This window comes from Bradyrhizobium sp. McL0616 (assembly GCF_049993385.1).
In the GTDB taxonomy this organism is placed as follows: Bacteria; Pseudomonadota; Alphaproteobacteria; order Rhizobiales; family Xanthobacteraceae; genus Bradyrhizobium.
Map to the genome: position 1 here is coordinate 3,608,196 of NZ_CP188255.1, position 53,512 is coordinate 3,661,707.

The 53,512-nt window shown below is 62.0% G+C and carries 63 protein-coding genes and 1 tRNA gene (1 of these 64 running past the window's edge); 51 read left to right on the forward strand and 13 right to left on the reverse strand.

What is annotated here, in order from left to right; all coding sequences use genetic code 11:
* Window positions 1-31: 31 nt before the first annotated feature.
* The gene (locus ACPPVR_RS17315) at window positions 32-289 is read left to right on the forward strand and encodes a hypothetical protein (RefSeq protein WP_426615392.1); all 258 of its coding nucleotides are present in this window, start codon (window positions 32-34) and stop codon (window positions 287-289) included.
* Window positions 290-543: 254 nt separating this feature from the next.
* On the opposite strand, the gene ACPPVR_RS17320 is transcribed toward ACPPVR_RS17315, so the two are convergent.
* The 3 genes from ACPPVR_RS17320 to ACPPVR_RS17330 form a co-directional block, all read right to left on the reverse strand.
* Complete coding sequence (locus ACPPVR_RS17320) at window positions 544-744, reverse strand: hypothetical protein (RefSeq protein ID WP_426615393.1); 201 nt, start codon at window positions 742-744, stop codon at window positions 544-546.
* A 556-nt stretch (window positions 745-1,300) separates the two neighbouring features.
* Window positions 1,301-1,489 (reverse strand): hypothetical protein, encoded by a 189-nt coding sequence (locus ACPPVR_RS17325; protein WP_426615394.1) that lies wholly within the window; start codon window positions 1,487-1,489, stop codon window positions 1,301-1,303.
* A complete protein-coding gene (locus ACPPVR_RS17330; protein WP_426615395.1) occupies window positions 1,486-1,929 on the reverse strand; it encodes a hypothetical protein in 444 nt (147 codons plus the stop codon). The genes ACPPVR_RS17325 and ACPPVR_RS17330 overlap by 4 nt, the downstream gene beginning before the upstream one ends.
* A gap of 108 nt (window positions 1,930-2,037) precedes the next feature.
* Here ACPPVR_RS17330 and ACPPVR_RS17335 point away from each other — a divergent pair, with 108 nt between their 5' ends.
* The 3 genes from ACPPVR_RS17335 (at window position 2,038) to ACPPVR_RS17345 (ending at window position 3,528) form a co-directional block, all read left to right on the forward strand.
* Window positions 2,038-2,211 (forward strand): hypothetical protein, encoded by a 174-nt coding sequence (locus tag ACPPVR_RS17335; protein ID WP_426615396.1) that lies wholly within the window; start codon window positions 2,038-2,040, stop codon window positions 2,209-2,211.
* A gap of 322 nt (window positions 2,212-2,533) precedes the next feature.
* Complete coding sequence (locus tag ACPPVR_RS17340; RefSeq protein ID WP_426615397.1) at window positions 2,534-2,914, forward strand: hypothetical protein; 381 nt, start codon at window positions 2,534-2,536, stop codon at window positions 2,912-2,914.
* Window positions 2,911-3,528, forward strand: coding sequence for a hypothetical protein (locus tag ACPPVR_RS17345; RefSeq protein ID WP_426615398.1), 618 nt, complete (start codon window positions 2,911-2,913; stop codon window positions 3,526-3,528). Before ACPPVR_RS17340 ends, ACPPVR_RS17345 begins: the two co-directional genes overlap by 4 nt.
* A gap of 87 nt (window positions 3,529-3,615) precedes the next feature.
* Here ACPPVR_RS17345 and ACPPVR_RS17350 read toward each other — a convergent pair whose 3' ends face one another.
* From ACPPVR_RS17350 to ACPPVR_RS17385, 8 genes are all read right to left on the reverse strand, one after another.
* Window positions 3,616-5,052 (reverse strand): terminase large subunit domain-containing protein, encoded by a 1,437-nt coding sequence (locus ACPPVR_RS17350; protein WP_426616128.1) that lies wholly within the window; start codon window positions 5,050-5,052, stop codon window positions 3,616-3,618.
* Window positions 4,988-5,380, reverse strand: a complete 393-nt coding sequence (locus tag ACPPVR_RS17355) for a hypothetical protein (RefSeq protein ID WP_426615399.1) — start codon at window positions 5,378-5,380, stop codon at window positions 4,988-4,990. The genes ACPPVR_RS17350 and ACPPVR_RS17355 overlap by 65 nt, the downstream gene beginning before the upstream one ends.
* Window positions 5,373-6,149, reverse strand: coding sequence for a hypothetical protein (locus ACPPVR_RS17360; RefSeq protein ID WP_426615400.1), 777 nt, complete (start codon window positions 6,147-6,149; stop codon window positions 5,373-5,375). The genes ACPPVR_RS17355 and ACPPVR_RS17360 overlap by 8 nt, the downstream gene beginning before the upstream one ends.
* A gap of 125 nt (window positions 6,150-6,274) precedes the next feature.
* Entirely contained in the window at window positions 6,275-6,478 is a 204-nt protein-coding gene (locus ACPPVR_RS17365; protein WP_426615401.1) for a hypothetical protein, read from the reverse strand.
* A gap of 1 nt (window position 6,479) precedes the next feature.
* A complete protein-coding gene (locus tag ACPPVR_RS17370; protein WP_426615402.1) occupies window positions 6,480-6,677 on the reverse strand; it encodes a hypothetical protein in 198 nt (65 codons plus the stop codon).
* A gap of 1,302 nt (window positions 6,678-7,979) precedes the next feature.
* Window positions 7,980-9,047 carry an AAA family ATPase gene (locus ACPPVR_RS17375; RefSeq protein ID WP_426615403.1) on the reverse strand — a complete coding sequence of 356 codons (1,068 nt, stop codon included), beginning with the start codon at window positions 9,045-9,047 and terminating at the stop codon, window positions 7,980-7,982.
* A complete protein-coding gene (locus tag ACPPVR_RS17380; RefSeq protein WP_426615404.1) occupies window positions 9,044-9,262 on the reverse strand; it encodes a hypothetical protein in 219 nt (72 codons plus the stop codon). The genes ACPPVR_RS17375 and ACPPVR_RS17380 overlap by 4 nt, the downstream gene beginning before the upstream one ends.
* Window positions 9,259-9,735: a hypothetical protein gene (locus ACPPVR_RS17385; RefSeq protein ID WP_426615405.1), complete on the reverse strand. Its 477-nt coding sequence runs from the start codon at window positions 9,733-9,735 to the stop codon at window positions 9,259-9,261. The genes ACPPVR_RS17380 and ACPPVR_RS17385 overlap by 4 nt, the downstream gene beginning before the upstream one ends.
* Before the next feature lie 719 nt (window positions 9,736-10,454).
* Between ACPPVR_RS17385 and ACPPVR_RS17390 the strand changes: the two genes are divergently transcribed.
* The 3 genes from ACPPVR_RS17390 (at window position 10,455) to ACPPVR_RS17400 (ending at window position 12,089) form a co-directional block, all read left to right on the forward strand.
* Window positions 10,455-10,772, forward strand: a complete 318-nt coding sequence (locus tag ACPPVR_RS17390; protein WP_426615406.1) for an Arc family DNA-binding protein — start codon at window positions 10,455-10,457, stop codon at window positions 10,770-10,772.
* Window positions 10,769-11,944 carry a site-specific integrase gene (locus tag ACPPVR_RS17395; protein WP_426615407.1) on the forward strand — a complete coding sequence of 392 codons (1,176 nt, stop codon included), beginning with the start codon at window positions 10,769-10,771 and terminating at the stop codon, window positions 11,942-11,944. The genes ACPPVR_RS17390 and ACPPVR_RS17395 overlap by 4 nt, the downstream gene beginning before the upstream one ends.
* A 69-nt stretch (window positions 11,945-12,013) precedes the next feature.
* Window positions 12,014-12,089, forward strand: a tRNA-Trp gene (locus ACPPVR_RS17400).
* A 274-nt stretch (window positions 12,090-12,363) separates the two neighbouring features.
* Here the strand turns inward: ACPPVR_RS17400 and ACPPVR_RS17405 are convergent.
* The gene (locus ACPPVR_RS17405; protein ID WP_426615408.1) at window positions 12,364-12,657 is read right to left on the reverse strand and encodes a hypothetical protein; all 294 of its coding nucleotides are present in this window, start codon (window positions 12,655-12,657) and stop codon (window positions 12,364-12,366) included.
* Between the two features lie 676 nt (window positions 12,658-13,333).
* On the opposite strand from ACPPVR_RS17405, the gene secE reads away from it, so the two are divergent.
* From secE to ACPPVR_RS17460, 11 genes are all read left to right on the forward strand, one after another.
* Complete coding sequence (secE, locus tag ACPPVR_RS17410; RefSeq protein WP_007611620.1) at window positions 13,334-13,525, forward strand: preprotein translocase subunit SecE; 192 nt, start codon at window positions 13,334-13,336, stop codon at window positions 13,523-13,525.
* Window positions 13,525-14,082, forward strand: coding sequence for a transcription termination/antitermination protein NusG (gene nusG / locus ACPPVR_RS17415; protein ID WP_015685389.1), 558 nt, complete (start codon window positions 13,525-13,527; stop codon window positions 14,080-14,082). Before secE ends, nusG begins: the two co-directional genes overlap by 1 nt.
* A 133-nt stretch (window positions 14,083-14,215) precedes the next feature.
* Window positions 14,216-14,644: a 50S ribosomal protein L11 gene (gene rplK / locus ACPPVR_RS17420; protein ID WP_200293150.1), complete on the forward strand. Its 429-nt coding sequence runs from the start codon at window positions 14,216-14,218 to the stop codon at window positions 14,642-14,644.
* A 6-nt stretch (window positions 14,645-14,650) separates the two neighbouring features.
* Entirely contained in the window at window positions 14,651-15,343 is a 693-nt protein-coding gene (gene rplA, locus ACPPVR_RS17425; RefSeq protein WP_426418859.1) for a 50S ribosomal protein L1, read from the forward strand.
* A 90-nt stretch (window positions 15,344-15,433) separates the two neighbouring features.
* A complete protein-coding gene (locus tag ACPPVR_RS17430) occupies window positions 15,434-16,387 on the forward strand; it encodes a 2-hydroxyacid dehydrogenase (protein ID WP_426615409.1) in 954 nt (317 codons plus the stop codon).
* A 577-nt stretch (window positions 16,388-16,964) separates the two neighbouring features.
* Window positions 16,965-17,483: a 50S ribosomal protein L10 gene (gene rplJ / locus ACPPVR_RS17435; protein ID WP_426615410.1), complete on the forward strand. Its 519-nt coding sequence runs from the start codon at window positions 16,965-16,967 to the stop codon at window positions 17,481-17,483.
* A gap of 52 nt (window positions 17,484-17,535) precedes the next feature.
* A complete protein-coding gene (gene rplL, locus ACPPVR_RS17440) occupies window positions 17,536-17,907 on the forward strand; it encodes a 50S ribosomal protein L7/L12 (RefSeq protein ID WP_148750326.1) in 372 nt (123 codons plus the stop codon).
* Window positions 17,908-18,390: 483 nt separating this feature from the next.
* Window positions 18,391-22,506, forward strand: a complete 4,116-nt coding sequence (gene rpoB, locus ACPPVR_RS17445) for a DNA-directed RNA polymerase subunit beta (protein ID WP_426615411.1) — start codon at window positions 18,391-18,393, stop codon at window positions 22,504-22,506.
* 128 nt (window positions 22,507-22,634) lie between these two features.
* Window positions 22,635-26,831: a DNA-directed RNA polymerase subunit beta' gene (rpoC, locus tag ACPPVR_RS17450; protein ID WP_426615412.1), complete on the forward strand. Its 4,197-nt coding sequence runs from the start codon at window positions 22,635-22,637 to the stop codon at window positions 26,829-26,831.
* A 190-nt stretch (window positions 26,832-27,021) separates the two neighbouring features.
* The gene (locus ACPPVR_RS17455; RefSeq protein WP_426615413.1) at window positions 27,022-29,085 is read left to right on the forward strand and encodes an FAD-dependent oxidoreductase; all 2,064 of its coding nucleotides are present in this window, start codon (window positions 27,022-27,024) and stop codon (window positions 29,083-29,085) included.
* Window positions 29,086-29,219: 134 nt separating this feature from the next.
* Window positions 29,220-31,217, forward strand: coding sequence for an ABC transporter ATP-binding protein (locus ACPPVR_RS17460; protein WP_426615414.1), 1,998 nt, complete (start codon window positions 29,220-29,222; stop codon window positions 31,215-31,217).
* Here ACPPVR_RS17460 and ACPPVR_RS17465 read toward each other — a convergent pair.
* Window positions 31,160-32,383, reverse strand: a complete 1,224-nt coding sequence (locus ACPPVR_RS17465) for an FAD-dependent oxidoreductase (protein ID WP_426615415.1) — start codon at window positions 32,381-32,383, stop codon at window positions 31,160-31,162. The two genes, ACPPVR_RS17460 and ACPPVR_RS17465, sit on opposite strands and share 58 nt — an antisense overlap.
* Before the next feature lie 638 nt (window positions 32,384-33,021).
* Here ACPPVR_RS17465 and rpsL point away from each other — a divergent pair.
* From rpsL to ACPPVR_RS17630, 33 genes are all read left to right on the forward strand, one after another.
* On the forward strand, window positions 33,022-33,393 hold the full coding sequence (gene rpsL / locus ACPPVR_RS17470) for a 30S ribosomal protein S12 (RefSeq protein WP_007603006.1): 372 nt from the start codon (window positions 33,022-33,024) through the stop codon (window positions 33,391-33,393).
* Between the two features lie 15 nt (window positions 33,394-33,408).
* Window positions 33,409-33,879 (forward strand): 30S ribosomal protein S7, encoded by a 471-nt coding sequence (gene rpsG, locus ACPPVR_RS17475; protein ID WP_045008219.1) that lies wholly within the window; start codon window positions 33,409-33,411, stop codon window positions 33,877-33,879.
* 30 nt (window positions 33,880-33,909) lie between these two features.
* Window positions 33,910-35,982 carry an elongation factor G gene (fusA, locus tag ACPPVR_RS17480; RefSeq protein ID WP_426615416.1) on the forward strand — a complete coding sequence of 691 codons (2,073 nt, stop codon included), beginning with the start codon at window positions 33,910-33,912 and terminating at the stop codon, window positions 35,980-35,982.
* Window positions 35,983-36,022: 40 nt separating this feature from the next.
* A complete protein-coding gene (gene tuf, locus ACPPVR_RS17485; RefSeq protein ID WP_426615417.1) occupies window positions 36,023-37,213 on the forward strand; it encodes an elongation factor Tu in 1,191 nt (396 codons plus the stop codon).
* 85 nt (window positions 37,214-37,298) lie between these two features.
* A complete protein-coding gene (rpsJ, locus tag ACPPVR_RS17490) occupies window positions 37,299-37,607 on the forward strand; it encodes a 30S ribosomal protein S10 (protein WP_002712302.1) in 309 nt (102 codons plus the stop codon).
* A gap of 53 nt (window positions 37,608-37,660) precedes the next feature.
* Window positions 37,661-38,377 carry a 50S ribosomal protein L3 gene (gene rplC / locus ACPPVR_RS17495; RefSeq protein ID WP_426615418.1) on the forward strand — a complete coding sequence of 239 codons (717 nt, stop codon included), beginning with the start codon at window positions 37,661-37,663 and terminating at the stop codon, window positions 38,375-38,377.
* 1 nt (window position 38,378) lies between these two features.
* A complete protein-coding gene (rplD, locus tag ACPPVR_RS17500; protein WP_426615419.1) occupies window positions 38,379-38,999 on the forward strand; it encodes a 50S ribosomal protein L4 in 621 nt (206 codons plus the stop codon).
* Window positions 38,996-39,298: a 50S ribosomal protein L23 gene (locus ACPPVR_RS17505; RefSeq protein WP_426615420.1), complete on the forward strand. Its 303-nt coding sequence runs from the start codon at window positions 38,996-38,998 to the stop codon at window positions 39,296-39,298. Before rplD ends, ACPPVR_RS17505 begins: the two co-directional genes overlap by 4 nt.
* Window positions 39,299-39,310: 12 nt before the next feature.
* The gene (rplB, locus tag ACPPVR_RS17510; protein ID WP_426615421.1) at window positions 39,311-40,144 is read left to right on the forward strand and encodes a 50S ribosomal protein L2; all 834 of its coding nucleotides are present in this window, start codon (window positions 39,311-39,313) and stop codon (window positions 40,142-40,144) included.
* Between the two features lie 12 nt (window positions 40,145-40,156).
* Complete coding sequence (gene rpsS, locus ACPPVR_RS17515) at window positions 40,157-40,435, forward strand: 30S ribosomal protein S19 (RefSeq protein ID WP_008136357.1); 279 nt, start codon at window positions 40,157-40,159, stop codon at window positions 40,433-40,435.
* Between the two features lie 10 nt (window positions 40,436-40,445).
* Window positions 40,446-40,835 carry a 50S ribosomal protein L22 gene (rplV, locus tag ACPPVR_RS17520; RefSeq protein ID WP_045008212.1) on the forward strand — a complete coding sequence of 130 codons (390 nt, stop codon included), beginning with the start codon at window positions 40,446-40,448 and terminating at the stop codon, window positions 40,833-40,835.
* A 12-nt stretch (window positions 40,836-40,847) separates the two neighbouring features.
* A complete protein-coding gene (gene rpsC, locus ACPPVR_RS17525; RefSeq protein ID WP_426615422.1) occupies window positions 40,848-41,573 on the forward strand; it encodes a 30S ribosomal protein S3 in 726 nt (241 codons plus the stop codon).
* Window positions 41,574-41,605: 32 nt separating this feature from the next.
* Window positions 41,606-42,019: a 50S ribosomal protein L16 gene (gene rplP / locus ACPPVR_RS17530; protein WP_092034896.1), complete on the forward strand. Its 414-nt coding sequence runs from the start codon at window positions 41,606-41,608 to the stop codon at window positions 42,017-42,019.
* A 5-nt stretch (window positions 42,020-42,024) separates the two neighbouring features.
* A complete protein-coding gene (rpmC, locus tag ACPPVR_RS17535; protein ID WP_426615423.1) occupies window positions 42,025-42,231 on the forward strand; it encodes a 50S ribosomal protein L29 in 207 nt (68 codons plus the stop codon).
* A 13-nt stretch (window positions 42,232-42,244) separates the two neighbouring features.
* Window positions 42,245-42,493, forward strand: coding sequence for a 30S ribosomal protein S17 (gene rpsQ / locus ACPPVR_RS17540; RefSeq protein WP_027535298.1), 249 nt, complete (start codon window positions 42,245-42,247; stop codon window positions 42,491-42,493).
* A gap of 83 nt (window positions 42,494-42,576) precedes the next feature.
* Window positions 42,577-42,945, forward strand: a complete 369-nt coding sequence (rplN, locus tag ACPPVR_RS17545) for a 50S ribosomal protein L14 (RefSeq protein ID WP_008549246.1) — start codon at window positions 42,577-42,579, stop codon at window positions 42,943-42,945.
* The gene (rplX, locus tag ACPPVR_RS17550) at window positions 42,945-43,259 is read left to right on the forward strand and encodes a 50S ribosomal protein L24 (RefSeq protein WP_247984062.1); all 315 of its coding nucleotides are present in this window, start codon (window positions 42,945-42,947) and stop codon (window positions 43,257-43,259) included. The genes rplN and rplX overlap by 1 nt, the downstream gene beginning before the upstream one ends.
* Window positions 43,252-43,809 carry a 50S ribosomal protein L5 gene (gene rplE, locus ACPPVR_RS17555; protein ID WP_426615424.1) on the forward strand — a complete coding sequence of 186 codons (558 nt, stop codon included), beginning with the start codon at window positions 43,252-43,254 and terminating at the stop codon, window positions 43,807-43,809. The genes rplX and rplE overlap by 8 nt, the downstream gene beginning before the upstream one ends.
* A gap of 46 nt (window positions 43,810-43,855) precedes the next feature.
* Entirely contained in the window at window positions 43,856-44,161 is a 306-nt protein-coding gene (gene rpsN, locus ACPPVR_RS17560) for a 30S ribosomal protein S14 (protein WP_426615425.1), read from the forward strand.
* Window positions 44,162-44,175: 14 nt separating this feature from the next.
* Window positions 44,176-44,574: a 30S ribosomal protein S8 gene (rpsH, locus tag ACPPVR_RS17565; RefSeq protein WP_045008205.1), complete on the forward strand. Its 399-nt coding sequence runs from the start codon at window positions 44,176-44,178 to the stop codon at window positions 44,572-44,574.
* 16 nt (window positions 44,575-44,590) lie between these two features.
* Complete coding sequence (rplF, locus tag ACPPVR_RS17570; protein ID WP_426615426.1) at window positions 44,591-45,124, forward strand: 50S ribosomal protein L6; 534 nt, start codon at window positions 44,591-44,593, stop codon at window positions 45,122-45,124.
* Between the two features lie 11 nt (window positions 45,125-45,135).
* Window positions 45,136-45,498, forward strand: a complete 363-nt coding sequence (rplR, locus tag ACPPVR_RS17575) for a 50S ribosomal protein L18 (protein ID WP_007603036.1) — start codon at window positions 45,136-45,138, stop codon at window positions 45,496-45,498.
* 44 nt (window positions 45,499-45,542) lie between these two features.
* Window positions 45,543-46,133, forward strand: coding sequence for a 30S ribosomal protein S5 (gene rpsE, locus ACPPVR_RS17580; protein ID WP_045008203.1), 591 nt, complete (start codon window positions 45,543-45,545; stop codon window positions 46,131-46,133).
* Window positions 46,134-46,158: 25 nt separating this feature from the next.
* Entirely contained in the window at window positions 46,159-46,353 is a 195-nt protein-coding gene (gene rpmD / locus ACPPVR_RS17585; protein ID WP_063682061.1) for a 50S ribosomal protein L30, read from the forward strand.
* Between the two features lie 75 nt (window positions 46,354-46,428).
* Window positions 46,429-46,917 carry a 50S ribosomal protein L15 gene (gene rplO / locus ACPPVR_RS17590; RefSeq protein WP_426615427.1) on the forward strand — a complete coding sequence of 163 codons (489 nt, stop codon included), beginning with the start codon at window positions 46,429-46,431 and terminating at the stop codon, window positions 46,915-46,917.
* Window positions 46,918-47,066: 149 nt separating this feature from the next.
* Window positions 47,067-48,398, forward strand: coding sequence for a preprotein translocase subunit SecY (gene secY, locus ACPPVR_RS17595; protein WP_148770531.1), 1,332 nt, complete (start codon window positions 47,067-47,069; stop codon window positions 48,396-48,398).
* Between the two features lie 276 nt (window positions 48,399-48,674).
* Window positions 48,675-49,529, forward strand: a complete 855-nt coding sequence (locus ACPPVR_RS17600; RefSeq protein WP_426615428.1) for an adenylate kinase — start codon at window positions 48,675-48,677, stop codon at window positions 49,527-49,529.
* 185 nt (window positions 49,530-49,714) lie between these two features.
* Window positions 49,715-50,083 (forward strand): 30S ribosomal protein S13, encoded by a 369-nt coding sequence (gene rpsM / locus ACPPVR_RS17605; RefSeq protein WP_426615429.1) that lies wholly within the window; start codon window positions 49,715-49,717, stop codon window positions 50,081-50,083.
* Window positions 50,084-50,206: 123 nt separating this feature from the next.
* The gene (rpsK, locus tag ACPPVR_RS17610; RefSeq protein WP_007603045.1) at window positions 50,207-50,596 is read left to right on the forward strand and encodes a 30S ribosomal protein S11; all 390 of its coding nucleotides are present in this window, start codon (window positions 50,207-50,209) and stop codon (window positions 50,594-50,596) included.
* Window positions 50,597-50,708: 112 nt separating this feature from the next.
* Entirely contained in the window at window positions 50,709-51,740 is a 1,032-nt protein-coding gene (locus ACPPVR_RS17615) for a DNA-directed RNA polymerase subunit alpha (RefSeq protein ID WP_426615430.1), read from the forward strand.
* Window positions 51,741-51,860: 120 nt separating this feature from the next.
* Window positions 51,861-52,277, forward strand: a complete 417-nt coding sequence (gene rplQ / locus ACPPVR_RS17620; protein ID WP_426615431.1) for a 50S ribosomal protein L17 — start codon at window positions 51,861-51,863, stop codon at window positions 52,275-52,277.
* A 121-nt stretch (window positions 52,278-52,398) separates the two neighbouring features.
* Entirely contained in the window at window positions 52,399-53,235 is an 837-nt protein-coding gene (locus ACPPVR_RS17625; protein WP_426615432.1) for a c-type cytochrome, read from the forward strand.
* A 173-nt stretch (window positions 53,236-53,408) separates the two neighbouring features.
* Window positions 53,409-53,512: the 5' portion of an SDR family NAD(P)-dependent oxidoreductase gene (locus tag ACPPVR_RS17630; RefSeq protein WP_426615433.1), read on the forward strand. Its footprint extends 685 nt past the window's final position; only the first 104 of its 789 coding nucleotides appear in the window; its start codon is at window positions 53,409-53,411; the stop codon falls past the right edge of the window.

Here is a 53,512-nt window from a genome sequence, read left to right on the forward strand (position 1 = left end):
ACTCTGACTAGCGTCACGTTTCGATGGCGCCATGACCAAGGCAGAGAACCGAGCGGCCGCGAAGGCGTACCACGAAGAGCGGATGCGTAAGCTCGAGGAGGAAGCGGAGGCCGAACGCGTAAAAGCAGACCTCGCTGAGCTCGACCGGCTACGCCGCTACCTGATCTTCGGGAGGCAGGCCCGCCGCGGCGGTGACCGCGAGAAGCTGATGAATGCGATCGACGACTATGTGGGAGAAATGACCGGAGATCGGACTAGGCTGCACGCTAAGAACCACAAGTGCGGATAAGGCCGCCTCAGTTGGCGGCCTTACTCTTGGTCCTCGGTCCAACTGCGTTGGCCGCACTGGCATTCAAACATGCGCACGGTGAGGCCTCGGAGGGGGTCCATCATCTTGTGCGCTAGTCTTGGCTGAGCGCCGCAACCGCAGCGCCGGTCTTCCCGCGTCTTCGGTCCTGAAAACTTGTCGCCGCTATAGAAGTTCATAAGCTCACCCTGCCAAAGGTGAGTCACTAAGTACCAAAGTGCACAATTGTTCCAAGCTCACTCTGGAGCCTGAAGCCCGGGCGAATTCACCCAATCGCGGATGTGCGAGCCTGTTTCGGCAATTCTGGCTCGCCTAAGGAGGGCGTCGCGCTCCTTGCCGGCCGGCAATTGTGCTGCCTCCTCTTTCATCTTGGCGGCCAGTTCGGCCATTCGTTCTTCAAGAGGCCGGGTCTGTTTTACTCGGCGGCGCTCCGACATGGCGCACTCCCTAAGCTATTAAAGACGACTCCAAAACGGCGAAATCTGAATCCGGTTCCGCCAGCGAACCTCAAAATAGGCCACTGCGAAATTCAACTTAGGCGACTGGGGGCCAGCGCTCGATAAGGCGCGTGAACCGGCGGGCCAAAAGAAAAGGCCCCAGCGCTGGGGGCATTGCTGGGGCCTCACTTGAGTGCCTGGGCCGGGGGTCGAGACCGCCAGGCGCTAGGATGACTCCCGCCGGCGGGTATCGTTCCTATGCAGCACATGATGTGAAGGCCCGCCAGCGTGAACCGGCGGGCGCCGGGCAACGTCCCGCGCGCTGCGTGGTTTAGTTCAGGAGCCCTTCACATTCGGCCTGCTAAACAGGCGTACTGGGATTTCGAGGCCAGCGAAATAAGCGCCGCCGGGACAATGCATTTCAAGCCCGGCGGCGTAGTTTTTAGGACGGTAGATCAGAGCCGATCCAGCCGCCTGCTGAGCAAGGCAACGCACGTGCTGGCCCGAAGGGCGTAGCGTGCCAGCCGCAGCCGGTAGCGCGTGAGCAACAGGCGGATCAGGAGCATCCGTTGCCCCCGATCAGCGCCACGACCGGAGCCGGCTTCGGTGCGGCCTCCGGCTCGGCAAGGAAGTCCGTGACCAGCTCGGTTGCCAATCGCAGGATGGCCAACGCGTCTCCGTTCTTCTCGGGTAGCTGAGCGGCAAGCTGGATGGCGTGGCGGCGGTGCCAAGAGTTTTCCTTCATGCCATCACCGTATGGGTCCAATCCTGCGATCCGACTTGCTCCAGCAGGCAGTCGTGGTCTCCGATACCGGACGCGGCTGGATCTTGTTCGAGGTCGCGCCGACCGCCGCTAGCCCATTGCTCTTGACTGTGGTGGTGGTCGAGGCTGCCGAGAGATGGCTCGCTATCGCCCCCGTCTTCTTCGTCCCCCTCGCTGACCTCCAGTTCGTCGGTGTCGCATGGACCATCGTCGGCGCCGTCCTCGAGCTCGGTCATCACGTAGGGGTCGGAGGCGTCCAGGAAGGCGATCAGCCTGGTGATCTCGGCGGATGCCTCTTTCCTGAGTCTGGCGAGGTCGTGGAGGGCCGTTTGCCGCGCCCGCTCTTGGAGGGCCAGTCCGCTCAGCGGACCTACAGACCTGTTTAGGGGTGGCGTGCTATGCACGCTGTCAGCCTCGATCATTGGATTACCCTTCGTGCTTGAGGTTAGAGCCAGGGCGGAAGTGTCCAGCTTCCCCTTGGCTCGGCTTCGTGTTATCATGAAACCATGACTCAAGCAAGTCGTGTTAACATGAAAGCACCAAAGAAGCGCGCCGTCGTTACTGGCGATTTGGTAGGCGTGCGTGTTCAGCCCGCCATGGCCAAACAGATCGACGACTGGCGACGCCAGCAGGATGATCTACCCGGGCGGCCAGAAGCCATCCGCCGGCTAGTTGAGCTGGGGCTCAAAGCGAAGGGAAAGTAGTGCCTCCTCGCGCCAGTCACCTTCCTTCACACGTAGAGCGCAGCGTGCTCCAAAAGCTCCGAAGCGGTCGTGAGATGAAATTGAAAGATCTCGCGCCCACGGGCCATAGGACAATCCTAAACATGATGGCTAAGGGTTGGATCGAGCGAGGCTCCGAGAGCGGCACCTATCGGATTACGCCGTCAGGTGATGCGGCTTCACGAACAAAGCTGCCCTAGCACTAAAATTGCGCGGAACGGCGCGCCTGGGTCACAGCAGGTCAAAAGGCCTGACCGGCTCCTGCTTTGGTTTAAAATCCACTCCCGATTCGGGAGAAAATCGCGTGAGCCTCAAGCAGACGAAGCAATTTGACCATAGTGCTAGTTCATTCCGGCCCCCTACCGACGCCGCTGCGCGTGCCTGGATCAAAATATTAGAGCGTATTGGGCCGGAGAACGTCAGAAGCAAACTGGGCGGCCTTGAATCTCGTATCGGCGCCGGCGCCGCTATTCCGCTTGGAGAAGAGACGTATTTCACAGTTGGCTTCGCACAAGAATGGCTCGCTTGGACTGATCAACAAAGGGCCCTCGTGGAACAACGTCGTAACGACGCGATGAAATGGGCCACCATTTGGGCGGCAATCGCGGCGGGATTGTCTGCGCTAGGGGCAATCGCTCAGGCCGTTATTGCGGTCGTGGCATACCTAAAGCCCCCACATACATGAGCGAAGACGTTGACTTCATAATCAACGCCGCCTCCCGGCTTTCAGGTATTGCGAAGCTGGCAGCAATCTCTTTTGGGCTGGCGGACGCCGCAAACGAGGCGATGAAGGTCGGTGGGAAGCTTCTGAATGACTATGCCTGGGTGCAGGGCGCGCGTGGTTTTCAGGACGGCACGCTGATGATTGCGGTGATCCGCGTGTGCATAGCACTCGATGCAGATCCGAAGACGATAAGCTTCCAAGGGGTCTACAAGCGTCTGAAGCGACCGGAAGTTCAGCGCGCGCTGATTGAGCGCGTCTATGGCGAGAACGAGGAATTCCAAAGCATGTTCGGTCCATCGCCCACGGAGATGCTTGAACGGTTTCTGGAATTATATCGCCAGATCGATTGGGCAATTCACTCGCGACTTATTCATTTTCGTAACTTCGGCGTCGCACATCTTTTGGATCGGAAAAACTGGAAGTCGATCACATACGATGAGATGCGCGCCCTTGTTTTGTTGGTTGGGCGTCTCGGTGACGAACTTGCTGCGCTCTGTCACCTGCCGCTGCCTGCGATCGATGATACGGTGGAGGAGTACGCTGCTTTCGGTAACCGGGCTCTTGCCAAGCAATAGTTGGTAGGCCGACAGCCGTCCTGCGAAAAGGCGCCTGAGTCGAGTGCCCGCGATGATGGCGAAAACCAAAGCTCGCCTCAACGTCGTCTAGCCGCTCATCCAGGCACCCGAATCGTGCCCGCCGCCCCAGAAAAAGCCCCGCCGGCGCCGCGGCCTGTCCCGCCGATAGATCTGCTCGGCAAAGCGAAGCATCATCATCCCGTAGCGGGTGGCTGAAAGCAGATCGTCCCCCAGCTTCACCACCTTGCCGTCTTTCCGGTGGTACAGCCGAAACTCCTCGAACCAGTCGAGCAGGGTGCTGAACACCTTTAGCTTGCCGGTTTCCATCCGCGTCAGCATGTCCATCAGGCCGGCCTCGACGCTCACAGAGCCGTCCGCAAACTGCGCGTGGACATCCAGCATGTTGAGTTGCTGGGCCCGGTACTGTTCAGCCAAGGCCACGCCAGCGCCTTCCAGCGTCTCCCGGCGGCCGTCGCGGGGCCATGACCAGGGAAGGGGGCCCCACGACCTGATGGCGCCAGCATGGACCACAGGCGTGGCCTCCCGCAGCCGATGGGCCTTGATGACGTAGACGATGTCCTGATCAGCATCCCAGGCAAGCTCCACCGCGGCGAAGGGATGGTCCCATCCGAAGTCCATGCCGCCAATGCGATGCCAATGGGTAGGGATCTCGAATGGAGCAACCGTGATCGATTCCTCCGTGACCGGAAAGATGCGCCCAGAGCCCAGGATAGGGATGCCCTTGGTCCGGGCGTCCCGCTCGTGCACCGGGTAGCTGGTAATGATCTTTCGGCGCTGCTCTGGCGTGAAGTGCTCGGCCTCCTCGATCGTCATGGACGTGTCGTGACGGTCGGGGGACTTTTCGAGCAGGAACCGCCGCACCACGTCGGACATGCCGAGTAGGGGAGTGAAGGTCAGCCAGACGGGACCTTGGGTGACGTTGGTTCGGGTCAAGCCTTCCGAATAGATATCCTCTGGCGGCTCCTCATCGAACCAGAGCCAATGCAGCGTTTCGCCCTGCCACTTCTCGCGGCCCTGAACGTAGGATTTCAAGCCGATTGAGCTTTGACCCGCCTGGACGTCACCCCCACCGCCCCAGCGGACGATGATCGTTCCGACAAGATCCGACACGCCGGCACCGGGGACGGTTTCAACAATGGCGTCCTTTGGGATCGAGCCGGTCCCGTGCTGCCCGACGCGGCCAAGCAAGATGCGCTGCGGATTGTCCCTCAGGGTTTCACCGGTCGGGCTGCCAACCCACGCGTAGGTTGGTTCGTCGAAAACCTTGCCCTTCCAGTCATCAGGGTATCGGCCAGTCGCGTGCATCGCCGCTTCAAAGCCGCCGGCAATCGTCTTGCCGACCTGGTTAGCGGCGCGAAACAGACGCTCCCGGTAAACGAGCCCAGCTTCATGAAACGAGCGCTGCTTCGCGTACGGCCGATAATACTTGAGCCGGTTTTCAGTTAAGCGCCGGTTTAGCTCCCTCTGCGCCTTGGTCAGCGCTTTGGATTCCTTCTCGCTCAGATGCTTTTCGGCGGAAGTCGTCGATGATTTCCCTGAGCTCTTCGTCGCCGACGTCGTCATACCGGTTGTCCTCGATGGTGTATTCCTTGGGCAGCACGCTCGCGATCAGCTTCAGGTAATCGCGTGGGTTCTCGCGATAGACGATCTCGATCGCTGCCTGACCGCGCGGAAGGGCAGCCGCATTTTCCGCGGTACCCCTCATGTGGAAATGGTCCAACAGCGCCTGGATGAAATCAGCGTGCAGCTTGTTGCGCGCGCCCTTGTGGCGCCCGCCATTGCCGCTGTTGCCGGGAAGAAACCGGCCGGTTTTCGAGTCTTGCTCAGCCATCGTCTTCATTGCTCGAATTGTCGGAGAGGATCGATCCGAGATCATGCACCGTCTCATGCTCGACATATCCAGGCGGACCAACTGACGAGTAATCAGACCTGCCGCACTCAAGGTCGGCCAGCATGTCGAGATCAAGGATGCCGGCCTTGTCGGTCGCCTTTTCCTGATTGGAGCGATCGTCGCGCTTTGGTTCATACGGCTTCCACTTGCTGCCGTCCGGGTTTTTCGTGCCGCCGTACGTTTCGTTCAGCCAGTTCGCGAGCTTGTTGTCATGGGCGGGCTTGACATCGTACTTTTCTCCGAACGCCTCGAAGGCGGCTTCGTCGTGGTCTCCATCCGCGATCAAATCGTCCAGACGTTCGCTCTTGCCCACGTGTTCCCGGGACATCTGCGCATATGTCTTGTTATCGATCGCACCTTGCAGCCACCTTTGTTCGAGGGCATCGGCAAAAACTTTCCGCTCGATAGCCTTCCGACCCTCAGTCACGTCGTGTGAATCGCGGTCGTCATCGTAACCGCGCGCCAACGCCTCCAGATCATGGAGCGACCCGTCCTCCTGCATCTCGGAAAACACCTCCATCGGCATTTCCTCGAGCATCTCGCTCCAGAGGTGCGCCTCATATTCCTTGCATTCCTTGTGCGTCAGCTTGCCTTCGGACGCCATTTTATGCGCCCACGCGATGCCGATATTGGCTCCCTTAAGCTCGTCTTCCCATTCGGGATGACGCTTGGCGAATGCGGACCGCGCAAGTGCTTCTCGATTTGCCATTGTTGTACCTTTTCGTTGTTGATCTTAGGGATGGGCTGCAATGTCGATTGCGTGCGCCAAGGCGGCGCTGGGCGCCTCGACTTCCTGCTGCGAGAGTGAAAGTGAGATAGAGCCCGCCATTGCGCCTAGCCCTTCCGCATCACGGCTTTATAGAGCTTGGTCGTGTCCTCCCGGAGGATGGACACGAGGTCGGAGACCTTCACCGGGTTGAGGCGCGTGGCCTCGATGCGATTGGCGATGCCGGCGATCAGCGAGGCGAACGCGTCCTGTGAACAGCCGTGGTTGATCTCATCGATGAGATCTTCGTGGGGTTTGCTGTTGCCCTTCATGTCAGGCAGCCCCCGCCACAGTCGCGCGCGGGGAGGGGATCACACCCTCTCGGCGCAGTCGCTCCACGACCGTGCCGCGAAGGAAGCTCGACCGCGTGGTGAAGCTCGCAGCCGCCGCGCGGTCGATAACCTCGAGCAGCTCAGGCGAGCACTTGAACACGGCGCGCTCGGAGAAGTGGTCGGACGTTTGTTCGGTCATCTTGGTTCGCACCGGTGATTGATTTGGTGCGACCAATATAAGCCTGACGGGAATCCGAAGAAAGGGAATAGATAAACCAGATCAATTACTTAAAGGCTCGAAAAAGGACTGTAGTGCACACAAAGGCACGGACAACAAAAAAAGATCAACGGACCGCCGTCTTCAGGCATGTCCTCACGATTCAAAGATCGTCTTGTCTCCCGCTCTGCTGACAACACGGACTTCAAACCGTACTGGTTTTTTCCAGATTGCGACCCGCTTGGCCTCTGCTATGGCCTCATCGTCGCCGATCGCCTTGATTGGGATCGCCTCGCATACAAGGCCTTTAGGCTTAGTCACGTCAGGAAAGTAGCAATCCATCATGAAGTGAGACATTTGTGCTTAGCCGTTCCCTTTGTATTGAGCCCATTCGCGCCAGCGTTTCACGGCCGTGCCCTCTGAACGGTCCTGAGTGGTGTGGCTCTCGCCCATATACGTCCCAGAAGCGATCCACACGGCCTTTGATTTCTGGTAGGTTTCTACTTCAAACGATTCATCCCAGACCCTGACTATATGCCGTCCCATCTCGCCCCCAGGAATTGCCAATGAAAGCCTGCCCCGACCCCGATTGCAAAGCGGCCAACCCTCCGCAACGGAGTGCTACCGAGGAGCTAGCAGGCCATGGAGAAACTGCTCCATGGGCGGATTCGGCGCAAGTCTGCGGCTATTGCGGGTGTGTGTACGTTGGCGCTGGCGAGCGGCGCAACATCATGGGGTATCTCGACAACAGCTTGGTGGGTCCTGGCTGGCAGCCGTTGACGGGGAAATAGAAGATAACCGAATTGCCAAACCGGTGCTTGTCGCTCGCTAAGCTATTGAGCGGACTCTAATTCTACTGCGTCGGAATGCTCGGTTGCTACCGCATTGCTACCAAAGGCCCTGAAAACCACGCCTCCTGGACGATCTCGGCGGACGCGCTCAGCCATCCGAGCAGCGGCCCGAACGATCGCTGTCCGATGACGCTTGAGCGGCTTTCCCTCCAGGCGAGGATAGCACCAGGCCGCAAGCTGGGCCGTCGTCAGCTCTCTCTCAGGCATCGCCATGAAAGCGCGCCAGATCCGACGCTGAACTCTCCCAACTCCCCGCAAGGACACAGCCGGAAGCTTCTCGCCGCTTGCTCGGGTGGCTGATGGGGTCCTTTTCACGTCTCTATCCCTCAGTTACGGGTTACGGTTCGGGTTACGTTACGGTTACGGTTCGGGCGGGTTACGGAGTTACGTTACGGTTCGGCTCTCTCTAGAGAGCCGTAACCCGTAACCGTACCTAGCCTCCGTGGTTGACCTTCCAGCGTCCTCCGTACTCTCGGACCATAGAGCGGTCCTCCAAGGCTTTGCGGAGGTCGTGCAGTGTCGCTTTGCGGTTGGAGCCGATGCCGACTGCCTTTGCCTCGTTATTCCATTCCTCCAGTGTCAGGCCGGCGTCTCCGGCGTCGTGGAGGATGCGGAAGAACGTCTGTTGGTTGGCAGATAGCTTGGCGGACCGGGAAGTTGGTGCTGGGGCGTCTGCGGTCTCGACGATGTTGACCGTGATGGGGTCGCCGTCCTCGTCCAAGCCGAACTCATGTACTTTCGACTTGAAGGAAAACAGCGGGCCCTCCGGGGCGTCGTTGGCTTTGCTGATGGTAGCGGTTTTGATGTCTTCGCCGCTGATCGTAACAAGCATGTCCACGTCACCCACGATTGCGCTACTGCCTCTGGGGCCGCGCTCGGCTTCCTTGCCGGTGTGGCCGATCAGGGCAACGTGCGGGCCTCCAGTGACGTTCTTGATGCGTTGCAGATTGGCAAAGATGGCGCCTTGGTCTTTGGCCTGGTTCTCGTCGCCCCCGCCGGCAGCAACCAGCTTGGCCCATGTGTCGAAAATGAGCACTCCGGCACCTCGCGTTCGGGCACCTTCGCTGTCGTAGTCGGGTCCGTAGAATTCCGCTTCAACGTCCGCGATGGTGTCGAGAACTCTCCTCACGGAATCCGGCCGAACCAAATCGATCACCGCGGGGACAACAGCGATCGGCAGGCGCTCTATCCCCTTGCTCTTTGCGATAGCCAACAGCCGACGCCGCACAAGATCCGCCCGCTCAAGGGCGAAGTAGATGACCCCAGTAGGGCACTTATTGCGATGGCCGAACCAATCGGCGCCGCTAGCGATGGCCACCGCTGCATCAGCCAACAAGGCAGACTTGAGGCTTCCGGGCGGCCCCACCCATGCTGACGTTTCATCGTAGGCGAAAATACCTTTGATGATATGGCCTTTGCCGGCCTCGGTCGGGCAACGGATGTTGCCGAACAGTTCGAAGGAGAAGCCTTTCGGCCTTTGGGCAACGTCTGGGGTTCTCATTCGCGCATCAACTCCGGATAGACTAAATCCAAAGCGCCCATTTCCTCGAGCCGGGCGTCAACCTCCCGACTTGAGAGGTTGCCGTTCTTGAGGCTCACGCCAAGGATCTTTGCCTCGCTCTCCAGCCACCTCGCGCGCGTGCACATGAAGCGCAGCCCGGCGAGCTGGAGTTGCTTTCGGACGTTCGGGTCCGAGACCATGAGGGGGTGGCTCATGCACCACCTCCGATCAGGCGCAAATGCTCGGCACCGTAGCGGGCAATCAACGCGGCCTCGGCGCGGCCATGATCTTTCTTGCGCTTAAAATGATCGCCACAGGAGGGGAAAAGCCGGAGAGCCAGCGCGCGAGCCTGCTCCTTGTCCGAGGACAGGCGGAGGTGTCCCTTCCACTTCGCCGGCGTGACGAGGTGCAAAGGGATCGCCGCCGCACCAATCACGCCGAGAACCACGCCATAAGCACGGCCGAATTTAAAGGTGGACGAGACGCCTTGCCCGGGCATCGCGTTGACGCGCTCTAGAAAGACGAGATCGGGCGCCATTGCGGCAACGCGTTTGGCGAGATTTACAGCGTCCACTTCACCGGCCGCGACTGGCATGTCCTCCACGGCCACCCGCTCAGGATGGTCAGGGAAAAAGAAAGCGATAGCGCCGGAAGCACCCGGATCAATACCAAGGATGCAGCGGGTCATGCTGCCCCCCTGGGATCAAAGGGCAACAGCGACGCCACAAATCCGACAGTTCTGCTGGACTCGATAAGGCGCGCGGCTTCACGGAATTGTCGGGCAAGCTCTTCCTGCTCTCCGCGCGCATAATGCGCGAGAGCATGATCACGGATGCAATCTATTTGTTGTTTTAGGGCTTTGACGTGCATTACCGCGCCTCTCCATGTAGGAGGGGAGCTACGATCGAGGCCATTTCCAGACTCAAGGCGCAACGCCGGGTGAGGGCGAGGGCTTGCCGCTGGTCCAGCCTGGGGCTATGTGTTGCATCGAGCCCGCCGCCAAGCAGCTCGATTTCCGAAGCCGGTTCACCGTGTCGCGCGGTGGCCGGCTTCGTCGCATATGAAGAGGCCATAGACTATGCGGCCTCCAGTCCGAGCTGCTTGCGAAGTGCTGCAGTCGGGACCTTCAGGAGGCGTCCGACCTTGATGGTTGGGATATCGCCGCGCTTGGCCGCGTCGTAGCTGCCGTTCCTACTCAGTCCGTAACAGATCCGGCCCGCCTCAGGCACATCAGCGGTCGGCTTCGAAAGTAGCTCCTGTAGTTCCTGATTAATCGGGGTGGCCTCCGTCCAATTTAACGCACTGGCAAATCAGTGCGATAATGCAAAATAGGCCCCGATACCCCCTTGTCAACTATTATTGCACCTGATATTCAGTGCAATATAGTACGGCGAGGGATGGCGAAGTATGAAAGCGAAAAAAGCGAAAAAAGCTGGTCGGCCGGCGCTCGATGAGGCCGAAAGGAAGACCGTGAATTTCACGTTCCGAAGCAGGGCGGAATTGCGCGACAAACTTTCCGAAGCTGCCGCGGCAAGCGGCCGTTCGATTAGTGAAGAGATTGAGCGGCGCCTGATCGACTCATTTGTTTTGATGGACATCAATCAGATTGTGGGGACCGCAGTTCGGATCGCTCTCGATGAACGAGAGAAGGCCGCTGAGGCAGAGCGAAGCCGGATGGTCCCATTCTCTCATCTATTCAAAAAGCCCGACGGAGACGAAAAATGAAGGACGGAGTCGTCGAGCGCGGAAAATCCAAGACTTGGTATGCGATCGTAGAGACGCGTGATCCTGCTAGCGGGAAGCGCAAGCGCAAATGGGTCTCACTTCCCGACTGCAAGGGAAAGCGGCAGGCGATGGAAGAGCGCGCCAGGCTGATAACTGAAATGAAGGCAGGATCGTTTGTCGAGCCGTCCAAGCTCACGCTGGCCCAGTTTTTCGACCGCTGGCTGAAGCACATCAGGGCAAACGTCTCGCCCCGGACGCACGAGCGGTATGAGCAGATCGCGACCAAGAACATCTGCCCACTACTCGGTGCCAAGATCCTGTCAAAGCTCCAGCCAATCGAAATCAGCGAGGCATATGGGAAGGCCTTGGAAAACGGCCGGCGGGACGGGAAGGGCGGTCTCTCGCCCCGCACCGTCAATCACATTCACCGCGTTCTTTTTTCAGCGTTGGGCCAGGCTGAGCGGTGGAAACTGATAGCCCGCAATCCGGCAGCGCTGCTCGAAAAGCGCGACAGGCCTAAGATTGAGCGAAAGGCCGTGACCACCATTGACGCGCCGACGACGGCGGTCGTGCTGGACGCCGCGCGCGAACGACGCCTGTTTATTCCCCTAGTGCTTGGGTCGCTGTGCGGCCTTCGCCGTGGCGAGATACTAGCTCTGCGCTGGAAGTCGGTGGATCTCGACAACGGCCAGTTGGCGGTGATCGCCAGCACCGAACAGACCGACGCCGGCGACATTCGCGAGAAGGAAGCCAAGAGCGGCAAGGCGCGCACCGTGGCGTTGCCGTCCATGGCTGTCGAGGAGTTGCGCCGTTGGCGGCTCGCTCAGGCAGAGGAACTGCTACGGCTCGGGGTGAGGGCGGACGACAGCTGGCACGTGTTCACCTTGGTGGACGGAACCCAGATGCAGCCCCGCAGCCTTACTCACGCGATGTCCGATTTTCTGGATCAGTGGGGCATCACCCTTCACGGGCTCCGGCATAGCCACGCCAGCCATATGCTTGCCGCCAACATCCATCCCAAAGTGGTCCAGGAGCGGCTCGGCCACTCCTCGATCGCGGTCACGATGGACATCTACAGCCACTTGATGCCGAACATGCAGGGGGAGGCCGCGGCAGCGGTTGACAGCGCGCTGCGGGCGGCCATAAAGAGGCCAGCCGACGACGTTGGGTAGCAAAGCGGTAGCAGAGTCCTCGGAATGTTCTCTGCGACGTGATGGAAAGCCGAACGATTTCCGGTCTGTAGGAGTGTAGCTCAATTGGTAGAGCACCGGTCTCCAAAACCGGGGGTCGCAGGTTCGAGCCCTGCCACTCCTGCCAGCTAATTCAATGGCTTAGGCAACTCTTTTCCCGAACGCACGCCGAACAGTGACCCAAACGGCTGAGGACCCCGGGTTAGTCGGGAGAGACCTGAGCTTTAGCGAAAGAAACCGGGAGCGCTTCGGCCTGCGGCAATATGGGACGGTCGTCGGACTGGGCGAAGCGATCAAACGACGCTTGGACAGTCTCACCTGTCTGACGCGGTGCGCGCGACATGTTCTGGACGAGCTGTCGGCTTCCTAAGCCCGGAACGCGCGCGGACTACGGCGCGTTGCTAATTGGCGGTGCTGCCGCTCTTGGCCTTGGACGACTGCTTCACAGCCGGCTTGGCCGGCGCGGCCGACTTCTTCGACGCATCATCGCCGCGGGCAGTTCCCCACGGATCGACCGGCTTCTGGTCCGGAACATTGTTGAGGGAGCGTTGATAGGCGCGCTCAGCCCGATCGTCGTCCGCCTTCTGCGACGCCGTCTTCTCCTTGGGCTGTTCGCCATACTGTTGAACATGGTCCTGTGCCAGCGCGGGGGCGGCGATCAGGGCAAGCATGATCGCGACGGCGATTTTGCGCATCGAGAAACTCCTGGTTCTGCGACGAGCATAACATCGCGCCGATTGCGGTAGCAATGCAGCCGAGCGTGAGTTGGGTATGACGATGATCGGACGATGCGCGCGCCAGCCGGAGGAGCGCGCCGGCTTGCTCGAGATGGGGCCAACGATCGCGCCGAAGCCGGAACCCAACCTTGGACCCAGAGCCAACGATATTGTACGGCACTGGACGAACAGGGTGGGTTGAGGCGCGGGCGGGGTCGCCTGAAATCGTTACGCAAGGTAACAGTGCGGCACCGGATGGTACGATGCCGCCCGTACACTCCAAAACCGGGGGTCGCAGGTTTGAGCCCTGCCACTCCTGCCAGCTAACCCCGCCTGAGATCAGAAACGCCCGGAACCTCGTGCCGCGGTTCATCGAGGCCAGATAAGCCCTTGATCCGGATAAGGTCCGCGGCAGGTGGCCGCGAGCATCCCGGCCGACCCACATCTTGACCTTTGGCCGCATCCGCAGTATCTACGCCGCACTCGCAGCCGGCCCGTTAGACGCGGATTTCCGGCGCGGCTTTGAAATCCCCCGAACAATCGAGCCCGGTTTTCCGGCTCATCCTTCGAGACAGAGGGCTGGGCCAACAACGGCGGCTGTTCGGATCCCTGAAATCTTTAATCGCGTCTGTCGACGGACGTTGGACCTCAAACGATGGCAGTCAGCCCGTTCAAGTTCTTGCAGGAAGTGCGCTCGGAGACCGCCAAGGTCACCTGGCCGACCCGCCGCGAGACCACGATCACCACCATCATGGTGTTCGTGATGGTTGCTGTGGCGTCGATCTTCTTCTTCGCCGCCGACCAGATCATCCGTTACCTCATCACCTTCCTTCTGGGCATTCACTGATGGCAACAGCCGCCGCAACCCAATCGTCCGACAAGCGCTGGTACATCGTCCACGCCTATTCGAACTTCGAGAAGAAGGTCGCCGAATCGATCCGCGAGCAGGCCAAGCAGCGCGGGCTCGAAGAGCTGTTTGAACTGGTGCTGGTGCCGACCGAAAAGGTCACCGAAGTGCGCCGCGGCCGCAAGATCGACGCCGAGCGCAAGTTCTTCCCTGGCTACGTGCTCGTGAAGATGAAGCTGACCGACGAGGCGTTTCATCTGATCAAGAACACGCCGAAGGTCACGGGCTTCCTCGGCGCCGAAAATAAGCCGATGCCGATCTCGGAATCCGAGGCCATGCGCATCCTGCACCAGGTGCAGGAGGGCGTGGAACGGCCGAAGGCGTCGGTGTCGTTCGAGATTGGCGAGAACGTGCGCGTGGCCGACGGCCCGTTCGCCTCGTTCTCGGGTGTGGTCGAGGAAATCGACGAGGCGCGCTCGCGCGTGAAGGTCGCGGTGTCGATCTTCGGCCGCGCCACGCCGGTCGAACTGGAATTCGGTCAGGTCGAGAAGGTCTGATCGGACGAGGCGTGAGGCTTCGGTCTCACGCTAGCAAGAGGCCGTGGGAGGGAGAGGGCGGTTGCCAGCCGCATCCGACCCAGACCACGAACCTGAAACCGCTGGCGGCATGCCGGCACAACAGGAGTGATACATGGCAAAGAAAGTGACCGGATACCTGAAGCTTCAGGTCCCGGCCGGTGCGGCGAATCCTTCGCCCCCGATCGGTCCCGCGCTTGGTCAGCGCGGTCTCAACATCATGGAGTTCTGCAAGGCGTTCAACGCCCAGACCCAGAAGGAAGAGAAGAACACCCCGATCCCTGTGGTCATCACCATCTATGCGGACCGTTCCTTCACTTTCGAGATGAAGACGCCGCCGATGTCCTTCTTCCTCAAGCAGGCCGCCAAGATCCAGTCCGGTTCGAAAGCTCCGGGCCGTGACAAGGCCGGCGCGGTGACACGCGCGCAGGTGCGCGAGATCGCGGAGAAGAAGATGAAGGATCTCAATTGCGACTCGATCGAATCGGCCATGAAGATGGTCGAGGGCTCTGCCCGTTCGATGGGTCTGGAAGTGGCGGGGTAAGGGCTCATGGCAATCGGAAAACGTTTGAACAAAGCCCGCGAAGGTGTTGACCGCGAAAAGCTTTATCCGCTCGCGGACGCCATCAAGATGGTCAAGGAACGCGCGAAAGCGAAGTTCGACGAGACCATTGAGGTCGCGATCAATCTCGGCGTCGATCCGCGTCACGCCGACCAGATGGTCCGTGGCGTCGTGACCCTGCCGAACGGCACGGGCCGTACGCTCCGCGTCGGCGTGTTCGCCCGTGGCGCCAAGGCCGACGAGGCCAAGGCTGCAGGTGCCGACGTCGTCGGCGCCGAAGACCTGGTCGAGAAGGTGCAGAACGGCACGATCGAGTTCGACCGCTGTATTGCGACCCCCGACATGATGCCGCTGGTCGGCCGTCTCGGTAAGGTGCTCGGCCCGCGCGGCCTGATGCCGAACCCGAAGATCGGCACCGTGACCATGGACGTCACCGGTGCGGTGAAGGGTGCCAAGGGCGGCTCGGTCGAGTTCCGCGTCGAGAAGGCCGGCATCCTGCAGGCCGGCGTCGGCAAGGCCTCGTTCTCCGAGGAGAAGCTGGTCGAAAACATCAAGGCGCTTGCGGACGCGGTCTCCAAGGCGAAGCCCGCGGGCTCCAAGGGCACCTACATCCAGCGCGTTGCGGTGTCCTCGACGATGGGCCCCGGCGTGAAGGTCGAGCCGGGCACCATTCTCGGCTAAGGTTCGAAAATTGCATGAGGCGAGGGGCGGAATTGGGCAACCGATTCCGCCCCTCTTCGTTTGTGTGCGCATTCACCGGAAATAAGAACAATGGCTGACAAGGTCCTGATCTACTCGCGCTTTCCCAAGACGATGATGGCGCGCTTCGCTGAGCGGTTCGAACTGCTCGACACCGGCGGCAAGCCGGTGCGGGAGGTGTTTCCGGTAGAAGAACTCGGCGGCATTCGCGCGATGCTGACCGCGGGCGGCACGCCGCTCGGCGCCGAGGCGATGGACCTGTTTCCGAAGCTGGGCGCCATCGTCTGCTATGGCACCGGCTATGACGGCATCGACCTGGAGGCCGCGGCTGCGCGCAACATTGCGGTCGGCCACAGCCCCGGCGCCAATGCGGCCTCGGTCGCCGACATCGCGATGACCCTGATGCTTGCGACCACGCGGAGGATACTGGTCGCCGACCAATACGTTCGCAGCGGCGATTGGGCCGCATCAAAACCCTCGCCGATGATGCGCCCGCAGGCTGGGATGCCCGGCCGCGGTATCGGCGTCTACGGCATGGGCGAGATCGGCCGCAAGATCGCCGCGCGCTGCGCCGCCTTCGAGAGCGAGGTCGGCTATTTCAGCCGCAGCAAATACGATCTGCCCTATCAATATTTCCCGACCTTGGAGGCGCTGGCCGACTGGTGCAGCGTGCTGATGATTGCGGTCCGGGCTGGGGCCGAGACCCAGAACGCCGTCGACGCCAATATCCTCAAGCGCCTGGGCGAAGACGGCTACGTCGTCAACATCTCCCGAGGTTCCGTGATCGACGAGAAGGCCCTGGTCGCAGCCCTGTCCGACAAGACCATCGCCGGCGCTGGCCTCGACGTCTTTGAGAAGGAACCGCACGTGCCCGATGCGCTGACCGCGCTTCCCAACGTGGTGTTCGCCCCGCATATCGGCGGCCACACCCTCGAATCGCACGTCGCCATGCAGAATTGCGTGCTGGCGAACCTGACTGGTTTTTTTGCCGGCCAAGGGCTGCCATACCCGGTCAAAAAGGCCTGAGTCGGCCCTTGTCGGCCCAGGTCAGGCCCCTGCACCAATCGATTGGAACTGGTGTGAATTTTGCTCTTGGCAAGTAGGCTCCGAGCGGTTAAAGAACCGCTTCCGGACGTACCGGCCTTGGCTGGCGCGTTCGTGCACGCATTCCGAAAACCCGATACGATAGGAGATCATTCCTTTTCAGGACGTCCGTAAGGATTTTCCGGAAAAGGAAGGAAAGCCATCGGTTGGTGGGATGCGGGCAGAGGTCGGACGGTTCGCCGGCTGACCTTGTCCTGTCCAAGACTGCAGGCGCCTGCGGGGAATCTCGATTTCTCAACGGCTTAATCGCATGGCCTGCATAGACGGGTGAAGACCGGATTTCACTTCGCCTCCCGCCTTCGGGTGGTTGCGGAATGGGTTTGGTTCGGACCTCGACACGCCGTGGGCCCTCACAGGCTCCCGGAGGGCAGGCTTTGAATTGTCGTCTTGCCCGGCGTGTCCGATGGGTTTTGACCCTGAGGTTCAGGTTTGGGCGGGACGATGGGTGTAACCCGGCGGTCCCGCTTTTGCGATGACCGCCAACCGGAAAGAGCTTGCTGTGGAACGAGCGGCAAAAAAGGAAACGGTCGAACAGCTCAATGGGGTCTTCAAGACCACGAGCGTCGCGGTCGTTGCCCAATATTCCGGCCTGACCGTTGCCCAGATGCAGAAGCTGCGCATGCAGATGAAGCAGGCTGGCGCCTCGGTGAAGGTCTCGAAGAACCGTCTCGCCAAAATTGCTCTTGAAGGCACTGACGTCGTTGCCATCGGTCCCATGCTGAAGGGACCGACTGTGATCGCCACTTCGAACGATCCGGTAGCGGCGCCAAAGGTCGCCGTCGAATTCGCCAAGACGAACGAAAAGTTCGTCATCATTGGCGGGTCGATGGGAACGACCGTCCTGAATGTCGACGGCGTGAAGGCTCTTGCCTCGCTGCCGTCGCTTGACGAACTGCGCGCTAAGATCGTCGGCCTCCTCGTGGCCCCGGCGACCAAGCTTGCTCAGCTCGCCAACGCGCCCGCGGGCAAGCTCGCGCGCGTCATCCAGGCTTATGCCTCAAAGAGCGAAGCGGCCTGACGCCCTTCGCAAAACTCAAACCCGAACCAGACTAGTTTAAGGAAACAGAACAATGGCTGACTTGCAGAAAATCGTTGACGACCTCTCGAGCCTCACCGTGCTCGAAGCCGCCGAACTCGCCAAGCTCCTCGAAGAAAAGTGGGGCGTGTCCGCCGCTGCGGCAGTGGCCGTTGCCGGTCCCGCCGCTGCTGCCGCCGCTCCGGCGGAAGAGAAGACCGAGTTCACGGTCGTTCTGGCCGCCGCCGGCGAGAAGAAGATCGAAGTCATCAAGGAAGTCCGCGCCATCACTGGCCTGGGCCTGAAGGAAGCAAAGGACCTCGTCGAGGGCGCGCCGAAGCCTGTCAAGGAAGGCGTGAACAAGGACGAGGCCGAGAAGCTCAAGGTCCAGCTCGAGAAGGCTGGCGCCAAGGTCGAGCTCAAGTAAGCAACGCTTACTGGTGCAAGATCCCGGGCGAGCATCAGCGAAGCCCGGGATCTTGGTCCTCCCTCGAAAGGGTGGGCCAGATGCAAAAGGCGTGCGACGGAACGTCCCGACGCACGTCGAACACGAAAAAGTGTGGGGATTTGAGGGTTTACCCCTCGAATCTGCACTAATGTCGCCCCATATCGGTTCGGCAGCACGAAAGCGCGGTGGGCAGGGATGCGGGATTTCCCTGTAAGCCGTTGGGAGAGCAGGCTATTTCGGGCTTTTGCAGTCCGTGAAAACGATCGTTGTGACGGGCGGGCGTGCCTATGCGCCCCGCGCGTCGTTTTGCGTTTTGAAGGTCTGAAGAACAGATTCAGGACATGACGGCCTGAAACTGGACTTCTTATCCCCAAAACGGGTTCGAAAAATTCAACCCGGGGAACGGCGGCAGCCGCGTCCCGGACGGCGCGCCCAAATCGGGCGACGAAATGAGAGGCCACGATGGCGCAGCAGACATTCACCGGTCGCAAACGCGTTCGCAAGTTCTTCGGACACATCAAGGAAGTCGCCGAGATGCCGAACCTCATTGAGGTTCAGAAGGCGTCCTATGATCAGTTCCTGATGGTTGATGAGCCGGTTGGCGGGCGGCTGGATGAGGGCCTCCAGGCCGTGTTCCGTTCGGTATTCCCGATCTCCGATTTCTCCGGCACCTCGATGCTGGAATTCGTCCGCTACGAATTCGAGCCGCCGAAATACGACGTCGACGAGTGCCGCCAGCGCGGCATGACCTTTGCCGCGCCGCTGAAGGTGACGCTGCGCCTCATCGTGTTCGATATCGACGAGGAAACCGGCGCCAAGTCGGTCAAGGACATCAAGGAGCAGGACGTCTACATGGGCGACATCCCGCTCATGACGATGAACGGCACCTTCGTCGTCAACGGCACCGAGCGCGTCATCGTCTCGCAGATGCACCGTTCGCCCGGCGTGTTCTTTGACCACGACAAGGGCAAGACCCATTCTTCGGGCAAGCTCCTGTTCGCCGCCCGCGTGATCCCGTATCGCGGCTCCTGGCTCGACATCGAGTTCGACGCCAAGGACATCGTCTTCGCCCGCATCGATCGCCGCCGCAAGCTGCCGGTGACGTCGCTGATGTTCGCGCTCGGCCTCGACGGCGAGGCGATCCTCAGCACCTTCTACAAGAAGATCCAATACAAGCGGATCAAGGAAGGCTGGCGCGTTCCGTTCGACGCCAATCGTTTCCGCGGCTACTCGACCATCAACGATTTGATCGACGCCGATACCGGCAAGGTCGTGCTCGAGGCCGGCAAGAAGCTCACCGTGCGCGGTGCGCGTCAGATGCAGGAAAAGGGGCTGAAGGCGCTGCGCCTGTCGGATGCGGAACTCGTCGGCAACTACATCGCCGAGGACCTCGTCAATCCGAAGACCGGCGAGATCCATGCGGAAGCCGGTGAAGAGATCACCGACAAGTCGATGAAGGCCCTCAACGAGCAGGGCTACAAGGAACTGCCGCTGCTGGACATCGACCACGTCAATGTGGGCGCCTACATCCGCAATACGCTCTCGGCCGACAAGAACATGACGCGTGAGGACGCACTGTTCGACATCTACCGCGTGATGCGTCCGGGCGAGCCGCCGACGCTGGATTCGGCGCAGGCGATGTTCCAGTCGCTGTTCTTCGACGCCGAGCGCTACGACCTCTCCGCGGTCGGCCGCGTCAAGATGAACATGCGCCTCGACCTCGATGCGCCCGACACCCAGCGCACGCTCCGCAAGGAAGACATCCTCTCCGTCATCAAGACGCTGGTGGATTTGCGCGACGGCAAGGGCGAGATCGACGACATCGACCATCTCGGCAACCGCCGTGTGCGTTCGGTCGGCGAGCTCATGGAGAACCAGTACCGCATCGGCCTCCTGCGTATGGAGCGCGCGATCAAGGAGCGCATGTCCTCGGTCGACATCGACACGGTCATGCCGCAGGACCTGATCAACGCCAAGCCGGCGGCTGCCGCCGTGCGCGAGTTCTTCGGCTCCTCGCAGCTCTCGCAGTTCATGGACCAGACCAACCCGCTGTCGGAGATCACCCACAAGCGCCGTCTCTCGGCGCTTGGACCGGGCGGTCTGACTCGCGAGCGTGCCGGCTTCGAGGTGCGCGACGTGCATCCGACACATTACGGCCGCATCTGCCCGATTGAGACGCCGGAAGGCCCGAACATCGGCCTGATCAACTCGCTCGCGACCTTCGCGCGCGTGAACAAGTACGGCTTCGTCGAGACGCCTTATCGCAAGGTGAAGGACGGCCGCGTCACCGACGAGGTCGTGTACCTCTCGGCGATGGAGGAGGGCCGCTACACGGTCGCGCAGGCCAACGTGCCGCTCGACACGAAGGGCCGCTTCACCGAAGACCTCGTGGTCTGCCGTCACGCCGGCGAAGTCTTGCCGGTGACGCCGGACAAGGTCGACTACATGGACGTGTCGCCGAAGCAGCTGGTTTCGGTTGCCGCGGCGCTGATCCCGTTCCTCGAGAACGACGACGCCAACCGCGCGCTGATGGGCTCGAACATGCAGCGCCAGGCGGTGCCGCTGGTTCGCGCCGAAGCGCCGTTCGTCGGCACCGGCATGGAAGGCGTGGTTGCGCGTGACTCGGGTGCTGCGATCGCGGCGCGCCGTTCCGGCGTAATCGACCAGATCGACGCGACCCGCGTCGTCATCCGCGCCACCGAAGATCTCGATCCGACCAAGTCGGGCGTCGATATCTACCGGCTGATGAAGTACCAGCGCTCGAACCAGTCGACCTGCATCAACCAGCGTCCGCTGGTGAAGGTCGGTGATATCGTCAAGAAGGGCGACATCATTGCCGACGGTCCGTCGACCGATCTCGGCGAGCTCGCGCTCGGCCGCAACGTGCTCGTCGCGTTCATGCCGTGGAACGGCTACAACTTCGAAGACTCGATCCTGCTCTCCGAGCGGATCGTAAAGGAAGACGTCTTCACCTCGATCCACATCGAGGAGTTCGAAGTGATGGCCCGCGACACCAAGCTCGGGCCCGAGGAAATCACTCGCGACATTCCGAACGTCTCGGAAGAAGCGCTGAAGAACCTCGACGAAGCCGGTATCGTCTACATCGGTGCGGAAGTCCGCGCCGGCGACATCCTGGTCGGCAAGATCACCCCGAAGGGCGAAAGCCCGATGACGCCGGAAGAAAAGCTCCTGCGCGCCATCTTCGGAGAGAAAGCCTCCGACGTCCGCGACACCTCGCTGCGCGTTCCCCCGGGCGTGCAGGGCACCATCGTCGAAGTGCGCGTGTTCAACCGTCACGGCGTCGACAAGGACGAGCGTGCGCTGGCGATCGAGCGGGAAGAGATCGAGCGTCTGGCCAAGGACCGCGACGACGAGCAGGCGATCCTGGACCGCAACGTCTACAACCGTCTTGCCGAGCTCCTCGAGGGACGGCAGGGCATCGCCGGCCCGAAGGGCTTCAAGAAGGACACCAAGATCACCCGTGCGGTGCTCGAGGAGTACCCGAAGTCGCAGTGGTGGCTGTTCGCTTCGCCCAACGACAAGCTGATGGCCGAGATCGAGGCCATGCGGAAGCAGTACGACGAATCGAAGAAGGGGCTCGAGCAGCGCTTCCTCGACAAGGTCGAAAAGCTTCAGCGCGGTGACGAATTGCCGCCCGGCGTGATGAAGATGGTCAAGGTCTTCGTCGCGGTGAAGCGCAAGATCCAGCCCGGCGACAAGATGGCCGGCCGCCACGGCAACAAGGGCGTGGTGTCGAAGATCGTGCCGATCGAGGACATGCCGTTCCTCGAAGACGGTACGCATGCCGATATCGTGCTCAATCCGCTGGGCGTGCCCTCGCGCATGAACGTCGGACAGATCCTCGAGACGCATCTTGGCTGGGCTTGCGCCGGCCTCGGCAAGCGTATCGGCCAGACGGTCGATGCGTACTTGGCGAAGCAGGACATCAGGCCGCTGAAGGAAACCTTGAAGAAGGTCTACGGCGAGGACGAGACGATCAAGTCGCTCAACGACGGCGAACTGATCGAGCTCGGCCGCAATCTGAGCCACGGCGTGCCGATCGCGACGCCGGTGTTCGACGGTGCCAAGGAAGCCGACATCGAGGAGATGCTGAAGCTTGCCGGTCTCGACGCTTCGGGTCAGTCGACCGTCTATGACGGCCGCACCGGCGATGCCTTCGATCGCAAGGTGACGGTGGGCTACATCTACATGCTCAAGCTGCACCATCTCGTCGACGACAAGATCCACGCGCGTTCGATCGGTCCGTACTCGCTCGTCACCCAGCAACCGCTGGGCGGCAAGGCGCAGTTCGGCGGCCAGCGCTTCGGTGAAATGGAAGTGTGGGCGCTCGAAGCTTACGGCGCGGCCTACACGCTCCAGGAGATGCTGACCGTGAAGTCGGACGACGTCGCCGGCCGTACCAAGGTGTACGAGGCGATCGTTCGTGGCGACGACACCTTCGAGGCCGGTATTCCGGAATCGTTCAACGTGCTGGTCAAGGAAATGCGCTCGCTCGGCCTCAATGTCGACCTGCACAATTCCAAGGTCGGGCCGGGGACGGCGGAAGCGGCCGAGTAACGCGATCTATCATGCCCGGCCGGCTCGGCCGGGCATCGGCGCCCGGCCTGAGGCCTTGAGGGCAGGGCGCCCCGCAAAGTGATTTTCGAATTTGCTGCCGGAGGCGATCGGCACGCGAGGAGAAGACGATGAACCAAGAAATTATGAATCTCTTTAACCCGACGACGCCGGCTCAGGTCTTCGACCAGATCCGGATTTCGATCGCGTCTCCTGAGAAGATTCTGTCCTGGTCGTACGGCGAGATCAAGAAGCCGGAAACCATCAATTACCGTACCTTCAAGCCCGAGCGCGACGGCCTGTTCTGCGCGCGCATCTTCGGGCCGATCAAGGATTACGAGTGCTTGTGCGGCAAGTACAAGCGCATGAAGTACAAGGGCATCATCTGCGAGAAGTGCTCGGTCGAGGTCACGCTGTCGCGCGTCCGGCGCGAGCGCATGGGCCATATCGAGCTCGCGGCGCCCGTCGCCCACATCTGGTTCCTGAAGTCGCTGCCCTCGCGCATCGGCCTTCTGCTGGATATGACGCTGAAGGATCTCGAGCGGATCCTCTACTTCGAATACTACGTCGTGCTTGAGCCGGGTCTCACCGCGCTCAAGGACCGTCAGCTGCTGTCGGAAGACGAGTATCTGAAGGCGCAGGACGAGTACGGCCAGGATTCCTTCACCGCGATGATCGGCGCGGAAGCGATCCGCGAGCTGCTCAAGGGCATGGATCTCGAGAAGCTCGAGCTGACCTTGCGCGCGGAGATGCAGGAGACCGACTCCGACATCAAGCACAAGAAGCTCGCCAAGCGTCTGAAGATCGTGGAGGCTTTCCGCCACTCCGGCAACAAGCCGGAATGGATGATCCTGACCGTGGTTCCGGTGATCCCGCCGGATCTGCGCCCGCTGGTGCCGCTGGACGGCGGCCGCTTCGCGACCTCGGACCTCAACGACCTCTATCGCCGCGTCATCAACCGCAACAACCGCTTGAAGCGGCTGATGGAGCTGCGCGCACCGGACATCATCATCCGCAACGAGAAGCGCATGCTTCAGGAAGCGGTCGATGCGCTGTTCGACAACGGCCGCCGCGGCCGCGTCATCACGGGTGCCAACAAGCGTCCGCTGAAGTCGCTCGCCGACATGCTCAAGGGCAAGCAGGGCCGGTTCCGTCAGAACCTGCTCGGCAAGCGCGTCGACTATTCGGGCCGTTCGGTGATCGTGGTCGGTCCCGAGCTGCGCCTGCATCAGTGCGGCCTGCCGAAGAAGATGGCGCTCGAGCTGTTCAAGCCGTTCATCTATTCGCGGCTTGACGCCAAGGGCCTGTCCACCACGGTGAAGCAGGCGAAGAAGCTGGTTGAAAAGGAGCGGCCCGAGGTCTGGGACATCCTGGACGAGGTGATCCGCGAGCATCCCGTGCTGCTCAACCGCGCTCCGACGCTGCATCGCCTCGGCATCCAGGCGTTCGAGCCGGTGTTGATCGAGGGCAAGGCGATCCAGCTTCATCCGCTGGTCTGCGCGGCGTTCAACGCCGACTTCGACGGCGACCAGATGGCCGTGCACGTTCCGCTGTCGCTCGAAGCGCAGCTGGAAGCGCGCGTCCTGATGATGTCGACCAACAACATCCTGCATCCGGCGAACGGCCAGCCGATCATCGTGCCGTCGCAGGACATCGTGCTCGGTCTGTACTACGTCTCGATCATGCGCGAAGGCCTGCCCGGCGAGGGCAAGCGGTTCGGCGACATGGCCGAGCTTGAGCATGCCCTGCATGCGAAGGTCATCCACCTCCACACCAAGATCAAGTATCGGTGGCAGGGCATGGATGAGACCGGCAAGGTCTCGACGCGCTGGATCGAGACCACCGCGGGTCGCGTCATGCTCGGCAATCTCCTGCCGAAGAACCCGAGGATTTCGTACGAGATCATCAACAAGCTGATGACCAAGCGCGAGATCTCCGGCGTCATCGATCAGGTCTACCGTCACTGCGGTCAGAAGGAGACGGTGATCTTCTGCGACCGCATCATGGCGCTCGGCTTCTACAACGCGTTCAAGGCCGGCATCTCGTTCGGCAAGGACGACATGGTCGTGCCGCACTCCAAGTGGAAGATCGTCGATGCCACCCGTACGCTGGCGAAGGATTTCGAGCAGCAGTACAACGACGGCCTGATCACCCATGGCGAGAAGTACAACAAGGTCGTCGACGCCTGGTCGAAGGCGACCGAGGAAATCGCTAAGGCGATGATGAAGGAGATCTCCTCCACCAAGAAGACGGCGAGCGGAGCGGATGCCGACATCAACTCGATCTACATGATGGCGCACTCCGGTGCGCGCGGTTCGCCGGCGCAGATGCGCCAGCTCGCCGGCATGCGCGGCCTGATGGCCAAGCCGTCGGGCGAGATCATCGAGACGCCGATCATCTCGAACTTCAAGGAAGGCCTCTCGGTGCTCGAGTACTTCAACTCGACCCACGGTGCCCGTAAGGGCCTCGCGGACACCGCGTTGAAGACCGCGAACTCCGGCTACCTGACGCGGCGTCTGGTCGACGTGGCGCAGGATTGCATCATCACGCAGGACGATTGCGGCACCAAGCTCGGCATCAAGATGCGCGCCATCGTCGATGCCGGCACCGTGGTCGCTTCGCTCGGCTCGCGCATCCTCGGACGCACGGCCTGCGAAGACGTGCGTGACAGCTCGGGTAAGGTGATCATCAAGCGCGGTGTTCTGATGGAAGAGAGCCATCTGGATGCCATCCACCAGGGTGGCGTCCAGGAGGTGAAGATCCGCTCGGCACTGACCTGCGAACTCGTCAACGGCATCTGCGGCAAGTGCTACGGCCGCGATCTTGCCCGCGGCACGCCGGTCAACCACGGCGAAGCGGTCGGCGTCATCGCGGCGCAGTCGATTGGCGAGCCGGGCACCCAGCTCACCATGCGCACCTTCCACATCGGCGGTGCGGCGCAGCTCAACGAGCAATCGTTCGTCGAATCCAATTTCGACGGCAAGATCGTGATCAGGAACAAGGCCATCGCCCGTAACAGCGAAGGTCATCTGGTTGCGATGGTGCGCAACATGGTGGTGGCGATCGTCGATGCCGACGGCACCGAGCGTGCGACGCACCGTATCCAGTACGGTTCGCGCCTGCATATCGACGAGGGCGATGCGGTCAAGCGCGGCCAGCGCATCGCGGAGTGGGATCCCTACAGCCGTCCGCTGCTCACCGAAGTCGAAGGCACCATCGGCTTTGAGGATCTGGTCGAGGGGCAGTCGATCACGGAAACGCTGGACGAAGCCACCGGTATTGCCAAGCGTGTGGTCATCGACTGGCGCTCGCAGCGCGGCGGCGCGGACCTGCGTCCGGCCATCGTGGTCAAGGGCAAGGACGGCAAGGTCCTCAAGCTCGCCCGTGGCGGCGATGCCCGCTACATGCTGTCGGTTGACGGCATTCTGTCGGTCGACGTCGGAGCCAAGGTCCAGGCGGGTGACATTCTCGCCCGTGTCTCGACCGAAAGCGCCAAGACCCGTGACATCACCGGCGGTCTGCCGCGGGTGGCGGAACTGTTCGAGGCACGGCGTCCGAAGGATGCGGCGATTATCGCCGAGATCGCGGGCACCATCCGGTTCGGGCGCGACTACAAGAACAAGCGTCGCATCTCGATCGAGCCGATGGACAAGACCGACGAGGCACGCGAGTACCTGATCCCGAAGGGCAAGCACATCCACCTTCAGGACGGCGACGTCGTCGAAAAGGGCGACTTCATCGTGGAAGGCAACCCGGCACCGCACGACATCCTGGCGGTCAAGGGCATCGAGGAGCTCGCGGCCTATCTGGTCAACGAAATCCAGGAGGTCTACCGGCTCCAGGGCGTGCTCATCAACGACAAGCACATCGAGGTGATTGTCCGTCAGATGCTCCAGAAGGTGGAAGTCACCGACCAGGGCGAAACCGACATGATCTCGGGCGAGCAGATCGACAAGATCGAGTTCGACCAGATCAACGAGAAGGCCAAGGAAGAGGGCAAGAAGATCGCCACGGGGACGCCGGTTCTGCTCGGCATCACCAAGGCGAGCCTCCAGACCCGCTCCTTCTTCTCGGCGGCCTCGTTCCAGGAGACCACTCGCGTCCTCACGGAAGCGGCGGTCAACGGCAAGGTCGATCCGCTCGAAGGTCTCAAGGAGAACGTCATCGTCGGCCGGCTGATCCCGGCGGGCACCGGCGCCTCCATGGCCAAGATCCGCGAAGTCGCCGTGAAGCGCGACAAGATGATCCTCGACGAGCGCGAGAAGCAGGCGGCCGTCGTGCCGCCGGCGCCGGAAGTCGAGCCGATGGCGCTGCCGCCCGCGGAATAATGCCTCATCCGTAGGAATACGAGGATACTGAAAAGGCCGGCGAAAGCCGGCCTTTTTGCTGCTTTGTTTGCTTGCTGCGATGCAGGATCAACCTTTGTTCATCTTTCCTTCAGGCGGAAAAGCGCTCTGCTAAGGGAGCTTAGACCGGTGGTCCCGTGACGGGGGCAGGGCCGGAGACCACGGAACTGACATGCTTGATCTCGCAATCGTAGGCGGCGGCCCCGGCGGGCTGATGAGCGCCTGGTATCTGAAGCGTAAGCTGGGCGACCTCTGCCGTATCACCATCTATGAGGCCTCCGACCGGCTCGGCGGCAAGATCGTCACGCGCAAATTCGATTCCGCGCCGGCGATGTACGAGGCCGGCGTCGCCGAGATCTACGACTACTCGATGACCGGGCCCGATCCGCTGCGCGAGCTGATCCAGCATTTCGGACTTCAGACCATTCCGATGGACGCCGAGCAGGTGCAGTTCGGCGGCGAGCTCCTCAACGACGTCGCCGGCATGCGCCGTCGATACGGAGCCAAGACCGCGGCCGCAATCGAGGCGTTCCGCGCGCGCTGCGCCGAGAAGATGTCGCCGATCGAATATTACGAGGGCGTCGGCGCGCACGACAACGAGAACCCCTGGGCCTACAAGACCGCCGAGCAGGTGCTCGACGAAGAGGTCGAGGACGAGACCGCAAAACGCTTCTTCAAGGTGATGGCGCGCTCCGACATCGCCACCGAAAGCCACAACACCAACGGGCTCAATGCGCTCAAGAACTATCTGATGGATGTCGACGGCTATATTGGCCTCTACTCCATCCAGAACGGCAACGAGCAGATCGTCGAATGCCTCCGGTCGGAGGTCAACGCCGACATCCAGCTTAATCATCGCGTGCTCGCCGTCGGCAAGGCGCCAACCGGGCGCTACCAGCTCAAGATGATGAACGGCAAGGGGCCGGAGACGCGCGACTTCGATCTCGTGCTGGTCTGTCTGCCGCATTCATGGCTCGCGACCATGGGCTGGGAAGGCGAGCAGCTCCGCAAGTCGATGGTCAAGCATGTCTCCTATTTCGACCGTCCCGCGCATTATTTGCGCGTCTCGATCCTGTTCGATACGCCGTTCTGGGGCGACAAGATTTCCGGCGCATGGTTCATGTCGGAGGCCTTCGGCGGCTGCTGCGTCTACAATGAGGGCGCGCGCCACGATGTCGGCAAGCACGGCGTGCTGAACTGGCTCATTCCCGGCTCCGACGCACTCGCCTTCGCCAATTTGTCGGACCAGGAGCTGGTCGACGCCGCGCTGAAGTCACTGCCGGCCTCGCTCGGCGATGCGCGCGCGCATTTCATGGAAGCCAAGATCCACCGCTGGCTGTCGTCGGTGAACGCGATACCGGGTGGTCTGCCCGTTCGCGACGTCATGACCAATCACCGGCCCGAGCCGAAGGAGCATCCCGGCATCGTGGTGGTCGGCGACTATCTGTTCGACTCGACGCTGAACGGCCTGCTCGACTCCTCCGATGCGGCGACCGACATCATCCTGACCGAGATGATGCGCCTGCGCCGCGCGCGTGCGCAGGACGACAAGCCGCTCTCCGACAAGATCGACAGCGACTATTTCGAAAACTATCGCGGCCAGGGCCCTTACGGCGAAGCGTGGCGGCAGTTCACGGATCCCGACTATCTGTTGAAGCTGATCGGCATCGTCTGGGGCAAGGCGAAGGGCGCCAAGCTCCTGGTTGCGGGCTCCGCCAGCGGCGAGCTGGTCGGCGCGCTGCGCGAGCGCGGCATCGATGCCTTCGGCATCGAGGACAACCGCGCCATCCACGCCAAAACGCCGAAGGCGCTGAAGAAGTACAACAAGCTCGGCTCGATCACTGACATGCCGTTCAAGGACGGCGCCTTCGACTTCGTGTTCGAGACCAGCCTCTGCCATATTTCCCCGAAGCAGGTGGTCCGCGCGATCAAGGAACTGAACCGCGTGGTCAAGATCGGCCTTGTGTTCGGCTCGATCACCTCGGACATGGCGCCGGCGCTGATCGACCGCTACGATTTGCTGCGCGGCGTCAAGAAGCTCGGCACCTGGTGGGAATGGTCCGAGCTGTTCTTCGGCAACGGCTTCGATCTTGCGATGCACCGCAAGGATTGCACCGACGCGCTCTGGGAGGCGACGCTCGCCGCCAACAAGGGCCCGGGCCAGTGGTACGCCGACGCCGACAGCCTGCGCTATTCCTTCTTCGACAAGGTCGAGGAGGAGGAGGAGGACGACTAGCCTCAAGGATCGGATGAACTCGCCAATTGCTTTGCCGAATTCATCCTGATCGCATAGAATCGGTGCAGTAGCGGCTTTCCGCTATTTCCCTGCTTTCTCTGCGGTCATGCCGGCCGTCAGCATCGGTTGGTTTCATGGCGTCCAGGCCTCTCTCTCCCGACGAACAGAAGCTCGCTGCGCAAGAGGCGGCCGAGCTCGAAGACAAGCTCGTGGCCGGTGCGAAGACCGAGTTGGAAGACGACGCGGACGACGAAGACGAGGACGAAGAGCTCGACGATGACGAAGAGGACGAGGACCTCGTCGTCTTTACCGCCCGCGAAGCCGCCGGCGCGCTCGCGACCATCTGGGGTTTCGTCAAACCCTTTCTCTCGAACTACAAGCGCATCCTGGCGTATGTGGCGTTCGGCGTGCTGGTCGAGACGCTGTTCAACGTCATCATGCCGCTCAGCCTGAAGTACCTGATCGACGACGCGCTCGGCGAGGAAGACTTCCAGGCGCTGTATAAGATTCTCGGCGTGCTCGCGGTCGCCGGCATCTTCACCTCGATCGTCGCGGTCTGGTACGAGCGTTGGGACGCGCGGTTAGCTGCCTGCGTCATCTCCGATGTGCGCAAGCGGCTGTTCGAACACGTCCAGGACTTGCCGGCAGCCTATTTCGGCCGCACCAAGCGCGGCGAGATCCTGTCGCGCTTCTCGGTCGACCAGGCTGCCTTCGAGGGCTCGGTCAAGTCCTTCGCCAACAGCGCCGCGCTGCCGTTCCTGGAGTTGATCGCCGGCATCATCCTGATGTTTTTTCTCAACTGGCAGCTCGCGTTGGTTGCGCTGCTGGTCTTTCCGATCACGCTGATCGGCCCCCGCATGCTCACGCCGAAAGCGGTGCAGGCGAATTACGAGCAGAAGCTCAATGAATCCGCGCTGCTCGGCATGGTGCAGGAGAACGTGGCGGCACAGGCCGTGATCAAGGCGTTCAGCCTGCAACGCAGGATGTTCGGCTTCTTCAATTTCCGCAACGACGAGACGCGCAACAGGATTGCCTCCGCCGCGTTCCTGTCGACCATGGTGGAACGTACGGTCACCATCTCGGTGCTCTTGCTGCACCTCGTCGTGCTCGCGATCGGCGCCTATCTGGCGACCAAGGGCCAGATCACGATCGGCACCTTCGTCACCTTCGAGAGTGCGTTCTGGGAGGTCTCCTACAACATCGCCCATGTGATGCACTTCATCCCGGTGTCGATCTCCTCGGCCGCCGCGATCCGCCACATCCAGGAGCTGCTCGACGAACCCACGCGCGGCGCCGATCGGCCCGGCGCGCCCGATCTGCCGCGCATCACCCACGACATCACCTTCGACCATGTGACGTTCCAGTACGAAGGCGGCCAGGCGCCGGTGCTCGACAATCTCAGCCTCAAGCTCAACGTCGGCAAGAGCATCGCCATCGTCGGCCCCTCGGGCTCCGGCAAGAGCACGCTGCTCAATCTGATTCTCCGGCTTTACGTGCCGGACGAGGGGCGCGTGACCATCGACGGCGTCGACGTCCGCAAGGTGACGCTGGATTCGCTGCGCCGGAGCATGGCGGTCGTGTTCCAGGAGAACATGCTGTTCAACATGTCGATCCGCGAGAACATTCGGCTCGGCAAGGAAGGCGCGACCGACGAGGAGGTAGAGGAGGCGGCCAAGAAGGCCGAGATCCATCGCTACATCATGAGCCTGCGGCAGCGCTACGACACGCCGGTCGGCGAGCGCGGCGACACCTTGTCGGGCGGTCAGCGCCAGCGCATCGCGATCGCCCGCGCGATCATCCGCAACCCTTCCGTGCTGCTGCTGGACGAAGCCACCTCGGCGCTCGACCAGACCACGGAGGCCGCGATCAACCGCACGCTGCTGAAGGTCGCCAAGGGCCGCACCATGATCTGGTCGACCCACCGCCTGACTTCGGTGGTCGAGATGGACGAGATCATCGTGATTTCAGGGGGCAGGGCGATCGAGCGCGGCTCGCATGCCGAGCTGCTTGCCAAGAACGGCACCTATCGCAAGCTGTGGAACGACCAGAACCACCAGCCCTACGATGCTGCGGCTCAGGCCGACGAAGACAGCGACGATGACGATGACGATCTCGACGACGAGGAGGAGTGACCGAGGAAGTTCGGCTCCAGATGGAACACGCCGCCAAGCCGCCGCAATAAACCCTGAGTCGACCACGCGAAGAACCGCGCCCAGCGCTGCGCCGTCCAGTAGGGGCTCGTCGCAATCGAGACGGAGCGGAAGTCGAACGCCTTGGCCGCCGACCATGAATCGCAGGCCAGCTTGACCGGATCGCCATAGAAGGCGGCGATCTTGTTCGCATCCATCCCGTCGGACGCCAGCCATCGCGGGATGTAGACGTTGCAGAGCCGCTCGACGTCGGTGAAGACCTTGTCGCAACCGGTGCCGGCGACCGGGCAGGAGGTCGAGAAGGCGTCGCCCACCAGCACCAGGCCGGGCTGATGGCTGGCATCATTCACATAGAGATCGACCGGGCGAATCTTCATCTCGCCGGCGATATCGAAGGGGCCGGTGATGCGCTTCAGCCGCGGCAGGGCGGCGTCCAGCGTCGCTGCGGGCGCACGGCGCAGCTCGCGCAGCCAGGGATCGTCAAAGCCGCGGTAGACGAACAGATTGGCGCGCATCCGCGTGCCGATCGGAAACAGCGTGATGTAGGGGATGCGGTCGCTCGGCCGTTCCGAGAAATAGGTCAGTGCCGGGAAGTCGAACGAGGTCCGCCCCGCCGGCACGATGTCGAACCCGATCGAGATCGAATGGCAGGCACTGACGATCTTGCGCGCGATGCCGAGCTGGTGACGCAGGCCCACGTTCAGGCCGTTGGCGAGCACCACGAGGCGAGCCGAGACCGTCGCGTCATTGGCAAGCGTGATTCTCTGCCGCTCCGGGCTGGCCTCGACCGACACCGCCTTGGCCCAGATGCGCTCGACGTTCCCAGGGATCTCGTCGCGGATCGCGTTAACCAGGGAATCGTAGAGAATGTTGAACTGCCGGCTCGGCGCCTTGTCGAGCAGGTGGCCGAAGCGCGCGATCCAGTTCTCGCCGGCAAAGGTCGCGCGGCGCAGCACTGAGTCGGCGATTCCTGTCCGCGAGAATCGCTCGACCTGCCCATGACCGCTGAGCTTTTCGACGCGAAAATCGGCCGGATAGGTCTCGTGTGGATCGATCAGCACGGTCGAAATGCCGGCACGACCGAGCATTGCGGCGGCGGTCGAACCGGCAAGTCCCCCGCCGATGATGGCAATGTCGGTGTACCGCATGGCGCCAATCTCTGCCGAAGGCGGCAGATTGACGCGCGAAGAGGAAAAAAAGCCTTAGCACTGGTTATAAAAGTATATTTTACCCGGATATAATTTGCTCGTTGAGTGGCAGAGCGGGCGCTTCGATCCCATATTCGTAAATCGCGGTGAGGGTGGCTAAGCGACGATTTCTGCAGGCGCAAACAGCGCTTGGTGACTGTCGTTTCGCCTTGACTTGATCGATTCCCACTTATAGAACCCCCTCACTTAACGACAGGCGGTGAGCATCGCCAACGTCGGTACGGAGCACCTGCCTGATCCCTTTGGGGTCGCTCGGCAGGCACCAACCTCGACGAATGCCGCTCAAACGCTGTCGATTATAGCTAGGCAATGCCAAGCGATTTTAGTTCTCTTGAGCAAGTTCTCTTGAGATCGAACTCGGATGCATGACCTCGGTGCGTGGGCCGCAGCATTTTGCTGGTCGGCCCAAGACTGCGGTCCTCTGTGGCGTCGAAGCGCTTTCCGCTCAGTGATGAGTGGTTGGCGCGATTTCGCTTTGTGCGGATTGTTCCGTACATAGCGGCCCCGTCGGGCGGGTAGCTCGGGAAGAATTTGCGGACCCGGTCACGGGCCGCGGCAGAAAAAGGGTGAAGGCCAGAATGCCGACGATCAACCAGCTGATCGCACAACCGCGGGAAGTGCAGAAGTCGCGCAAGAAAGTGCCGGCGCTGCAGCAGTCGCCGCAGAAGCGCGGCGTTTGCACGCGCGTCTACACCACGACCCCGAAGAAGCCGAACTCGGCGCTTCGTAAGGTCGCCAAGGTGCGCCTGACCAACGGCTTCGAGGTGATCGGCTACATCCCCGGCGAGGGCCATAACCTCCAGGAGCACTCGGTGGTCATGATCCGCGGCGGTCGCGTCAAGGACTTGCCCGGCGTGCGCTACCACATCCTCCGCGGCGTTCTGGATACCCAGGGCGTCAAGAACCGTAAGCAGCGTCGTTCGAAGTACGGCGCCAAGCGTCCGAAGTAAGCGGGAACCAGATCCATGTCTCGTCGTCACTCAGCGGAAAAGCGCGAAGTTCTGCCGGATCCGAAGTTCGGGAACATCATCATTACGAAGTTCATGAACTCGGTGATGTACGCCGGTAAGAAGTCGGTCGCCGAAGGTATCGTCTATGGTGCGCTCGGCCTCATCGAATCCAAGACCAAGCAGAACCCGCTCGGAGTGTTCGAGCAGGCACTCGAGAACGTCATGCCGACGATCGAAGTGCGCTCCCGCCGCGTCGGTGGCGCGACCTATCAGGTTCCGGTCGAGGTTCGCTCGGTGCGCCGTCAGGCGCTGGGCATTCGCTGGCTGATTTCGGCTGCGCGCGAGCGCAACGAGAAGACGATGACCGAGCGGCTTTCGGCCGAGCTTCTGGACGCATCGAACAGCCGGGGTAACGCCGTCAAGAAGCGCGAAGACGTGCACCGGATGGCGGAAGCCAACCGCGCCTTCTCGCACTATCGCTGGTAACGGCGACACACGGAATCTAAGGAACACTCCATGCCCCGCGTTCATGCCATAGAGAATTACCGCAACTTCGGTATCATGGCGCATATCGATGCCGGCAAGACCACGACCACCGAGCGCATCCTCTATTACACCGGCAAGAGCCACAAGATCGGCGAAGTGCACGAAGGTGCCGCGACGATGGACTGGATGGAGCAGGAGCAGGAGCGCGGCATTACGATTACGTCGGCCGCGACCACCGCGTTCTGGGAAGGCAAGCGTCTCAACATCATCGACACTCCCGGCCACGTCGACTTCACCATCGAGGTCGAGCGCAGCTTGCGCGTGCTCGACGGCGCCGTGTGCGTGCTCGACTCCAACCAGGGCGTCGAGCCCCAGACTGAGACCGTCTGGCGCCAGGGCGACAAGTACAAGGTTCCGCGCATCGTCTTCGCCAACAAGATGGATAAGACCGGCGCCGACTTCTACAAGTGCATGCAGGATATTATCGATCGCCTCGGCGCAAAGCCGATCGCGATCCAGCTTCCGATCGGCTCCGAGAACAACTTCAAGGGTCTGGTCGATCTCGTCCGCATGAAGGGCGTGGTCTGGGAAGAAGAGAAGCTCGACGCCAAGTTCGTCGACATCGATATTCCCGAGGACATGGTCGAGAAGGCCAAGGAATATCGCGAGAAGCTGTTGGAAGCCGCCGTCGAGCTCGACGACGAAGTTCTTGCCGCTTACCTCGACGGCAAGGAGCCCGATGAGGCGACGCTGAAGCGCCTGATCCGCAAGGCCGTGCTGACTGGCGCGTTCTTCCCGGTATTGTGCGGCTCGGCGTTCAAGAACAAGGGTGTGCAGCCTTTGCTCGACGCGGTCGTGGATTATCTGCCTTCGCCGGTCGACGTGCCTGCCATCAAGGGTGTCGATGAAGACGGTAACGAGGTCGTTCGTCTGCCGGACGACAAGGAGCCGCTGGCTCTGTTGGCGTTCAAGATCATGGACGACCCGTTCGTCGGCACCATCACCTTCTGCCGCATCTATTCCGGCACGCTGCTGTCGGGTACCGGCGTCATCAATTCGACGCGCGACCGCAAGGAGCGCATCGGCCGCATGTTGCTGATGCATGCGAACAACCGCGAAGACATCAAGGAAGCCTATGCCGGCGACATCGTTGCGCTGGCAGGCCTGAAGGAAGCGCGCACCGGTGACACGCTGTGCGATCCCGACAAGTCGGTGATCCTCGAAAAGATGGAATTCCCCGAGCCGGTCATCGAGATCGCGATCGAGCCGAAATCCAAGGCCGACCAGGAGAAGCTGGGCGTGGCGCTGGCGAAGCTCGCCGCGGAGGATCCGTCCTTCCGCGTGTCGACCGACCAGGAGTCCGGCCAGACCATCCTCAAGGGCATGGGCGAACTCCATCTCGACATCAAGGTCGACATCCTCAGGCGCACCTACAAGGTCGATGCGAACATCGGCGCGCCGCAGGTGGCGTTCCGTGAGCGCGTGACCAAGAAGGCCGAGGTCAAGTACACCCACAAGAAGCAGACCGGCGGTACCGGTCAGTTCGCCGAAGTGACCATCGTCGTCGAGCCGAACGAGCCCGGCAAGGGCTACGAGTTCGAGTCGAAGATCGTCGGCGGCGCGGTGCCGAAGGAATACATCCCCGGCGTCGAAAAGGGCCTCAACAGCGTGATGGGCTCTGGTGTCGTCGCGGGCTTCCCCGTGGTCGACGTCAAGGTTCAGCTCATCGACGGCAAGTATCACGACGTCGACTCGTCGGCGCTCGCCTTCGAAATCGCATCGCGCGCGGCATTCCGCGAAGCCTTGCAGAAGGGCAAGTCCGTGCTGCTCGAGCCGATCATGAAGGTCGAAGTGGTGACCCCGGAAGACTACACCGGCTCGGTCATCGGCGACCTGAATTCCCGGCGCGGTCAGATCCAGGGCCAAGACATGCGCGGCAACGCCAACGTCATCAACGCGATGGTGCCGCTCATGAACATGTTTGGGTACGTGAACAACCTGCGCTCGATGAGCCAGGGTCGCGCGACCTTCACCATGCAGTTCGATCACTACGCAGAAGCGCCGGCAAACGTGTCGGCAGAAGTCCAAAAGAAGTTTGCCTGATTGTCGTCGGTCTCGAACTGACGATTGAACGGAGAGTCAAATGGCCAAAGCAAAGTTTGAACGTAACAAACCGCACTGCAACATCGGCACCATCGGTCACGTCGACCATGGCAAGACGTCGTTGACGGCTGCGATCACCAAGATCCTCGCCGAGACCGGCGGTGCGACGTTCACGGCGTACGACCAGATCGACAAGGCGCCGGAAGAGAAGGCGCGCGGCATCACCATCTCGACCGCTCACGTCGAGTACGAGACCAAGAACCGCCACTACGCCCACGTCGACTGCCCCGGCCACGCCGACTATGTGAAGAACATGATCACCGGCGCAGCCCAGATGGACGGTGCGATCCTGGTCGTGTCAGCCGCTGACGGCCCGATGCCGCAGACCCGCGAGCACATCCTGCTCGCCCGCCAGGTCGGCGTGCCCGCGCTCGTCGTGTTCCTCAACAAGTGCGACATGGTCGACGATCCGGAACTGCTCGAGCTGGTCGAGCTCGAAGTCCGCGAGCTGCTCTCCAAGTACGACTTCCCGGGCGACAAGATTCCGATCATCAAGGGCTCGGCGCTCGCCGCTCTCGAAGATTCCGACAAGAAGCTCGGCCACGACGCCATCCTCGAACTGATGAAGAGCGTCGACGAGTATATCCCGCAGCCGGAGCGTCCGATCGACCAGCCATTCCTGATGCCGGTTGAAGACGTGTTCTCGATCTCGGGCCGCGGCACCGTCGTCACCGGCCGTGTCGAGCGCGGTATCGTCAAGGTCGGCGAGGAAATCGAGATCGTCGGTCTGCGTGCGACCCAGAAGACCACGGTCACCGGCGTCGAAATGTTCCGCAAGCTGCTCGATCAGGGCCAGGCCGGCGACAACATCGGTGCGCTGCTCCGCGGTACCAAGCGCGAAGACGTCGAGCGTGGCCAGGTGCTCTGCAAGCCGGGTTCGGTCAAGCCGCACACCAAGTTCAAGGCTGAGGCCTACATCCTCACCAAGGAAGAGGGCGGTCGCCACACCCCGTTCTTCACCAACTACCGTCCGCAGTTCTACTTCCGCACCACCGACGTGACCGGTGTCGTGCATCTGCCGGAAGGTACCGAAATGGTGATGCCGGGCGACAACATCGCGATGGAAGTGCACCTGATCGTGCCGATCGCGATGGAAGAGAAGCTCCGCTTCGCGATCCGCGAAGGCGGCCGTACCGTCGGCGCCGGCGTCGTCGCCTCGATCATCGAGTAATCACGCGAATAGGGAATGGCGAGTGGCGAGTGGATGAAATCCATTCGCTGTTCGCTACTCGCCACTCACTAAGAAAGACACGGCAATGAACGGCCAAAATATTCGTATCCGTCTCAAGGCGTTCGACCATCGTATCCTCGATACGTCGACCCGCGAGATCGTGAACACGGCGAAGCGCACCGGTGCGCAGGTTCGCGGACCCATTCCGCTGCCGACCCGCATCGAGAAGTTCACCGTCAACCGTTCGCCGCACGTCGACAAGAAGAGCCGCGAGCAGTTCGAGATGCGCACTCACAAGCGCCTGCTCGACATCGTCGATCCGACCCCGCAGACCGTCGATGCTTTGATGAAGCTCGACCTGGCCGCCGGTGTCGACGTCGAGATCAAGCTCTAAGATTTTTGGATCACGTTCGCGACTTGCGGACAGAAAGAACAGGAAGCACGCCGATGCGCTCCGGAGTGATCGCACAAAAGGTCGGGATGACGCGGGTCTTTACAGAGGCCGGCGAACATATCCCCGTGACCGTGCTGAAGCTCGGCAATTGCCAAGTCGTAGCCCACCGCACTGAAGAGAAGAACGGTTACGTCGCGCTCCAGCTTGGTTCTGGCAGCCGCAAGACCGTGTATCTGCCCAAGGCAGAGCGCGGCCAGTTCGCGGTCGCCAAGGTCGAGCCGAAGCGGCAGGTCGAGGAATTCCGCGTCTCCGCGGATGCCATGATCCCGGTTGGTGCCGAGATCCTCGCCGACCACTTCGTCGTCGGCCAGTTCGTCGACGTCACCGGCACCTCGGTCGGTAAGGGTTTTGCCGGCGGCATGAAGCGCTGGAACTTCGGCGGTCTGCGCGCCACCCACGGCGTGTCGGTCTCGCATCGCTCGATCGGTTCGACCGGTGGTCGTCAGGATCCCGGCAAGACCTGGAAGAACAAGAAGATGCCCGGCCACATGGGTGTCGATCGCATCACCACGCTCAACCTCCGCGTCGTTCAGCTCGACGTCGAGCGCGGCCTGATCCTCGTCGAAGGCGCCGTTCCCGGCTCCAAGGGCGGCTGGATCCGTGTGCGCGACGCCGTCAAGAAGCCGCTGCCGAAGGAAGCTCCGAAGCCCGGCAAGTTCAAGGTTGCGGGTGGCGAAGCCGAGGCCGCAGCCCAGCAAGAGGGTGCGTGAGATGGAATTGAAGGTCACGACACTCGAAGGTAAGGAAGCCGGCTCGGTCCAGCTCTCCGACGCCATTTTCGGCCTCGAGCCGCGCCAGGACATCCTTGCACGTTGCGTGCAGTGGCAGCTCAACAAGCGTCAGGCCGGCACCCACAAGGCCAAGGGCCGCGCCGAGATCTGGCGCACCGGCAAGAAGATGTACAAGCAGAAGGGCACCGGCGGTGCTCGTCACGGCTCGGCCCGCGTGCCGCAGTTCCGTGGCGGTGGCCGCGCCTTCGGTCCGGTGGTGCGTTCGCACGCCACTGATTTGCCGAAGAAGGTCCGCGCGCTTGCTCTCAAGCATGCGCTCTCGGCCAAAGCCAAGGATGGCAATCTCCTGGTGATCGACAAGGCCGCGCTGGAAGCCGCCAAGACCAAGGCGCTGCTTGGTCACTTCTCCGGTCTGGGCTTGACCAACGCCCTGATCATCGACGGCTCCGAGCTCAACAACGGTTTTGCTGCGGCGGCCCGCAACATCCCGAACATGGACGTGCTGCCGATCCAGGGCATCAACGTCTATGACATCCTGCGCCGTCAGAAGCTCGTTCTGACCAAGGCCGCCATCGATGCGCTGGAGGCGCGCTTCAAATGAAGAAGAACATCGAGGCTCGCCACTACGACGTGATCGTCGCTCCGGTCGTCACCGAAAAGGCGACGCTGGCGTCCGAGCACAACAAGGTCCTGTTCAAGGTGGCCGCGAAAGCGACCAAGCCGCAGATCAAGGAAGCGATCGAGAAGCTGTTCGACGTCAAGGTCAAGAGCGTCAACACGCTGGTCCGCAAGGGCAAGACCAAGATCTTCCGCGGCAACCTCGGCTCGCAGTCGAACACCAAGCGCGCGATCGTGACCCTCGAAGAGGGTCATCGGATCGACGTGACCACCGGTCTGTAAGGTCGCACGACGATGGCACTGAAGAAATTCAATCCCACGACACCGGGCCAGCGCCAGCTGGTCATGGTCGATCGTTCAGCCCTCTACAAGGGCAAGCCGGTCAAGTCGCTCACCGAAGGCAAGCACTCCTCGGGCGGTCGCAACAACACCGGTCGCATCACCGTGCGCTTCCGCGGCGGCGGTCACAAGAGAACCCTGCGTACCGTCGACTTCAAGCGCGACAAGGTCGATGCGCCCGCGACCGTCGAGCGGTTGGAGTACGATCCGAACCGCACCGCGTTCATCGCGCTGGTCAAGTACGAGGACGGCACCCAGGCCTATATCCTGGCGCCGCAGCGCCTGGCCGTTGGCGATTCCGTCGTTGCCGGCAACTATGTCGACGTGAAGCCGGGCAACGTCATGCCGCTCGGCAACATGCCGGTCGGCACGATCATCCATAACATCGAGACCAAGATCGGGAAGGGCGGCCAGCTCGCCCGTTCGGCGGGAACCTACGCCCAGCTCGTCGGCCGCGACCACGACTACGTCATCATTCGCCTGAACTCGGGCGAGCAGCGCCTGGTGCACGGCCGTTGCCGCGGCACGATCGGCGCGGTGTCGAACCCGGACCACATGAACACGTCGATCGGCAAGGCCGGCCGCAACCGCTGGCTGGGCCGCAAGCCGCATAACCGCGGCGTCTCGATGAACCCGATCGACCATCCGCACGGTGGTGGTGAAGGTCGTACCTCGGGTGGTCGCCATCCGGTGACCCCGTGGGGCAAGCCGACCAAGGGCAAGAAGACCCGCTCCAACAAGTCGACCAACAAATTCATTCTCCTAAGCCGCCACAAGCGGAAGAAGTAAGGAACGCCGGACATGGTTCGTTCAGTCTGGAAAGGCCCGTTCGTCGAGGGTTCTCTGCTCAAGAAGGCAGATGCCGCGCGCGCGTCCGGCCGTCACGACGTCATCAAGATCTGGAGCCGTCGCTCGACCATCCTGCCGCAGTTCGTCGGCTTGACCTTCGGTGTCTACAACGGTCAGAAGCACGTCCCGGTAGCGGTCAACGAGGAAATGGTCGGTCACAAGTTCGGCGAGTTCTCGCCGACCCGGACCTTCCATGGCCACTCCGGTGACAAGAAAGCCAAGAAGGCTTGAGGATTAAACGATGAGCAAACCTAAGCGCGAACGGAGCCTCGCCGAGAACGAGGCCAAGGCGGTCGCCCGGATGCTGCGGGTGAGCCCGCAGAAGCTCAACCTGGTCGCCCAGCTCATTCGCGGCCGGAAGGCTTCTGCTGCGCTCGCCGATCTGCAGTTTTCGCGCAAGCGGATCGCGGTCGACGTGAAGAAGTGCCTGGAATCGGCTATCGCCAATGCCGAGAACAACCACGACCTCGACGTTGACGATCTCGTCGTGACGCAGGCCTTCGTCGGCAACGGTCTCGTGATGAAGCGCTTTGCGGCGCGCGGTCGCGGCCGTTCGGGCCGTGTCTACAAACCATTTTCGCAGCTGACGATCATTGTGCGTCAGGTCGAAGCCGAAGCAGCAGCGGCTTAAGGGACAAAAACGATGGGTCAAAAGATCAATCCGATCGGTCTGCGTCTTGGCATCAACCGGACCTGGGATTCGCGCTGGTTCGCGGGCAAGCAGGAATACGGCAAGCTGCTGCACGAGGACGTCAAGATTCGCGAGATCCTGCACAAGGAGCTCAAGCAGGCGGCCGTCGCCCGCATCGTGATCGAGCGTCCGCACAAGAAGTGCCGTGTCACCATCCACTCGGCTCGTCCGGGCGTGGTGATCGGCAAGAAGGGCGCCGACATCGACAAGCTGCGCAAGAGGGTCGCGGACATCACTTCGTCCGACGTCGTCATCAACATCGTCGAAATCCGCAAGCCGGAGCTCGATGCGACGCTGGTGGCTGAATCGATCGCGCAGCAGCTCGAGCGCCGCGTTGCCTTCCGCCGCGCCATGAAGCGCGCCGTTCAGTCGGCGATGCGTCTCGGCGCAGAAGGCATCCGCATCAACTGCTCGGGTCGTCTGGGCGGTGCGGAAATCGCGCGCATGGAGTGGTATCGCGAAGGTCGCGTGCCGCTGCATACGCTGCGCGCCGACATCGACTACGGCGTTGCGACCGCGTTCACGACCTTCGGCACCTGCGGCGTCAAGGTCTGGATCTTCAAGGGCGAGATCCTCGAGCACGATCCGATGGCCCAGGACAAGAGAATGGCCGAAGGCGAGACCGGCGGCGGTGGTGATCGCGGCGGCAGGCAGCGCCGTGACAGCGCTACGGCCTGACGCCAGCACAGAGAATTTGAGGGCTTGAAGCCATGATGCAACCTAAGAAAACGAAGTTCCGGAAGGCGCATAAGGGCCGTATCCACGGTGTTGCGTCCTCGGGCGCGACGTTGGCGTTCGGCCAGTTCGGCCTGAAGGCGGCCGAGCCTGATCGCGTCACCGCGCGCCAGATCGAAGCCGCTCGCCGCGCGCTGACCCGCCACATGAAGCGCGCCGGCCGCGTCTGGATCCGCGTGTTCCCCGACGTTCCGGTGTCCAAGAAGCCCGCCGAAGTCCGCATGGGCTCCGGCAAGGGTGCGCCGGAACTGTGGGTCGCGCGCGTCAAGCCGGGCCGGGTGATTTTCGAGATCGACGGCGTCACGGTGCAGACCGCGAAGGAAGCGCTGACGCTCGCGGCCGCCAAGCTGCCGATCAAGACGCGCTTCGTCGAGCGCATTGCGGAGTAATGGCCATGGCACAGATGAAGATCGAAGACATCCGCGCGTTGAGCCCCGACCAGCAGGACGACGTCGTCCTGAACCTGAAGAAGGAGCGCTTTAACCTGCGCTTCCAGCGTGCCACCGGGCAGCTCGAGAACACCTCGCGCCTGCGCGAGGCCCGTCGTGACATCGCCCGGATCAAGACTGTCGCCGCGCAGCAACGCGCGAAGAAGAAGTAAGAGGCCTACGAAGATGCCGAAACGTACTTTGCAAGGCGTGGTCGTTAGCGACAAGACAGCGAAGACCGTCGTGGTGCGCGTCGACCGCCGATTCACGCACCCGATCTACAAGAAGACGATCCGCCGTTCGAAGAACTACCACGCGCACGACGAGAACAACGAGTTCAAGCCGGGCGACATGGTGTGGATCGAGGAATCGAAGCCGATTTCGAAGTTGAAGTCCTGGATCGTGATCCGGGGCGAGCACAAGAAAAGCGCCTGATCTGTTGGCCTTGGCCGACTGACTTCAGGGAAATGTTGAGCGCCGGCTAGGCTGGCGCAAATAGAAGAGGACGAGGTGCATCAATGATTCAGATGCAGACCAACCTCGACGTGGCCGATAATTCTGGCGCACGCCGTGTCATGTGTATCAAGGTGCTCGGGGGCTCCAAGCGCCGCTACGCCACGATCGGCGACATCATCGTCGTCTCGATCAAGGAAGCGATTCCGCGTGGCAAGGTGAAGAAAGGCGACGTGATGAAAGCCGTCGTGGTGCGTGTCCGCAAGGACATCCGCCGCGCCGACGGTTCGGTCATCCGCTTCGACCGCAATGCCGCCGTCCTGATCAACAACCAGGCGGAGCCGGTCGGCACCCGTATCTTCGGGCCCGTGCCGCGCGAGCTGCGCGCCAAGAACCACATGAAGATCATCTCGCTCGCGCCGGAGGTGCTGTGATGGCCGCGAAGATCCGCAAGGGCGACAAGGTCATCGTGCTGAACGGCCGCGACAAGGGCCGCAGCGGCGAGGTGTTCGAGGTGCGCCCGGACGCCGGCACGGCACTCGTGCGTGGTATCAACATGGTCAAGCGTCACCAGAAGCAGACGCAGGCCCAGGAGGGCGGCATCATCTCGAAAGAGGCGCCGGTCCAACTGTCCAACATCGCGTATCTCGGCAAGGACGGAAAGCCGACGCGCGTCGGATTCAAGATTCTGGCGGACGGCAAGAAGGTTCGCATCGCCAAGCGTTCGGGAGCTGAGATCGATGGCTGAGGCCGCTTACACGCCGCGCCTGCGCGCGGAATATGACGCGAAGATCCGGACGGAAATGACCGAGAAGTTCGGTTATGAGAACGTCATGCAGGTTCCGCGTCTGGACAAGGTCGTGCTGAACATGGGCGTTGGCGATTCCGTCAACGACCGCAAGAAGGCCGAGAACGCCGCCGCCGAATTGACTCTGATCGCGGGTCAGAAGGCGATCGTGACCTATTCGCGTATCGCGATCGCGACCTTCAAGCTGCGTGAAAACCAGCCGATCGGCTGCAAGGTCACGCTGCGCAAGGCTCGCATGTACGAGTTCATCGATCGCCTGGTGACGGTCGCGCTGCCGCGCGTCCGCGACTTCCGCGGCCTGAACCCGAAGAGCTTCGACGGCCGCGGCAACTACTCGCTCGGCCTCAAGGAGCACATCATTTTCCCCGAGATCGACTTCGACAAGGTCACGGAATCCCGCGGTATGGACATCACCGTCTGCACCACGGCCAAGACCGACGACGAGGCGAGGGCCTTGTTGACCGCTTTCAATTTCCCGTTCCGGCAGTGAGACGCTGACCTAAAGCCTCTCAAACGCGGATACCCAGGAGCCAAGCATGGCAAAGAAGAGTTCAGTCGAGAAGAACAACCGGCGCAAGCGGATGGCGAAGAACGCCGCCCCGAAGCGCGCACGGTTGAAGGCGATCATCGCCGACAAGACGCTGCCGATGGAGGAGCGGTTCGCCGCGACCCTGAAGCTTGCGGAAATGCCGCGGAATTCGTCGGCTACCCGCATCCGCTTGCGTTGCGAGCTGTCGGGCCGTCCGCGCTCGGTCTACCGCTTGAACAAGCTGTCCCGCATCGCGCTGCGCGAACTTGGCTCCAAGGGCATGGTCCCGGGCCTCGTGAAGTCGAGTTGGTAAGGAGGGTCGTTTAGATGTCTACGCACGATCCAATCAGCGATCTGATCACCCGCATCCGTAACGCGCAGATGCGCGCCAAGAACAAGGTCTCCACGCCTGGTTCGAAGATGCGCGAAAACGTCCTCGAAGTGCTGAAGAGCGAGGGCTACATTCGCGGTTACGCCACGCTCGAGCATTCCTCGGGCCGTAGCGAGATCGAGATCGAGCTGAAGTATTTCGACGGCGAGCCCGTCATCCGCGAGATCGAGCGGGTCTCCAAGCCCGGGCGTCGCGTTTACGCCTCGGTGAAGAACCTGCCGCGGGTCAATAACGGACTCGGCATTTCGGTGTTGTCGACGCCGAAGGGGATCATGGCTGACCACAGTGCGCGTGAAGCGAACGTGGGCGGTGAAGTCCTCTTCACGGTGTTCTGAGAAGGATTTTTGATCCATGTCACGAGTTGGCAAAAGGCCGGTAGCGGTGCCGTCGGGTGTGACCGCGACCGTCGACGGGCAGACCGTCAAGATGAAGGGGCCGAAGGGCCAGCTTCAATTCGTCGTCCATAGCGACGTCGAGGTGAAGCTCGATAACGGCCAGGTCAAGGTGAACCCGCGGGTCGAGACCAACCGCGCGCGGGCGCTGTACGGTACCGCTCGCGCTCAGGTCGCGAATCTGGTCGAAGGCGTCACCAAGGGCTTCGAAAAGAAGCTCGAAATCACCGGCGTCGGTTACCGCGCCGCGCTGCAGGGAAAGAACCTGCAGCTCGCGCTCGGTTACAGCCACGACGTGGTCTACACGATCCCGGAAGGGATCACGATCACCGTGCCGAAGCCGACCGAGATCACGGTGACGGGCAGCGACATCCAGCGCGTCGGCCAGGTCGCCGCCGAGATTCGCTCCTATCGTCCGCCGGAGCCCTACAAGGGCAAGGGCGTGAAGTATGTTGGCGAATTCATCTTCCGCAAGGAAGGCAAGAAGAAGTAACGGAGCCGGTCATGTCGAAAGCCAAGGTTACGAATGCCCGGCGCAAGCGGAGTGTGCGGCTGAAGTTGCGCCGCTCCGGTGGCGGCCGTCCGCGCCTGTCCGTGTTCCGCTCGTCGAAGCACATCTACGCCCAGGTCATCGACGACCTGAAGGGCGAGACGCTGGCCTCTGCCTCGTCGCTCGAGAAGTCGATGCGCGACGGCGGCAAGACCGGCGCCGACATCGATGCGGCGAAGGCGGTCGGCAAGTTGCTGGCCGAGCGCGCCGCCGAGAAGGGCGTCAAGGAAGTCGTGTTCGATCGCGGCAGCTATCTCTATCACGGGCGCGTCAAGGCACTGGCCGACGCGGCGCGTGAGAGTGGGCTGAGCTTCTAACAGAATTTGAGGATTGAGGCGTAAGCCTCTGAAGGATTGGAAAAATGGCAGAACGCGAACAACGTGGTGGACGCGATCAACGCGGCGGACGTGACCGCCAGCAGCGCGAGGAGCGCGACAGCGAGTTCGTCGACAAGCTGGTCCACATCAACCGCGTGGCCAAGGTCGTCAAGGGCGGCAAGCGCTTCGGTTTCGCAGCGCTGGTCGTGATCGGCGATCAGAAGGGCCGCGCCGGCTTCGGTCACGGCAAGGCGCGAGAAGTGCCTGAGGCGATCCGCAAGGCCACCGAATCCGCCAAGCGCAACCTGACCCGCGTGTCGCTGCGCGAGGGCCGCACCCTGCATCACGACATCGCCGGCCGTCATGGCGCGGGCCGTGTTTACCTGCGTGCAGCTCCGGCCGGTACTGGGATCATCGCCGGCGGTCCGATGCGCGCCGTGTTCGAGACGCTCGGCGTCCAGGACGTGGTGGCAAAGTCGATCGGCTCGTCGAACCCGTACAACATGGTGCGCGCGACCTTCGATGCGCTGAAGCACCAGGATTCGCCGCGTTCGGTCGCAGCCCGCCGCAATATCAAGGTGTCCACCCTCCAGGCCCGTCGCATTGGCGGCGATGCCGAGGTGGTTGCCGAATAACGGAAGCTTTTCGGAGTAGACCATGATGGCCAAGGCCGCAAAGACGATCAAGCTTGAGCAGACCGGCAGCGCGATCCGCCGCCATCACTCGCAGCGTTCGACGCTGATCGGGCTCAAGCTCAACAAGATCGGCCGCGTCAGCGAACTGCCGGACACCCCGGCGGTCCGCGGCATGATCGAGAAAGTTCACCATCTCGTCCGCATTGTCGACGAGAAGTAAGAAGCTGCGCAGGATCCCGAAAAGCGGGCACCCGTTTTCGGCGAAGATCATGCGCAAGAAACAAGGAGCAGGGCGATGAAGCTCAGCGATATCGCCGACAACGCCGGCTCGCGCAAGAAGCGTATGCGCGTCGGCCGTGGCATCGGTTCGGGCAAGGGCAAGCAGGCTGGCCGCGGTGGCAAGGGCCAGACCGCGCGTTCGGGCGTGCGCATCAAGGGGTTCGAAGGCGGCCAGATGCCATTGCATCGCCGTCTGCCGAAGCGTGGCTTCACCAACATCTTCCGGGTTGAGTTCGTCGAGATCAATCTCGACCGGCTCCAGGAAGCGGTCGATGCCAAGAAGATCGACGTCGGCAGCGTCGTGAATGTCGAGGCCCTGGTGAAGGCCGGCGTGCTGCGCCGCCCCAAGGGCGGCCTGCGGCTGCTCGGCCGCGGCGAGCTCAAGTCCAAGCTCAACATTGAAGTGCACGGCGCCTCGAAGACCGCGATTGCGGCCGTCGAGAAGGCCGGCGGCTCGGTGAAGATCCTCGCGCCCGCCAAGGAAGAAGAAGGCGAGGCGGCGTAACAACTGCGTCATTGGCCCGCTCCTCGCGGGCCTTTACGCATGTTGGACGATGGACTTATCGATGCCGGGCACCAGATAATGTCCGGCGTCCGCTAAAGTAGCCCGGCCGCGGGCACGACGGCGCAAAAGGCGGCGGGAGAAAGTCCAATATGGCCTCTGCAGCGGAACAACTGGCAGCCAACCTCAATTTCGGCGCGTTCGCCAAGGCCGACGAGCTGAAGAAGCGTATCTGGTTCACCCTGGGTGCGCTGCTCGTCTATCGGCTTGGCACCTACATCCCGCTGCCCGGCATCGATCCCAACATCTGGGAGCAGGTGTTCAAGTCGCAGGCGGGCGGCATCCTCGGCATGTTCAACATGTTCGCCGGCGGCGGCATCCACCGCATGGCGATCTTCGCGCTGAACATCATGCCATACATCTCGGCCTCGATCATCATCCAGCTCCTGACCACCGTCTCGCCGCAACTCGAGGCGCTGAAGAAGGAAGGCGAATCCGGCCGTAAGCTGCTGAACCAGTACACCCGCTATCTCACCGTGATCCTGGCAGCGTTCCAGTCCTATGGCATCGCGGTCGGTCTCGAAGGTGCAGGCAACGTCGTCAGCGACCCCGGCATGTTCTTCCGTCTGTCCACCGCGATCACGCTGACCGGCGGCACCATGTTCCTGATGTGGCTGGGCGAGCAGATCACCTCGCGCGGCATCGGTAACGGCATCTCGCTGATCATTCTCTCCGGCATCGTCGCCGAGCTGCCGTCGGCGCTCGCCAACATGCTCGAGCTCGGCCGTCAGGGTGCCATGTCGACCGGCCTGATCCTGGTCGTGATCGTGATGGCGGTCGCCGTGATCGCCTTCATCGTGTTCATGGAGCGCGCGCAGCGCCGGCTGCTGATCCAGTATCCGAAGCGCCAGGTCGGCAACAAGATGTTCGAGGGCCAGTCCTCGCATCTGCCGCTCAAGCTCAACACCTCGGGCGTCATTCCGCCGATCTTCGCGTCCTCGCTGCTGCTGCTGCCGACCACGGTTGCGAACTTCAACGCGGGCAGCGGGCCGGAATGGTTCCAGTGGATCACCACCCAGCTCGGCCACGGCCGTCCGCTGTTCCTGATCCTCTATCTAGCGCTGATCGTGTTCTTCGCGTTTTTCTACACCGCGATCGTGTTCAATCCGACCGAGACCGCGGACAATCTGAAGAAGCACGGCGGCTTCATCCCGGGCATCCGTCCCGGCGAGCGCACCGCGGAATATATCGACTACGTGCTGTCGCGCATCACTGTGCTGGGCGCGATCTATCTCGCGATCGTCTGCTTGATCCCGGAAATCCTGATCTCCTACGCCTCGGTGCCGTTCTACTTCGGTGGCACCTCGCTGCTGATCGTCGTCAGCGTCACCATGGACACGGTGGCGCAGGTGCAGGGCTATCTGTTGGCCCATCAGTATGAAGGCCTGATCCGGAAGTCGAAGCTGCGGGGCCGTCGCCGCTAAGGCGCGGCGCCCTCGCGGACGTCCCGACTCACATCGCCGATTCGCCGCGCGCACAGGTGCGCGGCTTCCGCGAGGTGGAGAGACGACCGTTCGGTCGCATCGGCAGAGCTGTTCTCACTGCGACGCAATCGCTGATTTCAAAGGCCTTCTTGGCGTCGGGGCACTTGCTCCCCTATGATATGGGTGGCAGTGCACAGCCGATTGTGGTTTGCACTGTTCTGAACTTCAAACACAGGTGCGCGATGAATCGCTCACCAATCCGGGGGGCGTACGCCGATGAGAATTATACTTCTGGGGCCGCCGGGGTCGGGCAAGGGCACCCAGGCGCAGCTGCTGGTGCAGCGCTATGGCATTGTCCAGCTCTCGACCGGCGAGATGTTGCGTGCAGCCGTCGCGGCCGGAACGCCGGTCGGGCTGAAGGCCAAGGAGATTATGGCCGGCGGCGGCCTCGTGCCCGACGAGGTTGTGGTCGGAATCATCTCGGACCGCATCGATCAGCCGGACGCCCGCAACGGTTTCATCCTCGACGGCTTCCCGCGCACCGTGCCGCAGGCGGAGGCACTGGACGACCTGCTCAAGCACAAACACCTCAGGCTCGAGGCCGTGATCGAGCTCCGCGTCAATGAGAGTGCGCTTTTGAGCCGGGTCGAGACCCGTGTGGCCCAGATGCGGGGGCGCGGCGAGGAAGTTCGGGTCGACGACACCCCGGAGGTCCTGACCAAGCGACTCGCCAGCTACCGCAGCCAGACGGAACCGCTGATTCACTACTATTCCGAGCGCCGGAAGCTTTCGACCATCGACGGCATGATGGCGATCGACGAGGTGACCCGCGCCATTCATCGCCAGCTCCTGGCGCTCGGGGCGGTCGAGCCCAAGAGCCACGCCCGGAGCGCGGCAAAAGCGGCGCCCGCCAAAACGGGGGCCAAGAAAGCCAAGGCGGCGAAAAAGCCAGCGAAAACAGCCAAAAAGGCCGCGAAACCCGCTAAAGCCGCCAAAAAGGCCGTCAAGGGTGCCAAGAAGACGGCCAAGAAGTCGGTGAAGAAGGCAGCCAAAAAAGCCCCCAAGAAGGCGGTTAAAAAGGGTACCAAAAGGGCCGCAAAAAAGGTCACGAAAAAGCGAGCTAAGCGCTAGCAGCGGTTGACGAAAGCCCCCTGAATCCCTTAATAAGCCCCGCATCCAAGTCGGATAGTTTCAGACGATGCCGGGCCCCAGGAAGACCGGGGGAGGGCGTCGTGTTCGCGTTTGTGAACACCTGCCCGAGAACACAAGCACTTAAAGCCTGGTCCTGACGAGGATCGGCAACAGGAGAGAAGGCCTTGGCCCGTATTGCCGGCGTGAACATTCCCACCAACAAGCGCGTGCTGATCGCGCTTCAGTACATCCATGGCATCGGCGAGAAGATCGCCAGCGAGATCATCGAGAAGGTGAAGATCGCTGAGGATCGTCGCGTCAATCAGCTCAGCGACGCCGAAGTGCTCCAGATCCGCGAAGTCATCGACCGCGACTATCTCGTCGAGGGCGATCTGCGTCGTGAGGTCGGCATCAACATCAAGCGTCTGATGGACCTCGGCTGCTATCGCGGCCTGCGCCATCGTCGCGGTCTGCCGGTGCGCGGTCAGCGTACCCACACCAATGCGCGCACGCGCAAGGGCCCGGCTAAAGCCATCGCCGGCAAGAAGAAGTAAGTTTTCGAATCCAATCGCGGCGTGTGGCGAACAGGGGATGACCCGTTCGCCACGCGCCTTTCGTTCCACAGGTGTAGCCGCTGGCATTACGGCGGCGTTTGAGATCTCCAGGAAAGGTACTCTATGGGCAAGGAAGCCACCCGCGTTCGTCGTCGTGAGCGCAAGAACATCGCCTCCGGCGTCGCGCATGTGAACTCGTCGTTCAACAACACGACCATCACCATCACCGACGCGCAGGGCAACACGATTGCCTGGTCTTCCGCCGGCACGATGGGCTTCAAGGGCTCGCGCAAGTCGACCCCGTATGCCGCGCAGGTTGCCGCCGAAGACGTCTCCAAGAAGGCGCAGGAACACGGCATGCGCACGCTGGAAGTCGAAGTCGCCGGTCCCGGTTCGGGCCGCGAATCGGCGCTCCGCGCGCTCCAGGCAGCGGGCTTCACCGTCACCTCGATCCGCGACGTGACCACGATCCCGCACAACGGTTGCCGTCCCCGCAAGCGTCGGCGCGTTTGATACCAAGTTGCGGGCGCCATTGTCGCCCGCGATGACTTTTTGCAAAGCCGCGCGAATGATCCGCGGCCTTTCTCCAACGCCAGTGTCTGCAACAGCAGTTTGACTGGCCTGTATGGGTGAAACAGTGACGATCCAGAAAAATTGGCAAGAACTGATTCGGCCGAACAAGCTCCAGGTCCAGCCCGGCAGCGATCCGGCCCGTTTCGCGACCATCGTCGCCGAGCCGCTCGAGCGCGGCTTCGGCCAGACGCTCGGCAACGCGCTGCGCCGTATCCTGCTCTCCTCGCTCCAGGGCGCGGCGGTGCAGTCGGTGCACATCGACGGCGTGCTGCACGAGTTCTCCTCGATCGCTGGCGTCCGTGAGGACGTCACCGACATCGTGCTCAATATCAAGGACATCGCGATCAGGATGCAGGGCGAAGGCCCCAAGCGCATGGTCGTGAAGAAGCAGGGCCCGGGCGCCGTCACTGCCGGCGACATCCAGACCGTCGGCGACGTCGTGGTGCTCAATCCGGACTTGCAGATCTGCACGCTGGACGAGGGCGCGGAGATCCGTATGGAGTTCACGGTGGCGACGGGCAAGGGCTACGTGCCCGCCGAGCGTAACCGTCCCGAGGACGCGCCGATCGGCCTGATCCCGGTCGACAGCCTTTACTCGCCGGTCCGCAAGGTCTCCTACAAGGTCGAGAACACCCGCGAGGGCCAGATCCTCGACTACGACAAGCTGACCATGACGATCGAGACCAACGGCGCGCTGACACCGGATGACTCGGTGGCTTACGCCGCCCGCATCCTCCAGGATCAGCTCAACGTGTTCGTCAACTTCGAAGAGCCGCGCAAGGAAGTCGCCCAGGAGATCATCCCGGACCTCGCCTTCAACCCGGCCTTCCTCAAGAAGGTGGACGAGCTCGAGCTGTCGGTGCGTTCGGCCAACTGCTTGAAGAACGACAACATCGTCTATATCGGCGACCTCGTTCAGAAGTCGGAAGCCGAAATGCTCCGTACCCCGAACTTCGGCCGCAAGTCACTGAACGAGATCAAGGAAGTGCTGGCCCAGATGGGTCTGCATCTCGGCATGGAAGTGCCGGGCTGGCCGCCGGAGAACATCGACGAGCTCGCCAAGCGCTTCGAGGATCATTACTGATCCGAACGACAACAGGCTAAAGCGCGAATTCATCGCGCTTTAGCGGGCGAACGCAGGCAGCCCACCTGAGCAACAAGTCCGACGAACCGTCGCGACGAATGGAATTCAAGGAATACAAAAATGCGTCACGGCAAGGTTCATCGGAAGCTCAACCGCACTGCCGAGCATCGCCGCGCGATGTTCGCCAACATGTGCGCCGCGCTGATCAAGCACGAGCAGATCGTCACCACGCTTCCGAAGGCGAAGGAATTGCGCCCGATCGTGGAGAAGCTGATCACGCTCGGCAAGAAGGGCGGTCTGTCCATGCGTCGCCAGGCCATCTCCGAGATGCGCGACAAGGATCAGGTCAGGAAGCTCTTCGACACGCTCGCGCCCCGCTACAAGGATCGCCAGGGTGGCTACACCCGCATCATCAAGGCCGGTTTCCGTTACGGCGACAACGCGCCGATGGCCGTGATCGAGTTCGTCGATCGCGACGTCGATGCCAAGGGCCAGGACTCCGGTCCGGTGCAGGCGAAGGAAGCCGAGGCGGCGTAAGCCGGCCGGGACTGAATTTTGAGAAAGCGGCGCCCCTGGGCGCCGCTTTTTTGTATGACGCGGCGTATCTCATGCCGCGCATGATCATTGTCGTGAACGCGATTCCGGCCGGGGGGCTTTGATGAGGATTGTGTTGGGGATTGCGCTGGCGTTCTCGATGTCGCCGGCCTTCGCAGAGACGCTGGTCGAGCGCGGCGCCTATCTCGTCAACAGCGTGATGGTCTGCCACAACTGCCACACCCCACGCGGTCCTCAAGGCCTCGATCTCTCGCGCGCGCTCTCGGGCGGACAAACCTTCGACGAGCCAGCGTTCAAGGTCACCGGCTCCAACATCACGCCGGACAAGGACACCGGTATCGGCAACTGGACCGATGCCGAGTTGAAGCGGTTTCTCGTGAGCGGCATCAAGCCGAACGGCACAGCCGTAGCGCCGATCATGCCGACCGCGTTCTACACCGTGCTCACAGCCCGCGATCTCGATGCGCTCACCGCTTACTTGCGCTCCGTACCGCCCGTGCGCCACGAGACGCCGGCGCCGGAGTACAAGATCACGTTGAAGCCGGAGACGCCGACCTATGCCGGCAAACAGGCGGGCGAGCCCGAATTGGCCGACAAGCTCGCACGCGGCCGCTATCTCCTCACCATCGCCCATTGCCTGGAGTGCCACACGCCGGAGGGCCCGTCCGTGGTGCACGATTTCACCGGCGCGAGCGGCAAGGGCGGTCGGACATTCAAGGGGCCGTGGGGCGAATCCATTTCCGCCAACATCACCGCGGATCCCGTAGCGGGCCTCGGGCAGTGGAGCGACGACGAATTAAAGCGTGCGATTACGCAAGGCATCGCGCGTGACGGGCACAAGCTCAAGCCGCCGATGGCCTATGCTGGCTACGCCACCATGACGGCTCAGGATCTCGATGCCATCGTCGCGTTTGTCCGGACGCTACCGCCGAAATCGTAGGGTGGGCAAAGGCGCGCTCTTCGCGCGCCGTGCCCACCATCTATCTACGACCCGCGCTGAAATGGGCGGGCACGCTGCGCTTTGCCCACCCTACAATCTCACGCCTCGGTGAGGGGTGATTGAAGCTGCTGCACGGCACACGATATCCGCTTCAGCATTAATGGAGATAACGCATGAACATCGACCTTTCCGGAAAGACCGCCCTCGTGACCGGTTCGACCGCCGGCATCGGCCACGCCATCGCCAAGGGCCTCGCTGCCTCGGGCGCAAGCGTCGT

What these genes read in the sequence shown, in the direction of transcription:
- ACPPVR_RS17315 (WP_426615392.1), top strand. Translation starts at nt 32, where the DNA reads ATGACCAAGGCAGAGAACCGAGCGGCCGCGAAGGCGTACCACGAAGAG.
- ACPPVR_RS17320 (WP_426615393.1), bottom strand. Translation starts at nt 744, where the DNA reads ATGTCGGAGCGCCGCCGAGTAAAACAGACCCGGCCTCTTGAAGAACGA.
- ACPPVR_RS17325 (WP_426615394.1), bottom strand. Translation starts at nt 1,489, where the DNA reads ATGAAGGAAAACTCTTGGCACCGCCGCCACGCCATCCAGCTTGCCGCT.
- ACPPVR_RS17330 (WP_426615395.1), bottom strand. Translation starts at nt 1,929, where the DNA reads ATGATCGAGGCTGACAGCGTGCATAGCACGCCACCCCTAAACAGGTCT.
- ACPPVR_RS17335 (WP_426615396.1), top strand. Translation starts at nt 2,038, where the DNA reads ATGAAAGCACCAAAGAAGCGCGCCGTCGTTACTGGCGATTTGGTAGGC.
- ACPPVR_RS17345 (WP_426615398.1), top strand. Translation starts at nt 2,911, where the DNA reads ATGAGCGAAGACGTTGACTTCATAATCAACGCCGCCTCCCGGCTTTCA.
- ACPPVR_RS17355 (WP_426615399.1), bottom strand. Translation starts at nt 5,380, where the DNA reads ATGGCTGAGCAAGACTCGAAAACCGGCCGGTTTCTTCCCGGCAACAGC.
- ACPPVR_RS17360 (WP_426615400.1), bottom strand. Translation starts at nt 6,149, where the DNA reads ATGGCAAATCGAGAAGCACTTGCGCGGTCCGCATTCGCCAAGCGTCAT.
- ACPPVR_RS17365 (WP_426615401.1), bottom strand. Translation starts at nt 6,478, where the DNA reads ATGAAGGGCAACAGCAAACCCCACGAAGATCTCATCGATGAGATCAAC.
- ACPPVR_RS17370 (WP_426615402.1), bottom strand. Translation starts at nt 6,677, where the DNA reads ATGACCGAACAAACGTCCGACCACTTCTCCGAGCGCGCCGTGTTCAAG.
- ACPPVR_RS17375 (WP_426615403.1), bottom strand. Translation starts at nt 9,047, where the DNA reads ATGAGAACCCCAGACGTTGCCCAAAGGCCGAAAGGCTTCTCCTTCGAA.
- ACPPVR_RS17380 (WP_426615404.1), bottom strand. Translation starts at nt 9,262, where the DNA reads ATGAGCCACCCCCTCATGGTCTCGGACCCGAACGTCCGAAAGCAACTC.
- ACPPVR_RS17385 (WP_426615405.1), bottom strand. Translation starts at nt 9,735, where the DNA reads ATGACCCGCTGCATCCTTGGTATTGATCCGGGTGCTTCCGGCGCTATC.
- ACPPVR_RS17390 (WP_426615406.1), top strand. Translation starts at nt 10,455, where the DNA reads ATGAAAGCGAAAAAAGCGAAAAAAGCTGGTCGGCCGGCGCTCGATGAG.
- ACPPVR_RS17395 (WP_426615407.1), top strand. Translation starts at nt 10,769, where the DNA reads ATGAAGGACGGAGTCGTCGAGCGCGGAAAATCCAAGACTTGGTATGCG.
- ACPPVR_RS17405 (WP_426615408.1), bottom strand. Translation starts at nt 12,657, where the DNA reads ATGCGCAAAATCGCCGTCGCGATCATGCTTGCCCTGATCGCCGCCCCC.
- secE (WP_007611620.1), top strand. Translation starts at nt 13,334, where the DNA reads ATGGCAGTCAGCCCGTTCAAGTTCTTGCAGGAAGTGCGCTCGGAGACC.
- nusG (WP_015685389.1), top strand. Translation starts at nt 13,525, where the DNA reads ATGGCAACAGCCGCCGCAACCCAATCGTCCGACAAGCGCTGGTACATC.
- rplK (WP_200293150.1), top strand. Translation starts at nt 14,216, where the DNA reads ATGGCAAAGAAAGTGACCGGATACCTGAAGCTTCAGGTCCCGGCCGGT.
- rplA (WP_426418859.1), top strand. Translation starts at nt 14,651, where the DNA reads ATGGCAATCGGAAAACGTTTGAACAAAGCCCGCGAAGGTGTTGACCGC.
- ACPPVR_RS17430 (WP_426615409.1), top strand. Translation starts at nt 15,434, where the DNA reads ATGGCTGACAAGGTCCTGATCTACTCGCGCTTTCCCAAGACGATGATG.
- rplL (WP_148750326.1), top strand. Translation starts at nt 17,536, where the DNA reads ATGGCTGACTTGCAGAAAATCGTTGACGACCTCTCGAGCCTCACCGTG.
- rpoB (WP_426615411.1), top strand. Translation starts at nt 18,391, where the DNA reads ATGGCGCAGCAGACATTCACCGGTCGCAAACGCGTTCGCAAGTTCTTC.
- rpoC (WP_426615412.1), top strand. Translation starts at nt 22,635, where the DNA reads ATGAACCAAGAAATTATGAATCTCTTTAACCCGACGACGCCGGCTCAG.
- ACPPVR_RS17455 (WP_426615413.1), top strand. Translation starts at nt 27,022, where the DNA reads ATGCTTGATCTCGCAATCGTAGGCGGCGGCCCCGGCGGGCTGATGAGC.
- ACPPVR_RS17460 (WP_426615414.1), top strand. Translation starts at nt 29,220, where the DNA reads ATGGCGTCCAGGCCTCTCTCTCCCGACGAACAGAAGCTCGCTGCGCAA.
- ACPPVR_RS17465 (WP_426615415.1), bottom strand. Translation starts at nt 32,383, where the DNA reads ATGCGGTACACCGACATTGCCATCATCGGCGGGGGACTTGCCGGTTCG.
- rpsL (WP_007603006.1), top strand. Translation starts at nt 33,022, where the DNA reads ATGCCGACGATCAACCAGCTGATCGCACAACCGCGGGAAGTGCAGAAG.
- rpsG (WP_045008219.1), top strand. Translation starts at nt 33,409, where the DNA reads ATGTCTCGTCGTCACTCAGCGGAAAAGCGCGAAGTTCTGCCGGATCCG.
- fusA (WP_426615416.1), top strand. Translation starts at nt 33,910, where the DNA reads ATGCCCCGCGTTCATGCCATAGAGAATTACCGCAACTTCGGTATCATG.
- tuf (WP_426615417.1), top strand. Translation starts at nt 36,023, where the DNA reads ATGGCCAAAGCAAAGTTTGAACGTAACAAACCGCACTGCAACATCGGC.
- rpsJ (WP_002712302.1), top strand. Translation starts at nt 37,299, where the DNA reads ATGAACGGCCAAAATATTCGTATCCGTCTCAAGGCGTTCGACCATCGT.
- rplC (WP_426615418.1), top strand. Translation starts at nt 37,661, where the DNA reads ATGCGCTCCGGAGTGATCGCACAAAAGGTCGGGATGACGCGGGTCTTT.
- rplD (WP_426615419.1), top strand. Translation starts at nt 38,379, where the DNA reads ATGGAATTGAAGGTCACGACACTCGAAGGTAAGGAAGCCGGCTCGGTC.
- ACPPVR_RS17505 (WP_426615420.1), top strand. Translation starts at nt 38,996, where the DNA reads ATGAAGAAGAACATCGAGGCTCGCCACTACGACGTGATCGTCGCTCCG.
- rplB (WP_426615421.1), top strand. Translation starts at nt 39,311, where the DNA reads ATGGCACTGAAGAAATTCAATCCCACGACACCGGGCCAGCGCCAGCTG.
- rpsS (WP_008136357.1), top strand. Translation starts at nt 40,157, where the DNA reads ATGGTTCGTTCAGTCTGGAAAGGCCCGTTCGTCGAGGGTTCTCTGCTC.
- rplV (WP_045008212.1), top strand. Translation starts at nt 40,446, where the DNA reads ATGAGCAAACCTAAGCGCGAACGGAGCCTCGCCGAGAACGAGGCCAAG.
- rpsC (WP_426615422.1), top strand. Translation starts at nt 40,848, where the DNA reads ATGGGTCAAAAGATCAATCCGATCGGTCTGCGTCTTGGCATCAACCGG.
- rplP (WP_092034896.1), top strand. Translation starts at nt 41,606, where the DNA reads ATGATGCAACCTAAGAAAACGAAGTTCCGGAAGGCGCATAAGGGCCGT.
- rpmC (WP_426615423.1), top strand. Translation starts at nt 42,025, where the DNA reads ATGGCACAGATGAAGATCGAAGACATCCGCGCGTTGAGCCCCGACCAG.
- rpsQ (WP_027535298.1), top strand. Translation starts at nt 42,245, where the DNA reads ATGCCGAAACGTACTTTGCAAGGCGTGGTCGTTAGCGACAAGACAGCG.
- rplN (WP_008549246.1), top strand. Translation starts at nt 42,577, where the DNA reads ATGATTCAGATGCAGACCAACCTCGACGTGGCCGATAATTCTGGCGCA.
- rplX (WP_247984062.1), top strand. Translation starts at nt 42,945, where the DNA reads ATGGCCGCGAAGATCCGCAAGGGCGACAAGGTCATCGTGCTGAACGGC.
- rplE (WP_426615424.1), top strand. Translation starts at nt 43,252, where the DNA reads ATGGCTGAGGCCGCTTACACGCCGCGCCTGCGCGCGGAATATGACGCG.
- rpsN (WP_426615425.1), top strand. Translation starts at nt 43,856, where the DNA reads ATGGCAAAGAAGAGTTCAGTCGAGAAGAACAACCGGCGCAAGCGGATG.
- rpsH (WP_045008205.1), top strand. Translation starts at nt 44,176, where the DNA reads ATGTCTACGCACGATCCAATCAGCGATCTGATCACCCGCATCCGTAAC.
- rplF (WP_426615426.1), top strand. Translation starts at nt 44,591, where the DNA reads ATGTCACGAGTTGGCAAAAGGCCGGTAGCGGTGCCGTCGGGTGTGACC.
- rplR (WP_007603036.1), top strand. Translation starts at nt 45,136, where the DNA reads ATGTCGAAAGCCAAGGTTACGAATGCCCGGCGCAAGCGGAGTGTGCGG.
- rpsE (WP_045008203.1), top strand. Translation starts at nt 45,543, where the DNA reads ATGGCAGAACGCGAACAACGTGGTGGACGCGATCAACGCGGCGGACGT.
- rpmD (WP_063682061.1), top strand. Translation starts at nt 46,159, where the DNA reads ATGGCCAAGGCCGCAAAGACGATCAAGCTTGAGCAGACCGGCAGCGCG.
- rplO (WP_426615427.1), top strand. Translation starts at nt 46,429, where the DNA reads ATGAAGCTCAGCGATATCGCCGACAACGCCGGCTCGCGCAAGAAGCGT.
- secY (WP_148770531.1), top strand. Translation starts at nt 47,067, where the DNA reads ATGGCCTCTGCAGCGGAACAACTGGCAGCCAACCTCAATTTCGGCGCG.
- ACPPVR_RS17600 (WP_426615428.1), top strand. Translation starts at nt 48,675, where the DNA reads ATGAGAATTATACTTCTGGGGCCGCCGGGGTCGGGCAAGGGCACCCAG.
- rpsK (WP_007603045.1), top strand. Translation starts at nt 50,207, where the DNA reads ATGGGCAAGGAAGCCACCCGCGTTCGTCGTCGTGAGCGCAAGAACATC.
- ACPPVR_RS17615 (WP_426615430.1), top strand. Translation starts at nt 50,709, where the DNA reads ATGGGTGAAACAGTGACGATCCAGAAAAATTGGCAAGAACTGATTCGG.
- rplQ (WP_426615431.1), top strand. Translation starts at nt 51,861, where the DNA reads ATGCGTCACGGCAAGGTTCATCGGAAGCTCAACCGCACTGCCGAGCAT.
- ACPPVR_RS17625 (WP_426615432.1), top strand. Translation starts at nt 52,399, where the DNA reads ATGAGGATTGTGTTGGGGATTGCGCTGGCGTTCTCGATGTCGCCGGCC.